Source organism: Marinifilum sp. JC120 (assembly GCA_004923195.1).
GTDB lineage: Bacteria > Desulfobacterota > Desulfovibrionia > Desulfovibrionales > Desulfovibrionaceae > Maridesulfovibrio.
Genome location: RDSB01000011.1, coordinates 1 through 57,671, shown reverse-complemented (window position 1 = coordinate 57,671; position 57,671 = coordinate 1). Strand labels below are relative to the sequence as shown.

Here is a 57,671-nt window from a genome sequence, read left to right as displayed (position 1 = left end):
ACCGCTGGTTCTCTTTCTGGATGACCTGCAATGGGCGGACATTTCCACCCTGCAACTATTACAACGGTTGCTAGAAGATCAGGAAACCTCACACCTGCTGCTTATCTGCGCCTACCGAACCAATCTGCCTATGAACAACGGCATCAAATCCCGCATAAGCAACATTGAAGAACTCAGTCCCAAAGGACACACCCTGAAACTGGACAGATTGAAGTTACATCATGTCCATGGATTCATCAGCAGAACCTTAAGAACAAACCGTCAGCGCACTGAAGAACTTGCCCGCATGGTCTATAGCAGGACTGGCGGCAACCCCCTCTTCGTCCGCGAATACCTGCTCAACATGCACCGGGCGGAGCTCATAACCTTCGATAAAGAAAGAACCCGCTGGGATTGGGACCTCAAAGCCATCAAAAACATCTCCATGGATGGAAACCTAGTGGAATTGATGGCAGATAAAATTATGACCCAACCAATTGAAGGGCAAGAAATTCTAAAAGCTGCTTCCGGGATCGGATGTAAATTCGACCTGCGCATTCTCACAAAGATTGTGGATTTTCCCAAAGAATTTCTTCTGGATTACCTGAGTCTGGCCCTGCATGAAGGATTGATTCTCTCTGACGACGGCGTAAATTCTTTTGACACGAACTTCAATTCCTCGTCAGGACCCCGTTACCTTTCTTTCATGCATGACCGAGTACAACAGGCGGCATACTCCATGCTCAATGCAGAGGAGAAAACAAAACTGCACCTGAAAATCGGAAGTTCCATGCTCGCCACGTACTCCGCCGAAGAAATTGACGATGCCAACTTTGAAATTGCAACCCAATACAGCCTCTGCATCAGTGCCATAAACGATCCCGAGGATAGAAAGAATATTTCTTTAGTTTTCATTAAAGCCGGACGTAAGGCCAAACGGAGCTCCGCCTTTGAAACTGCCGCCAGTTATCTCTCCACCGCAGCCCGTCTCATGGGCTCAAGCGGGTGGGAGGCAAGCTACAGGACAAACTTTGACCTGCATTTGGATTGGTATGAATGCGAATTTCTGAACGGGGCAGTCAAGCAATCTGAAAATGTGTTCAAAACCATGATTGAACACTCACAGAACCGCAAGGACACTACGAGAGCGCAACTATCCAGACTGCAATTGCTCTCGGATCAGGGTAAATATCACGAAGCAGTAAAAATCGGGCTGGAGACCTTGCAGCAATATGACATCACCATCCCCGAACATCCCGGGAAATTTTCCATTGCAACTGAACTGCTGAAAACAAAAGTTGCACTGAGTAGTAAAAGTACTCTGCAACTATATAATCTGCCGGAAATGATCTCCGAAAAGAATCTGGAAATCATGCGTTTGCTGATGCATACCATTGCTCCGGCATACATGTTCAACAAAAAACTTGTATTTTTCATTGTCCTATGGATGATCCGTTTTTCAATAAAAAACGGCAATGGTCCATCCTCACCGTTCTGTTATATGTTTTACGCTATGTTCTTGGCTTCAAAAGATTTTTCATTCAAAAAATCACGAGAATTCACCAGATTGGCAGTTGAGCTGAACAAAAAATTCCGCAACACCGAACTGGAGACTAAAATCAACATGCTCCGGGGAGGCATGCATGATCACTGGCATGTTCCCTTGCAGGAAAACATAAGCACCCTTGATAAGGCCTTCCATAACGGGCTTATGCATGGTGACCACACCTATGCCCGCTACGCGGGGTATTTCGCAGTCCAACTAAAATTCATGCAGGGACATAGCCTCGCTGAAGTATACAGTCTTGCGGATCGCTATCTGAATTTCATCCAAAAAAACAACACATCATTGAGCTCCGGGGCGATCAATCTCCCTCTGCAAATGTGCAAAAGCATGCAGGGAAAAACATACACCCCCGGCTATCTGGACGATGACAATTTCCGTGAAGGAAAGCTCCTGAGCATAGCAAAAAGCACCGGCTCCGCTGTTGTTGAAAACTGGACGGCCATCTCCAAGCTAACAACACTCTCCTTTTTCGGCTACCACGCTAAGGCAATAGAATATGTCAATTCACTTTATGAGACCGTGGAAGAGGCACTCTTCGGCATGTATTCAGTGGCAATCTTCCACCTGCTCAGCATTGTAAACATGGCAGCCCTTTCTGAAGATGCACCACCCCAAAAACGCAACCTGTATCTTAAACGCATCAACCATTCCCTTTCCCGGCTGACACAATGGGAAAAGAGCTGTCCGGAAAACTTCCGCCACTTGTACCTGATCGGCAGTGCGGAGCTGGCTAGATTAGAAAAAGAAAACAGCAGAGCTCTCGGCCTATATGAAGAAGCCATCAAATTCAGCTCCAATGCCGGGTACAACAATTTTGCAGCCCTTGCCTGCGAACTGGCCGGAAAATTTCATTTAAGCATCGGCGGGAATCACTCCGCCTTAGCCCTGCTTTCAGAAGCCTGCCATTTCTACAAAGAATGGGGAGCCTCTTCCAAAGTCCAGCGTATGCTCAATGACTTCCCGCAATTGCGCAAAACAGCTGAAGAAGGTTTCTTCCTGAATAATTCCGCTGCGGACAAAGGCAGCCGTTCCCTTGATATTTCTGCGGTAGTCAAAGCCTCACAGGCTATTTCCGGAGAAATCGTCCTTGACCGCTTGCTGGACAAGTTGATGCGCATTGTAATTGAAAACGCAGGAGCGCAAAAAGCCACCCTGCTCCTGAACAACAAAAACAGACTGGAACTGACAGCCCATGCCTTTGTTTCCGAGCATGGAATAACCACCCAGCCCAATCCCGATCCGGAGCAGGAACTGTACTGTAAAAGTATTGTAAATTACGTGTTCCGCTCAAAAGACAATATTGTGCTACGAGATGCCGGGACACAGGGGCCATTCTCCATCGACAGCTACATAATCAGGACCAAACCCAAATCGATTCTGGCCATGCCCGTCATTAACCAGCAGCTTATGCGCGGGGTTCTATACCTTGAAAACAACCTCAGTCCGGGAGTCTTTACTGATGATCGACTGGAAGTCCTGAATCTGCTCTGCTCGCAGGCAGCTATCTCCATCCAGAACGCCCGACTCTATTCCGACCTGCGAGACTCGGAAACACAGCACCGTACTCTGCTCGAAAGTATCAACGTAGGGGTTTTCAGGGCCGAAGCCGACATTGACGGATTGTTGCTTAAAGCCAACAGGGCCCTTGCGGAAATGTTCGGCTATCAGGGCTGGAATGAATTCCGAAAAACTCAGGTCAGAACTTTATATGTCAGCCCTGAAACACATCAGGAAATAGTCAGGGAACTTCTTGAAGGCGGAATAGTGCGTGACCGTGAAATCAACATGCGCAGGCAGGACGGGACACCCATCTGGGTAAACATGACTGTTTCACTTGAAAAAAATGGCAATAAGAACAACTGCCTTGAAGGAGTCCTTGAAGACATTACCGAAAAAAGAAAAGCACAGGAATTCGAAAAAGCCAAGGTTGCGGCAGACGCGGCCAACAAGGCCAAAAGCGACTTTCTGGCCAGTATGTCCCATGAAATAAGAACTCCCATGAATGCCATTCTTGGCATGGCTGACCTGCTCTGGGAATCAAGACTAAGTAAGATCCAGCGTAATTATGTAAAAATATTTAGAAATGCCGGTGAAAACCTACTCCTGCTGATCAACGACATCCTCGACCTCTCGAAAATCGAAGCAGGACAGATCGACCTTGAAGAAATTGATTTCAACCTTGAAGAACTCTTTGAGGAGATAGGTTCTATTTTCGCCCTCAGAGCGCAGATCAAGGGTATCGATTTTTGCTGGTATATCAACCCGGATGTACCTCGCATAATAACAGGAGATCCGACCAGACTACGTCAGATTATTGTTAATCTTGTTGGCAACGCCCTTAAATTCACGGAAAAAGGAACAATAACCTTTGAAGCCGGCATTACTGAAGCCGGATATCTGCGTTTCATAATTAAAGACAACGGCGTGGGGATTCCCGAAAATAAAATGAATTCAATTTTCGATACCTTTTCACAAGCGGATTCATCCACAACCCGTAACTACGGCGGAACCGGACTGGGGCTTTCCATATGCTCCCGCATGGTAGAAAGCATGCATGGTGGAATTTTTGTTTCCAGCACAGAAGGCGAAGGAGCCGCTTTCGCCTTCACCATCGGTGCGGAATTTCCCATGCAGCCGGAAGTATCTCCTCCGCTTGAGAACAGTGCCATACTCCTCATAGACCGTGAGTCCATATGCCGGGACTACCTCAGCCACAGTTTGAGCGATCTCGGTGCAAAAGTATATCCAGCGGAAAGTCTGGGAGAATCCTCAGCCTATGCAGCTGAAATTTCCCTTTCAAGTTATGAAAACAATATCCTTTTGGTCGGGCAGCCAGGGGGTGATGACGACCGTTTTGAAATACTGAAAAAACTCAAACACGGCCCCTGCCAAGGCTGGAAGTTAATGATGATTATGGAGGCAAAGCCCCAGCCGCGCGCAACCGCACGAGCCAAACAACTTTGCGCAACTTATGTCCACCGTCCGGTTCATCCGCAAGCAATTGTAGAAGACATCCGATACGCACAATCCTGTGAGATAGCCCCTGAAAACAGCGAAGAAACTGAATGTGAACTCGACACTCAACAAATAGAGATGATGGAAGAAAGAACGGCACAGGAGTCGGCCCCCCTCACGAACCTTTCCATTCTGTTGGTCGAAGATTCAGAAGACAACCGCATGGTCATTGATCTATTCCTCAAAGAAGCGCCTTACAAGATCACTTATGCCGAGAACGGGCAGGAAGGTCTGGAAAAATACAAAGAAGGGGAATACGGCATAGTACTCATGGATATTCAAATGCCCATCATGGACGGCTATGAAGCGACAAAAGCTATCAGGAAATATGAAGAAGAAAACGATCTCAGGCAAACCCCGATCATGGCCCTGACTGCCAATGCTTTTCAGGATGATGAGCAACGAGCCCTTGATTGCGGTTGCACGGCCCACATGGCTAAACCGGTCAAAAAGAAAAAACTGCTCCGGGTTCTGGAAGAAATTCTCGGACTGATCGTCTGAAACCAGACTAAAAAAATCCACAAAAAAACAAAAGCGGGGCTCATGTCCCGATTGTACCAATTTATTTCTTGTAATAAGCTCAAAGAAAAGCACATATGCCACATTATTTTTTTCAGGCGCAACTTACTCTCTGATCAAAATATATTTATCAGGCAATAACCATCCCCGTATACATCTATCAAAAATTATCGGGAGCCCACCCCCTTGAACTGTATCGTGCTTATTCTTCTAAGACAGTCTTGACAGGCTTTTATTATAACCATAAACATATTTATATTTAATGATTGAAAATGAAGGATTTGTTTTTCCCGCTTAAGAGCAGCAAATATCGAACTTTTTTTAAATAGGGGAATTATTAATGAAAATAAGTAGAAAAATAAAAGCAGCCATTACAGTAGCCGCTATTGCGGGTACTTGTGCGCTTTCCTGCCCTTCTTTTGCTGCTTGGACGCCTCAAAACTTGACCACGCTGGGCACAGGACTTGGACAAACAGCATCGAATGCCGATGATGTAGTTGTTACAGTTGGTGATGCCGGTAAAATTTTTCGCATGCCTGCAGCAACAGCTCAGGGCAGTACTCCTGCATGGACCCAGGATTACGCACCTGCGACTGCTGATTTCGTTGGTGTTGTTTCTGATAATTCAAAGAATTTTTGGGCTGTCACCCAAAACGGCACCATTGTAAAGAGCAATACAGCAGGAACTTCTTGGGCTAAGGTTGCCATTGACGTAGCAAATGCACGCACTGCAATCACAGCAGACGGCACCAATGTTGTTGCCATTACCACTACAGGTACAGCCGATGATATTGCCATCGTTACTGATAAGGGAACTATTGCATATTATGATGCATCTGCCGTGGGAACCAAATGGTCCAGCATCGGTGGCACTCTCTCAGGTGCCGACATTGTTACAGCAGGCATTAAAGGCGCCACACCTCTGACCGGTTCTGCCAATGAATTTGTCGTCTTTGGTGCAGGAAGTGGCGCAGGTTCCAATGAAAAGAACGCTGTCACTGTAAATATTGATGCATCCATCATTGAACATCAGGTCACCAACTGTCCCACTATCAACAGCATGTCAATTAATACTGCTACAGAATGGTACGCTGTAGGTAACACCAAGGTTGCCATCAAAGGGACGACAGACCTTGCAGGCGGGGCCGGAACCGAAGGCAGTGCAGCATTGACCGTAACTGGCGCAACCGGTGACCCCAACCTTCTTGCTATTGATTACGACTTCGCCAGCACTTTTGGCTATATCACCGCTGCTGGCGGTCAGACTTTCCGTATCGTTGGTTCTGATATTAACAACGTCACTCAGGGTGCGACCACCAATGACCTTAACTCTGCAGCATTGATTGTAGAAAACCAACTCAGACGAGCGTTTGTTTCCGGCACTGAGGGTGATGCTCTATATGGTAATGAAGTATTCTGGACTGGAGTGACAAAAGCTGGAACAGGGGTTGCCGGAACAACGAACGCGCCGACAGCTCCTGAGCTTGCGACTAGCGATCGTAATGGCAGAATTTTCGTGCTTCAGGCTGCTAAACTTTCAACAACTATAACTCCCGGCGGCACATGGACTGAAGCTGCTGAAGAAGGCACATGTACTGACCCGAATGGAAATAATATTATTTACCACAGTAAAGATGGAGATGAAAAATTCATCTTTGCAAGTACTAACGGTGCTATAACGCCTTCTTATGTATTCAATCCTAATGACTCGTCCATAACTGGCTTTGCCCCTGCTCTTTCAGGAGCCGGAGCTACTTCAGTTGAATTCTTGGCCAAAACAAGTGTTCAATTGGTTGCCATTGACGCTGAAGCATTCGCTCCTGAATATATTGTTTTGACTGGTGCCTCTTCCGGGTCATCCTTTACTCAAGCTGCGACTTCCACAGGATCAACAGTCAGCGGTGCAGTTGGTACCTATTATGGTTTATATATTCTTGCTGGCGGAACTGCTGCTACGAACCTTAAAGCTCTGACAACTGGTACCGAAGTTTTGTCTAATGATTTAAGTGCAGGCGATGCCTATGACGACCCCACAGCTCTGACCGGAGTTGGTAAAATATTAAATAGTATGACAGGACTGACTCTAGCTCCGACATCTGATGGAACAGGTTTTTTTGTTATTAGTGCAACGAATACCAAAAAGGTACTTTACATCTCAGATTCAGCTGCTGACATAAAGCAAGATACAACCTTCGCTACTCAAGCCAACTTACAGTTCCCTGATGCATATGGCACCCCTGTTTCCATTTACGGAATCCCCTCTGATTGTATCGTAGCAACTGCTACAGCTGTATACAGATATACCAGTGCAACCGGCTGGGAAAAATATGATGACCTCACCAGCAGGAGTGACCTTGGAACATTTAATGCTATAAATAGCGTTGTCTCCTATGCAACGGGAAAGATTCTGGCTGTAGATAGCACTACTGATGATATCGCTTATTCCGATGGTGCAGCCTTCACCGCCACAGGCCTGAACCCCGCTTACAGCTCCACCATCAATACTGTCTGCAATGCCACCAAAAACGATGTATACTTGGGCGGTGCCGATGGTTTCATCTACAAAGGAACCAAGGCTGACAGTGCTGAGACTTTCACCTGGACCGCCAGCCGTAGTGGCCTTGTTGGCTCCAAGGACGTCACCAACATTACCAGCGCAGGCAATGAGCTCTTCATGGTCTTCGGCACCAAAGAATTTGCTCATAAAGCCACAACTGAAGATAGCTGGACAGAAGTAACCACTAAGACCAGCATCGCAGATGTCACAGACGTCAACGATGCGCAGGCTCTTAGTGCAACTATTTTCTTCGTTGCGGACAGCGCAAACGCAGGTCTGGTTGAAGCCGAATTGACTGCTGATGATACACTTGTCTTCACCCGCCAGACATCCGGTAGCGGAGCTGCAATGCCAGCCGCACTGACCTCTCTTAGTGTTTTGGATGCGGATACCATTTATGGTGTGACCGGCTCTAAACTTTACAAATTCCACACCCGTGCCACCGATGCATGGACTATCGTAGACGTAACGCTGCCTGAAGTGGGTGGAGGCACATTGAATGATGTTGTAGCCATCTCAAGCAGCAAAATATTCGCTGTAGGTGATGCAGGGCTGGCATACAGCTATGATGGCAGCACAGCGACCAAACTGACTGCTCCCTCCGGCAACCCTAACATGAAAACCTGCTGGGCATATGCTGACATACTCTACGCAGGGGCATCTGACGGTAAGGTTTATGCCTACGACATTGATGCAGGAACATGGACCCCCGGAACTGTTGCAGACGGAAAGACCCTCACCGAAGTTACCGGTTCCCAGAAAGGCAGCTATCTCCTCGCAGTCGGTGCTGACGGAACTTGCTCTTTCTCTGAAATCAGTTCCTCCGGCGGTGGAGAAGATTCCACAGCGACCCAGCCCGGCGACGGTGAAGACTCTGACCTCGTATCGACTTCTAGCGTAGAAACTGTGACTGCTACTAATCTAGCTACTACCTACAGCACCCCCAGCGACATGACCGTTATAGGTCAGAAACAGAGTTTCACATCCAAGGCAACCCTCACTGCAGGTTCCACCCATAACTTCAAGTTTAATGTAACCCCAACAACTGCTACCCCAGTCAACGACATTAGACTCTACAAACTTAAGACTGTCTCAGGTTCCAACATCAACATTACTTACAACCGTGTAGACTCTGTACCTAGTAGTAAGACTGATGGTGATTTCTGGATTACCAGTGGTGCAACTGTAATGGGTGCCGGTACCACTCTCGCAGCCAATACTGTTTACACCGTAAACCTGAGCATCGAGGACGGCGGACCTTATGATACTGACGGCACTGCCAACGGTCAGATTGCTGACCCGACGGTACTCGGCACCGGCAGTTCCGGCTCCTCCGGGTGTGTATTCAACCCCGCACAGACCTTCGGCATGGAATGGCTGATGCTGGCGTTCGCTCCCATTGCAGCGTTCTTCCGCAGCCGCTTCAAGAAGTAGTTACCTGAGTGTGGTCAAAAACTTAATCTCATAAAAGAGAAGCCCCCCTTTCGCGCGAAAGGGGGGCTATTTTTTGGAAATTGATAGCTGGGATGTCCTCCCCTACCAGCGACGGGTCAGCACTGCTCTCCAGCTAGCGGGGACCAGAGCTTCATAATCCCGCCCCACTTCCTCAAGTCCGGTCATTTTACCAGATAGACTTATGGCGTAAGGTTTCATGAGCCGCAGGGGATAATCTTCATTTTTAAGCTGGAACCCGGCAGAGCTGTCCAACACGGTTAGCATTTCTTCCGGAGTTCGCCCTACAAGCACTGCCTCTGGAAAAAAACCGGCTTCTGCGGTGTGCTCTTTCAATCCCCCAAAAAGTGTTTTGCTAATGAAAATAAAATCTTCCTTCCACAGACTACGCCCAGCTCCGGGAAGAGTTTCATTGCAGACGAAATGGAGCTTGCGCCCTTCCAAAAATCCATAGCTGTCCACTTTTTTGGCATCGGCCACAAGCACATTGCCCAGCCCCATACGCCCCAGCACTTCATTAGTCCGCTCGGCAACAATCTGGTTACGTTCAATACCTACCAGTGAACTTCCTTCAAATCCATTACGCCGAGCCTGAACATCCATGGCCAGCATCAGAATCCCTGTACCGGAACCGATATCCAGCCCGGTGAATGGGTCCCCGCCCAGCTGCGGCTTTGCCTCAGCTATATCTTTAAAAATATGAACGCTTTTAGAGAGGTCGGCCAGCATGCACAGAGCAAAACCATACGACAAAAGCTGTTTACGCAACAGGAGGCAGTTCTCCAGCACGTCACTGCCCAGCCTGCGGTGCACAAAACGATCAAAAAGAAGCGAAATATCCTCAAGCTCCTGCACCTGTTCGTGTGAACCGGGATAAACATAGGCATGAAAAAATTTGACCATAATGTTCAGCAGCAACGGACCGTCCAATTCCACTGCGGGATTACCGGCCTCGGCAAGATCATCGTTCAAAGAGGTCCGACGATAAATTTCTTGCGGCAGAACAGTCTCTTCCATTGCCGGACGCTGTAGTAAACGCAAACTGGCTTTTTTGATCATTATCCATACCTGCCTTATTTTTTCTACTGCTGATGAAAGTCAAATATACCGTTTTTTACAATCCATTGCCACAGAAATGGGGCCGGGGAGAGATATCTTGTACTTGACCTTTGCGCTAATCCTGATACGGACAATCCAGCACTTGCGGTAAACCCATCTATAACTAATGGCAAAAAGCCATACCAGAGTTCACCGCCACTATCAAAATACAATCAAGACGCAGGAACTATCATGTCCCAGAATATAGACCTTAATATCAAGAAAGAAGTCGAACGCCGCAGAACTTTCGGCATCATCAGCCACCCGGATGCCGGTAAAACCACCCTTACCGAAAAGCTGCTCCTCTATGGCGGAGCGATCCAGATGGCCGGAACCGTCAAATCCCGCAAAGCCAACCGCCATGCAACATCCGACTGGATGACCATGGAACAGGAACGCGGTATCTCTGTAACCACCTCGGTCATGAAATTCAACTATCATGACTACGAGGTCAACCTGCTGGATACCCCCGGTCACCAAGATTTTTCCGAAGACACCTACCGCGTGCTTACCGCAGTGGACTCCGCCCTCATGGTCATCGACTGTGCCAAGGGTGTTGAGGTCCAGACCAAAAAGTTAATGGAAGTCTGCCGCATGCGCGACACCCCCATTATCACCTTCATCAACAAAATGGACCGCGAAGGTGTCGATCCCTTTGACCTCTTGCAAGACATTGAAGATACCTTGCAGATCGAATGCGCCCCGCTTAGCTGGCCCATCGGCATGGGCTCCGACTTCAAGGGAACCTACAATATACACAAGGGTGAACTGCACCTTTTCTCCGCCATTCACGGCGGCGGCATCCAGAAAGGTGAAGTGATAAAGGACCTTTCTGATTCCCGCCTTGACGACTTGCTCGGTGACCAGGCCGATCAGTTGCGCGAGGAACTGGAACTGCTTGAAGGCGCAGGATACCCCTTTGACAAGGAACGCTATCTCGCCGGCAAACAGACTCCGGTCTTTTTCGGCAGTGCCATCAACAACTTCGGGGTACAGGAAATGCTGGATTCCTTTGTGGAACTGGCTCCGCATCCAAAACCACGCGCCACAACTTCCCGCGAAGTCTCCCCTTTTGAATCTGATTTTTCAGCAGTAGCCTTTAAGATTCAGGCCAACATGGACCCGGCGCACCGTGACCGCATCGCTTTCATGCGTATCTGTTCCGGCAAGTTCACACGCGGCATGAAGGTCCGCCATCACCGTATCGGCAAGGATGTACAGATCGCCAACGCAACTATCTTCATGGCTCAGGACCGTACCGGGGTCGAAGAAGCATATCCCGGCGACATTATCGGGGTTCACAACCACGGAACCATCAAGATCGGTGACACCTTCACCGGAACCAAGGAAGAGCTAAAATTCACCGGAATCCCCAACTTCGCACCCGAATATTTCCGCCGCGTAATCCTCAAGGACCCGCTTAAAAGCAAGCAGCTCGACAAAGGGCTGCATCAGCTCGCCGAAGAAGGCGCGGTACAGCTTTTCAAGCCGCTGGGTAACAACGACAAAATTCTCGGCGCGGTAGGCCTGCTCCAGTTTGACGTGATCATGTCCCGGCTCAAGGATGAGTACGGAGTTGCCGCCCTTTACGAACCAGTGGAATACCACACCGCCCGCTGGCTCAGCAGTGAAGAACCCCGCGAAATTGACGGGATCAAGAAACGCTATCCCCGTTTCGTGGCCCTTGACGGTGACGACAACCTGACCTTCCTCGCCCCAAGCCAGTGGCGTCTGCAACAGGCTGAAGAGGAATGGCCCAAGATTACTTTTAACAAGACCCGTGAGCATCAATAGAATTATTTGATGCGCTTCGCGCTTTAAGAATTTATGAGGCCTTCGGCGACATCTCCGAGGGCCCTAATAGGGATTCCAAAGGGGCTAAGCCCCTTTGGAATCCCTATTAGGCTATCGCTTTCTTTATGAAAAACCTCGCCGACTTTGACAAGAGTTCTTCCAAATCCAGCGAGTCAAAGATCTAGAGGGGTTGACGAAGCTTTGATAGCTTAATATTCAGATGTGATACTTTCATCCTGCTCGCCCGTGGTTTTTCAGGACTTAGCAAGCCTGAAGCATCACGGGCCGGTAGGAATTCTTTGTTTCCATATGAAGGAAATATAATTACTACCGGGCTCAATATTCTATGCAAGTACCTGAACAATATAAGAAAAAATTTACTAAAGACGAAATAAACGAACTTCCTCTTCGCCAGTATGAAGGACCGATCAAACTTATTGATCGGGAAGAGGACGTCCCTGCGGCTGTTGAAGAACTGAGCCGTTGCGAACTGCTGGGTTTTGATACCGAGACCCGTCCGGTTTTTCGCAAAGGGGTTTCCTATCCCCCTTCCCTGATCCAACTGGCTACAGAAGACTGCGTATACCTGCTGCATCTCAACCACATATCCCTGTCCGAATATATTAAAGAAGTGCTTTCTTCTGCCGATATAATCAAAACCGGGGTGGCGGTAATCAATGACGTCAAGGAATTGCGCGATGTCTCGCCCTTTGAAGACAAAGGATTTGTAGATCTTGGCGACCTTGCCAGATCACTAGAAATGCAGACCAACGGACTACGCAACCTTGCCGCTAACCTGCTCGGATTCCGTATCTCCAAGGGAGTGCAGTGCTCCAACTGGGGCCGCCAGGAACTGACCCCTCAGCAGATTACCTACGCTGCAACGGATGCATGGGTAAGCCGTGAAATTTACCTTAAATTTCAGAAACTCGGAGTCCTTTAACTGTTTTTCATCCCACGGCTAATCAATTGCCACCGGAAAGGATTAGGATCACCATGAAAGCCAGATTTTTTCTCTTCACACTGTTCATTCTAATAATCTCAGCACTTCCTGCTTTTGCGCAGGAGGACTGCCCGGATGTTTTCAAAGCTGAACTCGAAAATATTTCCGGTATAGAGGCCGTGATCCAGAACAAAGGCGGCTTTCTCGCCATCCTCAAGGAAGGAAGTAAAAAGAAGAAAGTCAGTGTTATTTCTCGGATTAATAAGCTACGCAGAAACAACACAGGGGAATGTGATTTTTCAGGCGTAGCCGTAGCTGTCATGGACAGCAATCTGGATCAAATGCAAAGTATTTCTTCGGCATCCATGTCCCAAAAAGAGCTTACCAAACTTCTTTATGACTACGTTTACAAGCTTAGTCCGGTACAAGTTGCAGAAAATCTCAGGGGCTACGAAAAGCTTTCCGAACTGGCTCCGCAGAATAGTTACTACAAAACCCGCAAAAAACATTATGCCAAAAGGGCCGAGCTGGTAAAAACGCGTGCCGACTATATTGCCCGCTGTCTCAAAGACTTTTCCAAGGACAAGAATATCCTGAATCTCAAGATCAAAAGAGATTTTTATCTCTTCGTGGTCGACGGCGAGACCCCGCTTAAAACAGCTGAAGCATTCTTGGATAAAATTGCACAGGAATCTCCCAGACCGGAAAAGAAAATGTGCGTAATAGCTTATAGCGCAGATCTCAGCACAAGACAGACCAGCTGCCCTGTAGAATATCAAGAACTTCTCAACTCCAACGAGGAAGAGCTGCTCATGCGTCATGTGCAATCCCTGCCCGGGTTTAAAATTCAGCAAAACATTAACGGCTATAGAGCGTTGAAAAAAATTAACCCCAACTCAACCCTCTACACCAAAAAGCTGAACGCATATGAGTCCAAACAAAAAGGTTTGGAAAGATTCCTGAACCTGAGAGTTGCTTCCGGGGAAAAGCTTCTCAGCAAGAGCAGCAACAGGGGATCAACCCTATATGCAACCATCAATGGGCAGGCTCTTACAGGTAAATCTACTTCTGCCAACCGCAGGCTATTCAAACTGCTTACCGACTACTACGCCACAAGCGGATACGCCTATAAAAAGTGCGTGCTAAAAAACTCCGCCGGTAAAACATTAGGAACCATTTCCTGCGGAAATTCACGCTGCACTTTCAGGCAGTAATTTTAACTTTCATAAAAAACAAAAAGGTGAGGTTGCAAATGCAGCCTCACCTTTTTTATTATCTGTAAAAATTAAACCTACATGGTCAGCACAAAATAAATGCTACCCACCAGCACGAGACTGGCCGCGCGCAATCCCTGATTATAGATAATAAGCTTCAGGGCCATCTTACCGCGGAAGATTCCGGCATAATAAGGAAGCTGATGACGCAGGGCACGCACCGGAGTGGAAAGCAAATTGCCGACCACAAGGGCCAGCACAATTCCACGGGGATCAATCGCTCCGGTACCAAGCAAAGAACCGGCCGCAGCAAGCCCGGCGGTGAACTCTGCGGCAAGACTGAAAGCAATGATGCCGAAAACCTGTGGATCAAGCCACGAAAGAAAAGTAAGATGCTCACTAAGGTAAGTCTGAAAAGATGCGAATACGCCATAATGGCGAAGAAAGAAAAAAGCCGTGTAAATTGGAACGGTCAGGTAAATAACCCTCGGCAATCTGCGCTTAAGTCGTTTTACAGCTTTATCCAGCACCTCACGAAAAGACTTTGCTTCCTGCCCTTTCAGCCGCTGGGCAACATCCCCGCAACTACCGTCAGCAGGAAGGGAGAAGCGCCCCCAAAGCACAATTGCCCCGGTACGCACAAAAGCCGCCAGTAGTGTCAGTCCCACATAGATAAAGGCCACCCGCCCAATGAACGGAGCAGCAATAAAAAAGACCGTAGGCATGTGTAAAAAATAGGTGGGCAGGCTGTTAAAAAGATTGGAGATGACCAGTTCGCGGTCATCAATCTCCCCTTTTTCATAGGCCTCGGAAAGCATAGAATTTGCGGCCACGCCGGAAAAAAATGCCAATGCAAAGCTGGCCCCGCTGATTTCCTTGAGCCTTCCAGCCCGGATAAGCGGATTTGCCAGCCGCCCCATGGCCCGTGTCCAACGCAAACCCTCGACAATATTACCTACCAGCAAGCCGATACTGATAAAAAGAACCAGCCTGATCAGGGGCCAACCCAAGCCGTTCCAGAGAATTTCGAGAGACAATTAAACCTACTTTTTCTTCCAATTTTCAGCAGCACTGACCCTGAGTTCCGAGTCATTCTCGATTAGAACTCCGGCATCTACGAGTTCCTTCATAGCAACCAGAAAATCATTTTCCTCGCCATTCCATTTTTCAAGACAACCTTCAATGGTTACGTTGCCCGGAACGGCCTTGCAATTCTTGTCAGGATCAATCTTACTGCCCAACAGGCCTTCGATCAGCAGGAAAAGAGAATTCGCTTCAACGGAAAGTCCGAGATCAAAAATGGATACAGCCATCGCTTCCTCCGTAATTGGTTGGTGATACAACAAAAGTATACTTGAACGGCCTCAAGGGCCAGTGAAAAAAGATTCAGGAGTTATACTTTTTCCTGCAATAAACTTTTAAACCGCTTGAGTTCTTCGGGATTCATGCGACTGAAGTTTCCTTCTGCGGGAAAAGATCCGTCTCCCACTTCTGCTATGTAACGCTTGATGGCATCAATGCTTTCCCCGCGCAAACTGGCAAATTTCTTAACGAACATAGGTACAAAGCGATCAAAAAGACCAAGAATGTCATGGTAAACCAGTACCTGTCCGTCTGTATCTGGTCCGGCACCGATACCAATGGTGGGAATGGAAAGTCTGTCGGTTATTTCCTGCGCCACTTCATGAGGAACCGCCTCCAGAACAATAGAAAAGCAGCCTGCGGCCTCAAGAGCCAGAGCCTCATCAACAAGGGCCGCAGCTGAACGGGCATCTTTACCCTGCGCCTTGAATCCGCCGAAACGAGCCACATGCTGCGGAGTCAGACCGATATGCCCCTGTACCGGAACACCTGAATCAACAATAGCACGCACATGCTCCAGAAAAGGGAATCCCCCTTCAAGCTTAACTGCCCGCGCCCCGGTACGGCTGAGGAATTTACCGGCATTTTCCGCTGCCATTTGTACTGAAGGCTGATAGGACATGAACGGCAGGTCGCCTACAATCAGTGCTCTCTTTGCCCCACGGGAAACAGCAGCCGCGTGATGCAGCATATCTTCCATGGTCACGGCTAGGGTGTCTTCGTAACCGAGCACAACCATACCCAATGAATCTCCGACAAGAATCATATCAACCTCCGCCCCGTCGGCAATCTGGCCGGAAGGATAGTCATAGGCGGTTACCATGGAAATTTTACGCTGGCCTTTAAGGGCGGTGATGTCGGGAGCTGTAATTTTTTTCATTTTTTCCTCACAGATAAAAAAGTAGACTGACTAAGGAAGGATTTCAGGTGCAGTCTCTTGATATGGACAGTATTAAACTAAATCAAGTCTAGTGAAAAATGTATCATTATACATAAAAAAAGGTCCGGCAGACACCGGACCTCTTTAACAATCTAAAATAGAAAAAACTTATAACTCTTGCATAACCCAGACAACTCGACCGACCACGTGCTTTTCGTGGTTTTCAACCGGGATATACTGTTCAGGGTGCTGAGGATCATCCGGGCGAAGGATAAAGCGGGCATTTTCAGGATCAAAAAAGACCCTGCGGATAACCACTCCCTGATAAGGAACGTGGATGGCATAGATATCACCAGCCATCAGCCTCTTCTGAGAATCATCAATTCCCACAAAAGCATTCCTGCGCACAGACGGTTCCATTGAAGAACCTTCAGCCCTAAGAACCACAAGGGATGAACGATAATAAGTTTCAGGAATATTCAGCTCAGAAACCTGCTGCGGCTTCCAGATATCCGCACCAACATCCTCTCCAGCCATGGACGAAACCGGCACGATCCTGCCTCTGGACTGCACCTGACCGTACTGAGCAGTTGTTTCGCTCAAAATCTGGTCAGCAGCAATTTTGCTCTTGCCCGGCTTAAGGTAGACAGGTTCAATTCCATCGGAAAGCCATTCGGGATTCAATCCGTGGGTCCTGTACAGCTTGATGAACCATTCAGCAGGAATAGAACTTCTTCTTTTTGCATCGGAGATGCTGGACTGTCTAATATTCAGAATTTCGGCAAGTTGAACCTGAGTTCGTGTTCCGGTAGCCTTCTTGATTCTCTCCAAGCTTTCATCAAACCACTTTGACACGCTTACCTCCTGTGAAAGCAAAGTCAAAAACAACTATCAATTACCTTGAAATAAAATAACCCTATAAAGAAGATCGTTTTATACACACAACCTATTCTTTTACTATCAATTTAATAAAGGGCTATCATGAAATTTATAAACTGGCAAAACTTTAAAAGTACACACTCCGATACAGACCAATAAGAATGCAAAACGACTATGATAAATAAATCACAAGAGCAAAAAGAGAGTGTACAATTGCACTGCATATTAAATTACACATTAGAAACATCGCAAAAACACACTACACAAAACAAACACTCTATTTTCCTATAAAACAAACCTACACAAAAAAGCTTTATCTATCCTAAATAAGAAATACGAATATTAAATTTCTCCCAACGGCAGAACAAAGAAAAAATTATTCCCACCATCCTGCGGCTCATACCCGACCTCGCCCCCATGCAGTTCCACTACCTGACGCACAAAAAACAAACCATGCCCGGAACCATACTCATTACCGACATTTGCGCTGCGGAACCCGGGCTGAAAAAGCATATCCCGGTCCTCTTCTTGAATATGCGGGCCGGTGGTGAAAACATTGAGCTTCAGGCCGTCCCAGCCGTTACGGAAATAATCCTTCACCATATCCCAGCCGTAAGCGGCAAACTTATCCCTACGTCCGTCACACATGGTTTCATCTCGGGCATATTTGACGGCATTTGAAAAAAAATTGGCATAAACCTGAGAAATGAGCCCCACGTCAGCAACAATACGAACTTCACGATCCGGCACCCCACCCATACTGATATCCAACCTGATACCCCGGTCCTCGAACCGGGAACGGTAGCGCTCAAGCTGCGGTTCTATTATCTGCTTGAGCAGGTTACAGGGCCGTTTCTCGACAATATAACGCCCTTCCTCAAAATGCTGCCTGCGCAACAAAGTCTCCAAAAAAAGGCTGGTCTGCTCGTAATGGCTGTGTATTTCATTAAACTGGCTAACAAGCCCGCTGTAGAGCTGTTCCAATTCACTGCTAATCTCCAAAACACTCTTATTGTCAAGCGCGGCTTCAAGCTTGCGGATATTTTCAATACGGTCACGCAACCTATTATAAAAAAGCTTAAAGTACATGTTGGGAACAATGACATTGTGCCCGACATCTTTAACCAGATTACGTACGAATTCAAGATGCTCCTGTCCCTTGCGCCGAAGAATTTTACTGTGCAACTGAAAACCGACCCGATTGACAAATTTCTCAAAAAAAAGCGACTGGTGATCGGAAAGAGCATCCATTTTATAAAACTCAAAACAACCGATAACTTCCCCGGCAGGCTTGAAGGGAAGCTGATCAACCAGTTCTAGATTGCCACGGATGGGGATAAACAAGTGCCCGGCGCGGAAAGTCTTTTCAAGAGGAACAGAACTGCACACCGGAGCGCGGCTCTCTGTTCGGCCCACCGGAATGAATTCATCCGGCCCCATGGCAAGATAGAGCCTGCAATCAAGATTGAAAAGCGACCTCGGCACTGCGGTGCAAACCGTAAAAAAATCTTCCAGAGAATCAAACTCTTGCGCAAGGTCAAAAAAAATCATCAATGCCCGCTTTTCAGTTGCGGAAAAGCTGTAATCTTTATAGTCATCCATTTTCTCATGGATACGCCGCTGTATCTGCAATATTTTCTCAGGTCCCGGACCTGTAGAAAGATGGAATCCTTCTCCCAGCGGACCTTCAGCTTCGTAGGAAGACACGTCTGCGCTTTTATTTTCGCTGCTCATATCAATCAATCCGGGGTTCATTATAGAAGAGACTTTGTTCTATCATACGGCTCCGAGAAAAAAGGAGCAAGTCAGAAGTTTATTTTTGCGACTATTCGAAGTCCGTGCGCTTTATCAGCAGTCTGAATGTTTACTGTGAGTTCATTTTATGAGAAAGTCCGCCATCAAACCTATTCAGGGAAACAACCATGCCCGAAATAATTCTCATCCAAATATCCGGCGAAGACAAACCCGGCCTGACCTCAGCCCTTACAGGGGTTCTGGCGGGTTACGGCATTGACATTCTGGACATCGGCCAGAGCGTAATTCACAGCCAGCTTGTACTTGGCATCCTAATCCGCATTCCCCGTGAGGCTGAATCGGCTCCGGTACTCAAGGACATCATGTTCAAGGGTTACGAACTAGGAGTCAACGTCAAATTCAAGCCCACTGAAGCGGACAAATACATGGACTGGGTAGACGCTCAGGGTAAGCCCAGACACATTGCAACCCTTGTCGGCCATAAGTTGACCGGGGCACACATTTCAAGAATTTCACAGATAATCGCGGACAACGGACTCAACATCGACATGATCCACCGTCTGTCCGGCCGAATTCCCATGAACGGCGAACCTGCTCCGCGCCATGCCTGCGTTGAATTTTCCATTCGCGGGATTCCTGAAGATCTGGACCGCATGCGCTCCAATTTTCTGGAAATGGCCGCCGAAGATCAGGTGGACATAGCCTTGCAGGAAGATAACGTATTCCGCAGAAACAGAAGACTGGTGGCCTTTGATATGGACTCCACCCTCATTCAGGCGGAAGTCATTGACGAACTGGCTAAGGCAGCCGGATCAGGTGAGATAGTCAGCCGGATTACCGAATCTGCCATGCGCGGTGAAATCGACTTCAAGGAAAGTCTGCGCCAACGTCTGGCAACCCTCAAGGGGCTTGATGAGTCTGTTATGGAAGATATCGCACGCACCCTGCCCATCACCGAAGGGGCTGAGCGGCTCATCACCAACCTGAAGAAATTCGGTTACAAGACTGCCATCATTTCCGGCGGGTTCACTTACTTCGGCGAAAAGCTGCAAGAAAAGCTAGGCGTAGATTATGTTTACGCCAACCGTCTTGAAATCGAAGACGGCAAGCTGACCGGTGGAGTGATCGGAGATATTGTGGACGGAGCCAAGAAAGCGGAACTGCTACGCAAGATTGCAGGAAAAGAACAGATCAGCCTGCAACAATCCATTGCCGTGGGTGACGGGGCCAACGACCTGCCCATGCTCTCCATTGCCGGGCTGGGTATCGCCTTTCACGCCAAGCCCAAGGTCAAGCAGGATGCCCGCCAGTCCATCTCCCATTTCGGGCTGGATTCCATTCTTTACCTGATCGGATTGCGTGACAGGGATACTGATTAAGAAAGCCTTCGGCGACCCTCCGGGGTCCAGCGCTGCTCTCTATATCCGTAAGACTCGAGCAAAAAACTCTCGCCTAACGGCTATAGGTAAGAAACTTTTTGTAAAAATTTTCTCTGGACTCTTCAAAAGCTTTTAATAGGGCTTCGCCGCTTCGTACTTATATAAACAAAACAGGCCCCACAGGAGCTACTCCTGCGGGGCCTTTTATCATACTCTGTCCAATAACAACTACATATCTACGGCTTTAATCCAGATTACAGCATCCTGAGAGAGTTCTTTACCTTTGAACTCTTTGTCAGGACCGGAACCCAGTGCGCAGAAACCCCACCAGCCGGCTTTGGGGATAGCAAAAGTTACGTAACCCTGAGCATCGGTTTTAACACCCATGGTTACGAATGCATCGTGAGGAGCTTCAGATTTAGCTTCTTTTTTGAAAGCATTGTTTTTCATGTCAGGTTCGTGGTTCATGTACTCAACTTCAACGTCAGCATTGGGAACGGGCTTGCCGTCGGAAAGGAGCTGAGCTTTGAAGGTCATACCGGTCCACATAGCGTAAGGCTTTACAAGGGGAATCCATTCAGTTTTCAGACCTGCGGGAGCAGCCCAGTTACCGGGCAGGCCACCAACGTTCATGTATGTCTTAGTGATCTGCTGGATGTAGATTTCTTCTTCGCCTTCATAATAAGGAGCAGGAACCAGAACCAGAGTGTAGTCACCCATGGAACGTACAATTTTCTTGGGAAGCTTTGCTTCGTAAGCTTCACCGGAGTTGGTCAGGCTGGTCCAGGTGATAGGCTTAAGCAGTTTTTTGAGGTCGTACTTTTTGGTTTTACCCTCTTCGCCCTTCTGGTGCAGCATGAAAAATTCTTCAGGCATGCCCATCTTCATGGTGTGCCCTGCTTCATAAGGATGGGTGAAAACAAGTTTCAAATCAGTTTCAGCACCCTTGGTCTTGGCGATTTCGGGGGTATAAATCATCTGAAAATGTGCAGAAGCGGGAACCGCCATGGCAACTACCAACAAAAGGTTAAGAAAAACTACCTTCATCTTCATCTTATTTCTCCTGATTATGATTTTGACACTCTTTATCAAAAAATAAAGAGTAATTTCCAGTTCTGGATTGAATGTACGCACCATGAAGCTTCATGGTGCGTACGCAAATTAACTATTCAACAATATCGGAACCGTCGATTTCAATGGAGTGGCCTTCGCCGCCATCAAAAGTAACAGTATAGTGACCAGCGGGCTTATTGAACTCGAATTCACTATTCTCGTTCATAGCACCTTTAAGGATAACGGCACCGGAATCACCACGCACGTATATTTTTACGCCGGAAGCAGATGAACCGTCAGAAAATCCTCCTTCGCAAAGGACGGTACCGTCACCGTTGTCAAAGCAGCTGCAAAGAGGGGAATGGGCCAGAGCGGCAGTGGCGGAAAGAACGATCAGTCCGGCTACCACAACGATTTTAGCAATTATGTTTTTCATAGCTGTCTCCTGAGAGATTTTTATTGGTTACTTGGTTGATATTCATAGGATGCCGCTACCTTATCTGATGATATCTTATGCACCAGTGCAATCAGCAGAGCCACGGCTAGAGCCACTCCATAGAACCCCTTCATCATGGCTATTCCGCTGGCCCCGAGAGCAGTCCCCAGCATGAAGACAGAGGACGCCACGCCGAAGCCCACCGCCGTGGGGAAGAAGATAGCAAAGGCCATCCACTTATAGGACCCGGTCTGCACCTTGACCATGATGGTAGCCGCAAGGCAGGGAGGATAAAGAGCAAAGAAAAGCAGAACCGCGAGGGCATGCAGGGAGTTCATACCGCTGGACTCACTTTCATTGCCCATTCTCTGCTCAAGGGTCTGGTTATCATCAGCACCCTGCTGATACAGAACCCCCATAGTAGCCACGGAAGATTCGCGGGCCGCAAAGGAACTGATCAGAGCAATGTTCACCTTCCAGTCAAAACCTGCATACTTGGTAACAGGCTCAAGGGAGCGCCCGATCATACCGAAGAAAGAGGTTTTGATCTTTTCTTCCTTGATCTTGCGACGCAGGGTTTTCCTTTCAGAGGAAAGCTTACGCAGGGCACGGTTTACAACCTTGGCGCTTTTATCACCACGGGGCTTGATCAAAACAAAAGTGTCGGGGTTGGCATTTTTAAAAGAACGGTCCACCCGTGCTGCACCTTCTTTACCGGAAGTATTCATGCGGGCGCGCTTGTAATCATCATAAAGATTAAGCAGCGGCAACATTTTCTCACCCGTGGCAAGATTGACGTACCCATTGCCTGCAACCTTGGAATCATAGGTTGCAACAGCCTTACTCATCTCGGTCTCATAATAATCCATGCGCTCATCAGTGAGTCCGGGAAACTGCAACAGGGAGAACACGCACAGGGAAACCGCAACAACAATGGAGCCTACTTTTTTAATGTATTCCCATGTCCTTTCCAGAGCCCTCTGGACCACACCGAAAACAGTGGGCGCATGATAGTTGGGCATCTCCATGATGAAAGGTGCTGTTTCACGCCCTTTAAGGACCGTGGTGGTGAGGATCTTGGCAATAATCAAAGCCATGATGATTGTAATGGTCGAAATAAAGAACATTGCCCATGACTTGTGGTCCGCAAAGTAAATGTTAACTAAAAGCGTATACAAAGGGATTTTGGCTAGGCAGTTCATGAACGGAACAGTCAGAATGGTTGCCAGCCTTGACCTCTCATCAGGAATGCCCTTGGTAGACATAATTCCCGGGACAGCGCAGCCCCCGGCAAAAACACCGCCCAAAATAAAGGGCAGAGTCGATTGCCCGTGCAGACCGAAACTATGAAAGACACGGTCCAGAATAAAGGCGATACGGGCCATGTACCCGGAATCCTCCAGAATGGCGATCAGCGCAAAAAGAATCAAAAAGATCGGGACATAGTTAAGCAGTGTGTTGGCACTATCCACCATCCAGAGTGCCATGGAACGCAACAGTGAGTCCTCGATCAATCCAGCCGGAGGTAAAATTCCTGCTACAATATCCCTGAACTTAGCAAGGAACGGCCAAGTGTATTTGGTAAGCTCATACCCCTGAACAATGGAAAGTTCATAAATAAGGTAAACCGTGGCCAACAGAAAAAACGGAGCCAGAGCACGGTTAAGAACCCAGTGGTCAATTCTTTCTGAAATGGGCGGACCGGAATCAGCTTCTTTGGTCACGCAGGCATCAACGATTTCACCGGCCACCCGGTCACGGCAGGCAACAATATAATCGCTGGTGTTGACACCGGTTTCGTCTTCAAACTCCATCCTGCGGGAAAGTGCATCTTCGACAATGGACTTGCCGGATGCGTGTTTTGTTCCAACAATATTCCGGGCTTCGGAATCGTTTTCCAGAAGCTTGATAGCCAGCCAGCGCAAAGGATAAAGCACACCAAGGCTGGCATCTGAAGCAAGCTCTTCTTCAAGGGCTTTTACATGAACTTCAAGATCACCGTAGTCGATAACTACCGGGCGGGTGTAGGACTCCTGATTGACAGCCTTACGTATGGCTGCCTTCAAGGCCTGCTTACCTTTTCCCTTACGCCCAACGGTAGCGACAACATCCACTCCGAGACGGCTGGTAAGCTCTTTCAGATCAATTGACAGCCCCTGACTTTCAGCAACATCCATCATGTTCAAGGCAACAGTAACCGGAAAATTCATCTCCAAAACCTGGAAGGTAAAGTACAGACTGCGACGCAAACAGGTCGCATCCATGACGTTAACTACCACGTCTGGTTTTTCTTCCAGCAGAAACTCACGAGAAACCCTTTCCTCAAGGGAAAAAGAAGTTAGGCTATACGTTCCGGGAAGGTCGACCACTTCATAACGGGTCTTTCCTTCGTGGTAGCTTCCGACCTTTTTATCAACGGTGACACCGGGATAGTTGGCCACGTGCTGGTTGGCCCCGGTGACCATATTATAAGTTGTTGACTTACCGGCATTCTGCTGTCCGGCAAGAGCTACGAGAAAGTTATCTTTCATCGCCTTTTTCCCCTCATCGTTCATCTTCCACCTCAATCTGATAGGCTTCAGTACGGCGCAGGGTCACGCAGTAACCGGCAACACGCAATTCAAGAGGGCAGCCCAGCGTAGCAACGCGAACAACTTCGATTTCCCTGCCGGGAACAAAACCCAAGTCAAGCAACCTCTGTCTTACCGCACCATGGGAAAAATGCCCGCGAATTACGGCACTTCCCCCGATGGGAATATCCAGAAGACTTTTTCCGCGCATGTGGCAAGCTTTCCCCTGCTTCCTTCCGCCTGCACCACGATGCCTCTTCTTTGAAGAAGCAGGTTCGCGGTTAAAAAAATCAAATTTGTTTAACATTTTTAAAACCTCTCTTTCACATTCGATTTTGCAAATGAATTTCGAAATCAATTACTATAGATCCATATTTTTCTTGTCAACAAGAAAAAAACCACCCCGACACTCAATTTGGATAAAGACAAAAGACTCTTTTTTACTTGATATTGACATTCGTTTTCACTAAGCACCAAAGGGAATGCGGGTGAAAACTACGACTAACTAAAAAAGAACCTTGCATTTATATAGAATCTTCCGGGGAGGAAAGACCATTGATTAACCTGAAGAATAAATTAAAAACCATCCCTTTTTTTAACTACAGACCAAGTAGCCGGAACAAGCTCAAGGCAAAGTCTTTTGTTGCAGTGCTGTTGATCCTGATCCTGCCTGCCGGGGCCACAATAACTGTGGCTGAGTTCACGGACAGAAACACCCTTGCCATGTATACCTGCCTGCATTTCAGCCTGTGCATTGCGCTGTGCATGCCCATCGCAGGCTGGCTTGAAAACTGGATGGTCAACCGAGAACTGCGAAAAATGAACAGCTTCTGCGTAAGACTCAAACAGGGCAAACTTGATAAACGTCTGGATATTTATTCAAATAAAACCGGAATAGCCACTGACGAACTGAGTCGATTGCAGCACAACCTGAACTGGCTGGCACACTCCGTGGCCAAACGCGAATCCAAGCTCACTGAATCATTGCTAAAAACTCACCAAGACAAGGAAAGACTCAATCTGCTCTCTTACACCGACCATCTTACCGGTCTGTTCAATAAACGCTTTTTCGAGCTGAAACTGGTTGAATCATGCTCCAGATGCATTTCCTGCAAAACACCGCTCCATCTCATACTCATTGACTGCGACCATTTTAAAGAGGTCAACGATATCTATGGGCATCAAGAGGGAGACAGAATTCTTGCTAAATTAGGCCAGATAATCAGCTCATCTGTAAGATGCGGTACGGATTTTCCCTTCCGTTTCGGAGGGGACGAATTCGGTGCGATCCTTGTCGGCGTGGATTCAACCCGCTGTGAACAGATCGCTGAACGCATCCGAACCCGCTTCTCACAAATTAAACTTGGCAGAGCCAGCCTTAGCATTGGGATTTCAAAACTCTACTACAAAGCCGACAGCCCTGAAGCCGAAGCCCAACATCTGGTTGCTTCTGCGGACAAGGCTCTCTATTTTGCAAAGAACACCGGACGGAATAAGATTATAAGTCCCGCCCAGTATAAAGAAATCCCACAGACATGTGACCATTAAAAATAAGAACGCCTATCTGGCCATGTCCGCTTTTGCTTCATCCACAAGACGGGCGACTTCGTCCTTAGCGGACCCGTAATGCTGTGAAGCCCAGTTCCCTGCTTTCACTCCGCCTTTAACGGCTTTGGTCACAGCAGGCCTTACACCGCCTGCTTTGTAAATAGCATATGCAGCCACACCTACTGCTGTTGCAGCTGTAGAGACCAGCAACAATCTTCCGAGATTGAAACTCATTTTTATTCTCCTTAAAAGTACGCATGAAAAAAACTGTTTAAACATTAGGATAGGAATTTTCCCCAATCAGGGGAAATGATGCGAATGAGAGTAAATTGCAATTAAAAATTACTGTTTACGGCAATCAGGACAAATCCCATAAAGGACCATTTTGTGCCTGTTCACCACAAAGTCATGTTTGCTAGCCAATTTTTCCTGCAATTCCTCAATACGGTCTTCCATAACCTCAATCCTGCGATTACAGCGAATACAGACCAGATGATCATGATGATCCCTATCGTGGCGACACTCGAAGCGGGTTACTCCGTCACCAAAGTCCAAGGATTCAGCAATCCCACTCTCTGAAAGGAGTTTGATAGTGCGGTAAACAGTGGCTGGGCTGATGGACGAATCACGCTTGCTGACATGAACATATAGTTCCTCGCATGAATGATGACCTTGGGTTCCAAGAAAAACTTCCAAAACAATTCGCCGCTGCTCAGTAGCAGCCATTTTGTTCTTGGATAAATACTTCAAGAACTGGGTTTGCGGACTTGACATCCTTTCCTCCATTGTGGATTTTGTGAAAATGACACTGATGACTATTCTCAAATGAGAACCAGTGTCAAGCGGTGACCGCTCACACACTTTAAATTTATGCAATTGAAACTCAATTGTGCAGCTTTCTAAAATAAACAAATGCGGTAATTATCACTGAATCCATGAAAACAAACTGACGGACTACCGTCTAAAATACAGGAGTATTAAATGACCACACCCACAACAACCAGAATTCTTCCGGTAGTCACCGCTTCTGCTGCTGTCACAGGAGCACTTATAGGCGGTACCGTTGCGGCAGTACGCTCCACCATTGCCGTGAAAGAAGGAAAAATGAGCAGTTGCGATGCCGCTAAAGCTGTAGCGACCGAATCCGCAGGAACTGGACTCGCCACCGCAGCTGGAATTGCTGCCACCGGAATACTCGGGCTCGGCGGCCTGACCGGACTGCTCGGCTTTACCGTCGTTGCTACTGGAGCAAAGATGCTTTGGGACAAAGCTGTGCCCACTCCCCTTGATAACAAAAAGCCAAAGTCAATTGAGGAAGCAGTTTAAAGCAGCATGTCAGATCTAAAAAAAGGGCAGCTCTGCTGATTACAGGCAGGGCTGCCACTCGCGTGATTCTCCCGACTAAAATTTAAGTTTTCGTTGACAAAGGGATTACACATTTGTATTTCCCACTCTTGTGGAGTTGATACTCAATTTCAATTTCACAGGATGTCCACCTGATAATCCAGTAAACACAGGACTTTCACGTGAAAAAAGAAAAAACATATGCAAGCATAAAGCATTCAATACCGGGCAGAATAAGGTTCAAAGTACCGAATCTTAGAAAGAATAAGATTCTTTGCAGCACCGTTGAACGGAATCTTGAAAAAGTATCCGGGATCACCCGGACCCGTTCCAACAACAAATGTGCTACATTGGTAATCCGCTACAACCCGGAATTCATAACCCCCGAGAATGTTATTGAAACACTCCGGGAAATCGTGGCAGTGCACACGACTACAATATGTCCCATTAAGGACAAAAGCGAATGTGGCTGTCCGCAGGTCAAAGATGCCCTGCGCTATTTTTCCTTTGTCTCCGCTGTGGGCGGAGCTGTGCTGATAAGTGAGTCCCTACTGGGAATCACCGTGGCCCAGACCCTGCTCAGTCCTCTGGGTTTTCTGACTGTTCTGGCGGCGGTACCGCTGGTCAAAGAAGCAGTCAGCAAACTGCGTGAAAAGAAATTCGGCCTTGAAGGTATTCTGGCCGGAGGTATCATAGCTGCGGTTGTTGCCGGGGAAGCAATGACCGCCTTTGAAATCCTCTGGATCAACGCAGGGGCTGAACTGCTTACCGCATGGATCACCGAACGCTCCCGCAGGGCTATTTCCGGCATTCTGGATAATACCACCCACCACACCTTTGTCCTCAAAGACGGAATGGAAGTGGAAGTTGAGATAAATAATCTCCACAAAGGCGATGTGGTGGTTCTGCATACCGGGGAAAAAATTTGCATAGACGGTACCATTGTGGATGGTCAGGGGCTCATCAACGAAGCTCCCATCACCGGACGGGCCGACTTCATCCACAAACAACAGGATGATCAGGTTTTCGCCGGAACATTTGTACGCGAAGGCGTCATCTACGTCCGGGCCGAAGAAGTGGGTGACAAAACTTATCTGGCCCGCATCCTCCACAAAGTAGAAGATTCTCTTGAAAATAAAACCGACATTGAATCCACAGCGGACAAACTTTCCGTAAGACTGGTTAAAATCGGCCTTGCCTGCACCGTGGGGACCCTCATACTCACCACTGACCCGTGGCGCGCGTTCACCGTACTGCTGGTTATGGCCTGCCCCTGCGCCACCGTGCTTTCTGCTTCCACCCCCATCAGCGCGGCCATCAGCACAGCGGCAAAGAACAACATTCTCATCAAGGGCGGCAGGTATCTTGAAGAAGTGGGCCGCTGTGATATCGCCTGCTTTGACAAAACCGGAACCCTGACCGGAAGCGAGCCCAGTCTCGAGCATATCCACGTCACTGACGGCATAACCGAAAGCGACCTGCTGACCTATGCTCTTTCAGTTGAAACCCACAACCACCACCCGCTGGCTCAAGCCATTAAGCATGAAGCAGGACTCAGAAAGCTGAATCCCCTGCCCCATACAGTCTGCGAATATTTCTTAGGCAAGGGTATGCGCGCGGAACTCCCTGGAAATGATAACCATTCTATGGAAATTTTGGTGGGTAACAAAAAGCTGACCGAACAATTCGACGTACGCATCGGCTCCCTGAGCAGGCAGGTTTCAAACCTCAAGCGCAAAGGGCTTACCGTACTCTACGTGGTCAAAGACAAGGAACCTCTAGGACTACTTGCCTTTGCCAACACCATCCGCGAAGAATCCGCAGCCGTCCTCAATTCCCTTGGAACAGGCGGAGTTGAACGCACGGTATTGGTTACCGGGGACGAGCCAGCAACTGCCAACGACCTCGCAAAGACTTTAAATATTCCGGAAATTCACGCCTCAGCCATGCCCGAAGAAAAGGCCATCCTTGTGCGCACTCTACAAAATGAAGGCGGCAAAGTCATGATGGTCGGCGACGGAATCAACGACGCCCTTGCCCTTGCGCAGGCCGACGTCGGCGTAGCCATGGGAACCGGAGGCGCGGAAGTGGCTGTTGAAGCGGCAGACATCGCACTGGTAGATGATGACCTCAGGGGTCTCATGTACGTCCAGCAATTAAGTCAGGACACTGTAAAAATAGCCTACCAGAACTTCTGGCTGGCAACAGGTTCAAATATAGTGGGAGTCGTCATGGGCGCGACCGGGGTTCTTTCCCCGATCATGGCCGGTTTCCTGCACATTCTGCACACCATGGGAGTCATAGCTAACTCGTCAAGGCTGCTCCGTCATTCACCTGAAGCAATCGAATCCAAGCAAGGCAAAATCTATGAACTTCCGTAAAATCGTTGAATTGGAAAAATATCTTGATGTGGCCCACCATATACCGGGACGCATCAGGATTAAATTCAGCCCGCTCATCTTAACAAAACCAGTAGCACTGGCGGCAATGAAGGAACATTCCGAGCTGCCTGACGCTATCAAGGATGCCCGGGTCAACATGTCCGCCCGGTCAGTGGTTGTTGAGTACGACTCTGAACAGATTCAGCCGGAACTGGTTGAAGAACTTATTCAGGGAACAGACAAAGACAAGAAAGCACAAATCATCAGCGACCTTTACGGCAGACTGATGAGTAACGGCTAAAAAATACCCTTACTTAGAGGAGTTTTTAAAAATGAGCACCGAAAACACAGCACCCGATGCACAGCAAAGCGCGCCCCAGCAGCCCAACACCTCCCAGCCGGTGATGGGCCCCGATCAGGGGCAGCCCCATTTTTCCTACACCACTTCCGGTGATCCCTATCAGGGTGCCCCGGTTGCCGGAAATGTTCAGCCAGACATGACGGCTCAACAGCCCATGCAACAGCCCGCATATCAGCAGCCGGTATACCAGCAACCTGTACAGCAGGTTCCCCAACAACCTATGCAGCAGCCTGTTTATGGACAGCCCGTGTATGGGCAGACCGTCTACGGACAACCCGTGTACGGACAGCCTGTCTACGGACAACCCGTGTACGGTCAGCCTGTCTACGGACAGCCCGTATATGATCAGCAGCCCATGCAGCAGCCGATTCAGCAGCCCGTACAACAGCCGATTCAGCAGCCTGTTCAACAAGCTCCCACTGTTGACCCCAAGACTTCCGAAGAACAGGTCAAACAGTTTGTAGATCTGGTTAAAGATACAGCTGAAGGCAAAGCCGATCCGGCAAGCCTGCTTAGCTTTTTTAATGGTATTGATGACGGTTTCTGGAAAGGACTTCTTGTGGGCGCGGGTATCACATTTGTCTGCACCAGCAAGACAGTAAGATCCATCTTCACCTCCGGCGGCAAAGAAGAAATGTCTGCCGAAGAAATGGAAAGAATGGAAGACCTCAAGGCCGAACAGGAATACATGGCCACACAAGCTGCCAAAGAAGCAGCGGAAAAGGAGTAAATCATGAGTCAAGATTACAACAACGACTACGTATATAATTATCAGGACCCGCAGCTTACCGAGCAGCAACGCATTGATTCCCAGCAGCAGGTTGAACCTGTCCAGCAGGACACCTCCGTAAAAAGCTGGGTTGATGTCACCGACTCCCGTTACCTGAAAGGTTTTCTGCTGGGCGCAGGACTGGCTCTTGTAGCTTCCAACCCCAAAGTCCAGAAAGCAGTTGTTTCCGGTGCGGTAAAAACATGGTCCGCTGTTCAGGGCGGCATTGAAGAAGCAAAAGAAAAAATCCACGACATCAAAGCCGAAGCGCAGTCTGAATAGGTTGCCGGCGGCTGGGAAAGGGGAACTTTCACTAAAAGTACCCTTCCCCTCAAAACTTTTTAATATGCTTCGCAAGTAGCGTGCGATGACGTCCTTCGAATTTACAGACGATGAAGCCCTAATAAAATGTTTTGGGATTCTTAAACCCTTTTGCAAAAGGGTTTAAGGCCCCCGGCAGGGCCGCCGGAGGCGATCAAATTGCATTTAAGCCCCCGGAGGGTTCTTAGAATGAACGCCTTACCTGAAAACACAGACCTGAACCGATCAAAAGATAAAAAAACATTCCGCCAATGCAAGGACTGTCCGCTTACCCCCAGTAAGACCAAGACAGCGGCCAAGGTCGGAATGGTTGCCACACTCGGAGCTTCAGCTGCTTCAGGCATGCTCAAGTTCAAAGGAGCAAAGCCGTTGCATCTTTGGGCCTCTGTTGCTTTTGTCGGGTTTACAGCTTTGCACTGGGTGGTTTCCAGAAAACCGCAGAGGACAAACAGATGATCGGAACTCCGAATAGAAAAAAAAGATTTGAAATAGTCCATGAACTGCCGAAAAGAATCAGACTTAAGTCTCTGATTCTCCTTACGCCTGATCTGGACCACAACTACCTGCAAGCCAGTGTGGAATCACTTGGCGGGGTCGAATCGGTCAGAATCAACGGCCCGGCCTTTTCCGTTACCGTTGAGTATGACGGTACTCCTGAAGTGCGTGCGGCTATTATTGAAACGCTGAACGACATCCCCCACGAAGCCTTTCTCAAAGGAAACGAACGGGAACACGATACCGACCTGATTGATGTCGGTGCACGGACCGCAGCTGCGGCAGCAACACCTTTCCTGCCCCTGCCTGTGCAGGCGGCAACAAGCTGGATGCTGGGCATTCCCGGCATTGTGTCTGGTTTGGAGACCCTATTTACCAGAGGGGTCAAAATTGAAGTACTGGACGGTACAGTCAAAGCCCTTTCTCTGCTGCGCGGTGATTACTTCACATCCAACTCGGTGGGTGCCCTGCTGAGTCTTGGCGAATACCTTGAAGATCAGTCCGAACAGAAATCAACCGACCTGCTCAAGACCCTGCTCAAACCACAGGTTGAGAAAATCTGGATTGAAAAGGATGGTCGTGAGCTTGAAATAGACTTCAATGATCTGCAAGTAGGCGACATTGTAGTCTGCGGCCCCGGTGAACTCATCCCCATCGAGGGAACCATTGTTGAGGGTGACGGTTCTGTGAACCAGAGTTCCATTACCGGAGAATCCGTGCCTATCCACCTGCAACCTGGAGACGCAACCCTTTCCGGCGCAGTAGTAGAAGAGGGGACCCTCAAAATCAGGGCTGACAAAGTCGGTTCTGAAACAGGCATGGCCCGTATCAACCGCTATCTTGAAAGTTCCCTACGTTCGCAATCCAAAAGCCAGATCCAGTCCGCAGAACTCGCAGACAAGCTGGTGCCCCTGACTTTCGGGGCCGGACTTGGCGTTTACGCCCTGACCGGAGACCTTGCCCGTGCCGCATCGGTGCTGACTGTTGACTACTCATGCGCCATCAAGCTTTCCACCCCGGTTGCCACCCGTACTTCCATGTATACTGCAAGTAAAGCCGGGGTTCTGCTCAAGGGCGGACAGGCTCTCGACAACCTCGCCGCAGTGGACACCATCGTCTTTGACAAGACCGGAACACTGACCAAAGGGGAACTCAAAGTTACCGACATCGTTCCCATGCCTCTTTACGAAGAGGAAGAACTTCTCTCCATTGCCGCCGGGGCCGAGGAACACTATGCCCACCCGGTAGCGAAAGCGGTTGTTAACGAAGCCAAAGAACGTAAAATCGGACTGCCGGAAGTAAGCGGGGTCGACTTTATCGTGGCCCACGGTGTTTCCGCCTACGTTGATGGCAAACGGGTGCTTGTAGGCAGCCAGCACTTTGTAGAAGAAGATGAACATGTGGACTGCTCATACATGGAGAAAAAGTCCCGCCAGTTGCGTAATGCAGGCAAGAACCTTCTTTTCGTAGCCATGGACGAGGAACTTATCGGCATTATTGCCATGCGTGATGAACTGCGCCCCGAAGCCCTTGAAGCCCTCGAATCTTTCAAGGCGGCAGGAATCAAGCGCATTGAGATCCTCACCGGGGATCACCGCTCCACAGCACTGGCCCTTGCGGCTCAACTTCCCCCTGTGGACGCCGTGCACTGGGAACTCAAACCCGAAGATAAAGCAAACATCGTCAAAGAACTTAAAGACGGCGGGGCCAAAGTCGCCTTTGCCGGAGACGGGGTCAACGATACACCGGCTCTTGTAAGCGCTGACGTAGGCATCTGCATGCCTTCCGGGGCTGACCTCGCTCGAGAATCCGCGCAGGTGGTCATGCTTAACGAAGATATGCTTACCCTTGTGGAGGCCCACCGCATCGCACTCACCAACCGCGAAACCCTCAGTCACTGCCTGTGGTCTGCGGTAGGAATCAACTCAGCCACTCTGCTGCTGGCCGGTATGGGTAAAATATCCACTCTTGCTGCGGCCATGACCCACAACCTTAGCACCGTGGGTATACTTGGATACGCCGCCATGAAAACTTCAGCAGCGAACAAACCGCAAGAGTCCGCAAAGGAGAACCAATAATGTCCCTGACATTAAGAAATGCACCTGTAGAGAAAAACCTAATGCTCAAGGCTGTGACCAGCGAAAGCCTGAAAAACCGCCTTGAACGCATGGGACTCCATATCGGTTCAGAACTGGAAATCATGTCCGAAGATTCGGTACAGCATCCGGTAAGAATCAAAGGGCCACAGGGTGAAGTTCTGCTCGCGGCGGGAATGGCCTCCAAGGTTATTGTCCACCACGATGACGGGCATAAAACCCCGGTCTTTGAGATGAACCCCGGTGAAAAGGGTCACATCGAAGGGCTGACCGCCGGATCACACCTCGAAAAAAGCCTCAAAATCCTAGGTATTGCTGAGGGGGATAATCTGGAGCTGATCCGCTGCCTGCCCCCCATGTCCTACAAGGCAGTGGTAGACGGCAAACAGAACACCATGACCGAAGGAATGGCAGCCAAAATATGGGGCGAATGTGACGGCGTGTCCTGCCAGTTGGCAACCTGCGGCAAGGGACGTCCTTTTGCTGTTAAAAACATATTAGGCGGACCGAGAGCTGCGAAATCGATATCGGCCATCGGCATCAAGCCCGGGGCAAGTATCACCCTTGAATCAGTCGAACCCGCACGAGCCATCGGTATGACCCCCGGTGCCCGGATAATAATAATGACCAAAGAAGGTTTGCGCTTGCATCTACGGCCTGATCAAGCTGAGACCATGCTGGTTAGTGAAATATAAAAAAAAGCGGGGCAGTTTTAACTACCCCGCTTTTTTCATTTCTTTTCCTGGTCAGCTTTTAGCTGTCCGCAAGCCGCTTTGATATCCTGCCCCATGGACCTGCGGATAGTTGCGGTTATCTTCTTATCCCAAAGATATTTTTCAAATGCCAGCACCTTATCTCTTGAAGGGGCCTCGTAAAGCGGATCATCGCCGGGATTATAGGCGATAAGGTTAACTTTGCAGCGGCGATGACCGAGCAGCTTGACCAATTGCTTGGCATGCTCAATGGAATCATTCACCCCGCCCAGCAACAGATATTCATAAGTTACCTTTTCCCTCGGCTTGAGCGGAAAGTTATCCATAGCGTCAAGCAGATCGTTAATATGAGTCTTGGCGGCCTTGGGCATAATCTTTTCGCGCAATTCCTGAGTAGGTGCATGCAAAGAAATAGCCGGAAGAGTCAACCCGGTCTTGCCCAATTCTTCAAGCTGCTTGACGAAACCCACCGAAGAAACAGTTATACGCCGGGGCACGAAAGAAAGTCCGTCCTGATTATTGAGATTGCGCAGCGTACGAATCAGGTTATCGAGGTTGAGCAATGGTTCGCCCATACCCATGAAAACAAGGTTCTTGAGCGGATCAAGATTGTTTTCGCGTAGATATTTGCGGCCCGCCAGCACTTGCCCGAGCATCTCGGACATACTCATGTTGCGCTCAAAACCCATCAAGCCGGTACTACAGAAGGTACAAGCCATGGCACAGCCCACCTGAGTGGACAGACACTGGGTGTAACGCCCTTCCATGGGGATAAGCACTGTCTCAACTAAAGCACCGTCATTAAGACGCAAGAGCATCTTAATTGTGCCGTCCTTGCTGGTCTGGACCAAATCAACCTGCGGATGGTTAATAACCGCTTTGCTCTTCAGAGCTTCACGCAGATTCTTGGCAAGATTGGTCATGGAATCAAAATCCGCAGCACCCTTCTGCCAGAGCCACTGCCAGATCTGGTCAGTGCGAAAACGGGGAGCCTTAAGCTCCTGCGAGATAAAGGATTCAAGCTCGCTGTATTCCAAATCAAGTATGTCTATCTTTCTATTTTTATCTGGCATTATTTCATTTTACCGGGATTAAAGCGGACAATATACACCTTGTCCTTAATCCATTTAATGGTCAGCAACTCCCGCTCTTCAACAACCACAAGATTTTTAATCATGGGTGGGAGGGAGTCGATGAAAGGTTTAAATCTATAGTAATCAGTTGAAGAAAGCAGCAGGACCGCATTCTTGAATTCTTTATTCTTCAGGTACTGGTAAACCGGATATTTTTCAGCATCCGGGTGTTCCTTCTTGAACAGATCCGCAGCAATGGACGGAGTCGCCAGAGCCTGCATCAGATCTCCGGGACGCGCCCCGGAACTGAGCGAGTACAGGCAGTTTCCATCCTTATCAAGCTTTTTAAGATAGTAAACCACGTCCGGGAAGGTTTTAATAAAAAACGGGCGGTGCAGAACAAGGGTATCCCCGTCTGAAAATTCCGCAATCCTGTCGGTTAAAGCCTGTCCGAGAATGGGCAGGGGACGATTTTCAGCTAGAGAAGTATATGAAGGCAACGCATTATAATAAAAAGGCATTACCGCCGTAATTGCCAGCGAGCCGACCACAATGTGCAGGACCGGACGCTGGGACTGCTTGATGCTCACTATAAGCAGCACCAGAAAAAATGCCCCAAGGGCGATAAAAAAAGGAAACATCAATTCCATGTACTGGCCCACAGGCACCCGGTCCGCAAGGTTGACCGAGACACTCATGGACTTGAAGGAACGATAGCCGAGCATGGCCGCCATGGACAGAATCCAGACAAAGCCCATCTCAAAGAGGGTGCGGTACATCTTGTCACGCTTGGCATTGACCAGCCAGTCGCAGACAAAAATGGAAAGCAGCGGCAGCATCGGAAGCATATAGCGATTGGATTTGAGCTTGAAAAGCAGAGTGAAGACCAGCAGGTAGACCAGAAAAACGCAGGCCATGAACACATATTTTTCATTGAACTTCTCGCGCACCGAACGGTAGACACCGTAAACAGCCCCGAACACATACCCTCCCCACGGAAAGAATATAACTGTAAGGGTGTCAAAATAAGGATCAAGATGGCTCAACTTATTAGTAACTTTGGAACTTGTAGAGGCGGTGTTATGGAAGAACTGCCCGAGCAGCCCTTGAGTATAGTCAAATCCAGTTGTCAGCCATGCACCATAAAGCCAAAGAAAGAAGGGTGCGCATCCGGCAATAAACCAAAGCAACAGAATATTGCGATCATTCCACTTAGCAGCAATCAGCCCCTTGATATTAAATGCTGAAAGAAAAGATGCTGATTCAGTGGATTCATGTTTTTTATTAACATTATGGCGGATGCCCACTGCCAATGCATACCCGGCCATGGGCAGAAAAGCGAAAGGACCTTTGGCCAGCACCCCCAGCGCGGTAAGTATGACGCCACCGATAGCTACACGGGGACTTCTATCTCCAAGATAACGCTGTAGATAAAAATACGTGGCCCAAGTAACACAGCAAGCAAAAACCACGTCCACCTTCATCATCACGGTCATGAACTTGAAAAGCACTGAACTTTGCAGGATCATCCCGGCCAGTAGCCCGGTGGCAGGACCGAAGAGTTTGCGCCCGGTGAGTGCGGTTCCCAGCACCATGAGCACGGAGCAGATTACTGTGGGCAAACGCAGCAGGGTAAGGACATTACCGCTGAAACCGTCAAGGGAAGCCAACCACGCAAAGGGAGACATAACCCAATAGGCCAGCGGAGGCTTTTCCATACGCGGTATGCCGTCAAACATAGGAGCAAGCAGGTTACCACTATGGATCATTTCATAAACCGCACGGGCATACTTGGGCTCATCAATATCGTAAAAGTAATTCAACCATGTTCCGTAAAAGGAAACTGCGGCGGAAAACAAAAGCAGCAAACCGAGCAGCAAGGCCCAGTTTTTGCGGCAAAACCCATCTAGTCCTGAATCCTGTCTATATTCCATCTATTAATTCCAATTCATAATATTTTTGTTTCGTGAAGAGCTACCTAGTACCAGAGTTCTCCCGGCAAGTCGAAATCTACGGGGCTGGATTAAATGGGCGTGATGAGGTATTGATTGAGGCATAACCTGTTCAATATACCAAGAGGCTTAGATGCGTTTTTCAATTTTCATAAGACTTCTTTTATTTGCAATCGCCATTTCCCTGCTGCCTGCAATAGTAAACGCATCCCCAACGCTCGTATCAATCGGCGATTTTCTGACCCCTTCCGGTCAGCCCGTACTTGAATTCAAAGCCTTCATTCAACAACGATTGACCACTGCCGGACTCAGTTGTGAAAACTGCACAGCCCAGTCCCCTGAATCAAGATACACCCTCTCCGGACTAATGGTCAGGGATGATAAAGGCACCTCTTTTTCAGCTTTACTGACCGACAATTTCCATCTTGAACCGGATGTATTCATTAAAGGAAAGCAGATCGGCGGCAGCAATTCCGAGCCGGCAGCACAAAGGCTTGCCGAATCGGCTGCCCGACTCATCGCAAACCAGTCCGTGGCTTCCATTGAAGTCAGCGGAGACTCCCGGCTGACTCCAAATGCAGTTATGGCATTGGCCCAGATATTACCCGGAGAAAAAGCAACTCCGCAAAAAATCATTGCCGCCCGGATAATCCTTGAAAATTGCGGTTTATTCGAAAAAGCACGGATTTACCTAACCCCCGGAGCTGAAGGCCGGAAAGTAAAAATTTCAGTCAAAGAAAGGGATTCTATTCTCCTCGCCAATATGCCCGGTCCCGGCAAAGCCGTTCTGGATAATATCCTGGGACCTCAAGACACAACCCTGCCCGAATTTCCGGCCATTACCGAAGACAATTTTCCCGGCCTGCGCAACGCCACCTGCGGCGGATATCTGGCTTACCGGGCTGAGAACATTCTAACCCGGCTACGTAATGGCGAAAACAGCTTCAGCGTAGACGATGTGGAAGAACTGGTTGCCGTTGCCGCAACCATCAGAAACAGCATATCTACTTATGATGCCTCCTGCCGTGATATGTGCATCATCCTGATGAAACTTTGTTCCGTGCTGGATTCCCAAACAATCCGTACTATATCTGAAAAACTGCAACAGGGCATGAACCTGAATGAAACAGGGCCGCATGCTCTTGAAAAGAACCTTGAACGCATTGAATTTCTAACTCAGGCATATGGAGCGACGCAGGAAGCGCAATTAATACTTTCCTCCCGCATTTTCCACGACCGCATTCATTCCCCGGTCATTCCATGGATTCTGTATTCCCTTGGAGAGCAGGCCCTGAAAGCGGAAGACATTACCCGTGCAGCTCCTCTGCTTAGCGGAGCCATTGCGATTTCTTCACTTCCGGTATCGCCTGAAATGCTCCTGACAACAGCCATGGCCCAATACAGCAACCTTGATATTGAAGCAGGCGGAGCTGCCGCTACCCAGCTCAAACCGTTGCTGGCCAACCCCGATCTGGACAGTGAGCTGCGCCGCCAAATAAGTTCCCTGCCCCGCCGGGCAGAACTCTGCGAAACAGCCACTTCCATAACTGATCAAGATGTTTTTGACCTGCAACTGGAGAAAGGAAATGCACTCATCCTGCTGGATAGGCCCGATCTTGCTGAACCCCTCTTCCACAAACTGCACGGCTTAAGACCGAATGATGCACGTCCCTTTACCGGGTTCGGGCGTCTTGCTTTCCAGCGGACAGACAATCTGCTCTCGGCAAGGCCCTACCTTGAAAGGGCTGAGCATATGAAAAATAAAGACCGTTTTTTCTACGAACTGGCTCTGGGCTTCAAGCTGGAACGGATCATCGCCGAAGCACTCCCGACCATCAGAATTGACGGACGCAATTCCGAGGAAGCTTCAGCCACAAGATTTCTCCTGCCCAAAACTCTGGAATACGCTACAGGATACGACGAATTCAACCGCCCACAGGCCCAGCTGATCAAGGCTGGAGTTGATGTTCTCGGAGAATGGCTGGCCTACCCTGCCATGAGCACGGAAGAAGCATTTGATAACATGTTCCGCCAGACTTTGAGACTTGATTCCGAGACCGGAAACCAGCCGGAAATCCTTGCTGCCTGCCTCTACTTCTCCACAAACTCAACAGACAGAGCAGAAGCCCGCAAACTCATATCCCGGCCCATGTCCGTTAAAGCAGGAGTGAAGCCGAGATTCCTGCAACTGAATCTGCTGATCCGGGAAATGACTCTAACCCCTTCCTCGGAACTAGCCGAAGCTCTGGAGCAGGCAGAGAGATCCAGTTTTTCAGATGCCAGAAACAGGGAAGAGGCTGTGATCCTGAAAGCGGACGCCCTCGCAGTTGTCGGGCTGTACACAAATTCCACAGCATTATTGGAAAGGGCGGAATCTTTGTATACCCTTGCTGTTGATTTGAACGACGGAAATAACGGCAGACTGCTCAACAACCTTGCCTGCGTGAATCTCGCACTGGGCATGGTTGAAGAAGCGGATGATCTTTACGACGAAGCTCTAGACAGTAACCCGGAAGCCGGGGAAGTAGTGAAAATGGGCAAACTGGTCTCTTCACTTTCCGGCGAAGAAAGAACGTTTGCATTAGAGAAATTTGCCGCAAATAATATTTCGCAACAGCTCAAAGCAGCCGCTCTTGAACTGAGCGGAGCATCAAACAGCACAGCCGGACCGGGAAATGATTTTTCCGCAGGTATGATGGGAATATATCTTAACGAAGACAGGAAAATAGAAACCGGATACGACAACTACACAGGACTATCCATAAATTTTAAATACAACAGCAACATATGGCTCTTGCCTATACAGCTAAAAACAGCAGAACAATCGCGCTAATCAGCTGATTCAATTGTAAAATCCAATTCTTCAGCCATAAGCCGCAAAGGCTCAACTGCGCCGGTAATGCGCATAATTTCTACCAGAGTCTCCGCGCCAAGCTTAGCTTTCCTGTCTTCCGGATTCACTTCGCGAACCAATGTCTTTGGGGTCTTTCCAAGCCGCTCGGCCAGTTCCTCCAATGGCACCGGGCCGTTCATGACCAGATCCTGTATTGCTTTTTCAACTTTTTCAGACATTAAATTCAGCCTTGTTTATAATCTAGTTAGTGCACTTGTCTATGGACTAATAAACTAAAACGAAACACCATTCAACATGCTATCTTCCTGGTTTAAACATGGGTAATGATTCGGTCCATCACACAAACACCCTGCTGACAAAAGCCAATTGTCACTGTATTGTAACAATCACTTTTAGTTGTGCAGAACACTTTTTATGGCCGTTTTTCATTAGAAAACAGCAAGTTAAACTAAAAACAAATTTTTGTAACAAAACTTGACCTAACCATATTAACATGCTTGATACTCCCCTGTGACAATCAAGGGACTCTGTTTCTGCTCAGGAAAATCCTCAGGGAGGAATTTTTTTGCCTAAAACATCACTACACATGAAGATTCTGCTTTGGGGTTGGGCCGTGCTGCTCTGCGCCCTGCTGCTGACCTTCTGGTTTTACTATGGAACGGTGTCAGAAGAGCTGACCGCTTCCAGCAGGCAAAACACTTCCCGCCTTCTGAATTATGTGCGCTGGAAAATCAGCCACAGCCCGGTCAACCCCGGCACTCCCGCATTTCAAAATGAAATTAACGAGTTGGGTTCCCATCTCGACATCCGCATTACCTATATAAAAAGCGGTAAGGTTCTGGCCGACTCCGATGTTAAAACAAGCAGGCTGCCCGAACTTGACGACCATTCCAACCGCCCGGAAGTCATTGCTGCCGAAACCAGCGAAACCGGAAAAGATATCCGCTACAGCAAAACTCTGCAAACCCGCATGCTCTACGTTGCTAAATCCATGGGCAATAACGGAGAGTTCATCCGTCTGGCCCTGCCTTACTCGGTAATCGGGGAAAGGCTGGACCGGGTTATGATCCATTTCTCCATACTTCTGGGCTTACTGACTGTAGGTTCCGCAATATTGCTGGTATTCATCGGCAAGCGCACCACCTCTGCCGTGAGGGAAGTTTCTGCTACCGCGCAGGCCATCGGAGAAGGAGACTACAGCAAGCGTATCAGGGTCATTCCCGGTGGGGAATACAAGTTGATGGCAAATTCCATCAACACCATGGCCAAAAAAATCAAAGGACACATTCGGATAATTGAAGATCAGCGCAACCAGCTTGATGCCATGTTCGAAAACATGACTGAAGGCATTATGGTCCTCGACCCGCAAGGCAAAATTGAATCTGTCAATAAATCCATGACCCGACTGGTTCCGGACACGCAACAATTTGTAGGCAGAATGCCTCTTGAAGTGCTGACCCGCCATGAAATTCAGGATGCGGTTGATAAAATAATCAAACACGGCAGTAAAAAGGATTCTGATTCCCTGATAGTGGATCTTGCGGACGGGCGTTCCATGAATGTGACCATCTGCTCTTACGATGACTACAAAAGCCGTCGCAAACTTATCCTTGTGTTCCACGATATCAGTGAAGTCCGCCGCATAGAAAAAATTCTCCGCGACTTTGTATCCAATGCCTCGCATCAATTGCGCACCCCGCTGACCAGCATCAAGGGATATGCAGAAACCCTGATCGACAATCCTCCGCAGGACGAAAAGATACTCAAAAATTTCCTTGGAACTATCCGCGATAATGCCGATCACATGTCCAAGGTCATCACCGGCATGTTCGCCCTTGCCCGCAGTGAATATTCTGGCAAGAAACTACGCACCAAGCCCACTGACCTGCAAAAATGCATAGAACTGAGCATGGCAAACCTTAAGTCTCTCGCGGAGAACAATAACATTGACTTAAGCAAAGACGAAATTCCGCAAATAAATGTCACCGGAACCAATGAAGGACTGGTCCAGATTTTCGACAACCTGATTGAGAACGCCATCAAATATGCACCGGAAAACACCGAAGTGGTAGTCCATGCTGAAACTAATGATGATTTTGCCATAATCAAAGTTGTTGATGAAGGACCGGGGATTGCTGTCGCGGATAAAGAACGTATTTTCGAAAGATTTTTCAAACTGGATGAAAACGCTGTAGGACACGGCAGTTCAGGACTCGGACTGGCCCTGTGCCGCAGCCTTGCACGAAACTTTAACGGCGACATCTGGGTGGAAAGCCCGGTTGACGCTGCAACAGGTACCGGATCTTCATTTTGTGTGAAACTCCCGGTAACAGCTGAACAAGCTTCTGAATCCGCTCAGGATTCACAATAAGGGGATTATCTCTAATGGATATTTACGATCTGTTTTTTTACATGTCCCTGTTTGCAGGGTTCATGATGGCTTTCAACCTTGGCGCAAACGACGTGGCAAATTCCATGGCCTCGGCTGTCGGCGCAAAAGCCATCACTATCCGGCAGGCAGTATTCATAGCAGGGACACTAAACTTCGCCGGTGCGGTGTTCCTCGGCTCCCATGTGACCGCAACGGTCAGCAAGGGGATTATCAACCCGGCAGCCATAGCCGACCCCAAGATTATCATGGTCGGTATGTTCTCGGCCCTGCTTGCCGCAGGGGTCTGGGTCCTTATTTCAACCCTGACCGCCCTACCGGTATCCTCAACACATTCAATTGTTGGTGCGATTCTCGGTTTCGGACTTGTTGCAGGTGGCCCTGATGTGGTCAACTGGCTAAAAATGGTCGGGATTGTAATGTCATGGATTATTTCGCCATTCTTTGCCGCAACCATCGCTTTTCTAATCTTCACCCACATAAGAAAAACAATCCTCTTTAAAAAGGATTTTATCCATCAAGCCAAAAAATGGGCTCCAATCTGGATGGGGTTGACTGTTCTACTGATTTCTCTATCATTTCTATACAAAACACCGGTAGGAAAAAGCCTTGAACTTCCCTTTTTCGGATCATTGGCCTTGGCTTTTGCTATTGCCGGGGCAGTATGGTTTGCAGGAAGGCTTGCAGTTAACAAGCTGGTCGGTGACCCAGAAGAAGGCGCAGAAGCAGTAGAAAGCACATTCCGCAAGCTTCAGGTCGGGACTTCCTGCTATGTCGCTCTTTCACAGGGAGCTAACGATGTAGCAAATGCCATCGGACCTGTTGCAGCAATCTACCTTATATCCAAGGAACATGTACTACTTGCCAAGGCAGATGTCCCTCTCAGTCTTCTGGTCATGGGTGGACTTGGAATTGCCATCGGTATTTCCCTTCTCGGACACAAGGTAATGTCAACAGTTGGTGAAAAGATTACCGTACTTACCAACACAAGAGGCTTTGCCGTTGACTTCGGAGCTGCTACAACAGTATTGACAGCATCCAATATGGGGTTACCTGTATCATCAACCCACGCAGCAGTAGGCGCAGTTGTAGGTGTTGGCCTTGCGAGAGGTTTTTCAGCTGTCAACTTTAAAATTCTCGGAAGAATCGTGCTTTACTGGGTACTGACCGTTCCCATTGCAGCATTCACAAGTATAATCATTTTCAGCCTGCTTAAATGGGCTTTCATTTAGATAAAACAAGGAGAACATTATGCACTTTCGTCTTCCTTTCTTAGGCCTTATTGTAAACAAAGACCCCATGGAAGGGCTGGTCAAACACTACGACAAAATCGCTGAGTGTATCCACATCATCAACGATTCTGTTGAGTGCTATGTTGCCGGAAACGATACCTGCCGCGAATTCACAGAACTTATCGAACAGATCGATACCGTTGAAGGACAGGCTGACAAAATCAAGCGTTCCATCCGCAACCACCTGCCGCACTCCATGTTCATGTCCGTGGATAAGGTTTTGTTCTTCAACTACACCCGCAGTCAGGACAATGTACTGGACTACGCACAGGAAGCCCTGCACTGGCTCGCTATCCGCAAGGTAGCCATCCCCACAGAGTACCAGAAAGACCTGATCCTGCTGCTCTCTGAAGTAAACGACACCACTACCAGCCTCGGCCCCGCCCTGAAGGCTACCATCGCCCTCAATGATGGAAAATCCATTGACCGCGAAGGCACCAAGAACAAATTCCGCAAAGTGCGCAAGCACTACGCACGTTCCATGGAACTGCGCAAGGAACTTTCCAAACGTATCTACAATTCCGACATGGATTTCAAAGATATATACCAGCTCACCCATTTCGTAGACTGCCTCAACGAAATGGCACATCAGGCTGAAACCTGCGCTGATATGCTGCGGGCTATGATCGCCAGATAAAGCAGCAAAGCTATAAAATGCAAACCGCCCCGTAAACTTTCGTTCACGGGGCGGTTTTTTTATCAGGGGTGATAGGATCTAATGTACAATGGTTTTGGAAAAATAATTGATTACGCAGACCCCGGCCAAAATAAGAAAGATTCCCAGAATGGCCGGTAAATCAGGGATCTGACCATATAGAAAAACGCTCACAATCGTGACCAGAACAATGCCCAATCCACACCAGATGGCGTAAGCCGTACCAACAGGCATGGTCTTGAGTACAAGTGAAAGAAAGTAAAATGTAGCAGCATATCCGACAATTACGATCAGGCTCGGAACCAGCTTGGTAAAACCCTCAGAAGCTTTCAAAGAACTTGTCGCCACGACTTCAAATACAATTGCCAAAAATAGATTTATATAAGTGGTCATTATTTTCCCCTTCTCTGATCTGTTCTAAACAAGATTTGCTAGATAATTTCATTCTTTTGAAATTGTTGGTTTGTCAATATGATTTGTTGGAATGCCAAAACAACAAAAAGCCACTGCGACCAAACCGCAATGGCTTTCTTCATAAATTTTCCATCCAAAACGGCGAAACCCCGCCGCCATCGTCAACTCAACTCAGTCCGCTTGATCTTCCCGCTGGAGGTCTTGGGCAACTCGTCCCTAAACTCGATACTACGCACGATCACGATGGGACCAAGCTCGCGACGGACCTGCTCTTTCAATTCCCGGTGCAGGTCATCGGATTCCACAAAACCATGATTAAGGGTCACGTAGGCCTTGGCGACCTGTCCTTTGATCTTATCCACAACCCCGACCACAACAGCTTCTGCAACCTGCGGATGCTTGGTCAGCGCGCATTCCACCTCAGCGGTTCCGATGCGGTGACCTGAAATGTTGAGCACATCATCAGCGCGGCCCTGAATCCAGAAATAGCCATCCTCATCCTTGCGGGCCACATCCCCGGCGTAAAACATACCCGGAATACGCTTCCAGTAGTGGGCCATGACCTCTTCTCGGTCTCCGATCACATCGCTGAACATGGCAGGCCATGGTTTTTTGATGACCAGCAGCCCACCTTTGCCATCCGGCACAGAATTGCCTTCAGCATCCACCACATCAGCATCAATGCCGGGCAGGGGCCGGGTTACGGAACCGGGCTTAAGCACTGACACGGGCATGGGACTGATCATGATCATTCCGGTCTCGGTCTGCCACCATGTATCCAGTACCGGACATTGTCCCTTGCCGATATTCTCATACATCCAGAGCCATGCTTCGGTATTAAAAGGTTCACCCACCGCGCCGAGAATACGCAAAGAAGAAAGGTCGTGCTGCTCCGGGTAACGATGTCCAAAACGCATGAGGGTCCTGATCTGGGTGGGCGAGGTATAAAAAATGGTGACCCCGTACTTGGAAATAATATTCCAGAGACGGTCAGCCTGCGGATAGAGGGAATGGCCCTCGTACATAACCGTAGTGGTCCCGGCCAGCAGCGGGCCATAGACAAGGTAGCTGTGCCCGGTAATCCAACCCGGATCAGCGGAACACCAGAAAATATCTGTGGGCTTAAGGTCAAAAACCCATTTGAAGGTGCGGTGCACCCCGACCATGTATCCACCGTGAGAATGAACCAGCCCTTTAGGCTTCCCGGTGGTGCCGGAAGTATGCAGGATAAACAGTGGATCGTCAGCGGCCATGATCTCCGCAGGAGCATGAGGTCTCTCGTGGCGCACAAGATCCTCGTACCAGCAGTCGCGGGCGGAATCCATGTTCACATCCACATTAGCCCGATGGACCACAACCACGGACTCTAGGGCTTCCGCAGGATCATCCAGCAACGCACGATCAACTTCCTCTTTAAGACGAATAACCTGACCGTTGCGGTAAAAACCATCCACGGTAACCACAATTCGAGGATTTACCTCGCGGACCCGCTCACGCAACAACCTGGCCGAAAAGCCGGAAAAAACCATGGAATGCACAGCCCCGATTCGAGCGCAGGCCAGCATGGCAATGACGGTTTCAGGAAGCTGGGGCATATACAAAACAACTCTGTCGCCCTTGCCTACTCCAAGTCTCTTAAGGGCATTGGCAAATCGGTTCACTGCCCGATAAAGCTCATAATAAGTGTACTGGCGGGAGTCACCCGGCTCACCTTCCCAGATAAGGGCCAGACGGTTTTTATTGACGGTCTCGATGTGTCGGTCAAGGGCGTTGTAGACTATGTTACAGCGCGCTCCGCTGAACCAGCGGTAATTGGGGGCATCAGAAATATCGCAGACCTGCTCCCACTTGGTGAACCAGTCCAGCTCTTCGGCAGCTTCCTCCCAATAGGAACAGAGATCCACGTCCGCCAGTTCCCGCGCAGCGCGCAGATCCTGCGGATTGACCCCGGCCTCGATAAGCATCTGGGGCAAGGGCCGGAAGACCCTTTCTTCATGCAACAGGCTGTCCAGTGTTTCTTTATGATCCACTACGCCCTCCGTTCGTTAATCCAGCCAAAGACACCTCAAAATTTAAAACTTGCTTAACCCCAAGAACGGGTTGTCCGATTTTATATATACGCCCCCAGAGCGGACAAAGCAGCCCATATTCGACAAACGGTGCAGGTATATCGGTAAACGGCATGGTCATGGTTACATCCCCAGAATCTGCTTGAGTTTACTGATTCGCCTGCGGCTGATGGGCAGTTCGATTCTTGTACGCCCGGCGGTACGGAGCATGAAGTTACTGCCCGGCAGGGAAGCAATTTCGGTGACCATTTCCAGATTAACCAGATACTTGCGGTGAACCCTGAAAAAGCGGTGCGGGCCTAGTCGCTCTTCCAAATTTTTCAGTCTGTGGGAGGTGAGAAATTTCTGATTCGCGGTATGGACGTAGGAATAATCCTCGTAGGCTTCCACGAAGATAATCTGAGTATAGGGGATAAGCATCATGCGCCCGTCCTGATTAACCGGGAGCTTTTCTATCTCCGGCTGACGGGTCTGGGAAAAATCCCATGCATTTTTGAGGGCGGAAAGAAATTTGTCCTGCTCGTCCTCACCAAGGGAAAGCTGCAAAGTCTCTTCCCCGGTCTCCACACCTGTTCCTGATTCCTTCCAGTCCGAAGGTTCGGGAACTTCGCGAAAATGACTTTTAAATCGGGCAATGCGCTCCAGCGTCTTCTGCATACGCTCTTCTTCCGGCGGCCAGATCAGATAGTCAACCGCCCCCAGTTCAAAAGCCTCGTAAGCCTTGGTTTCATCCCCGGCAATAAAGATCAGGCCGGGTTTATGCTTGCTGGCCCCCAGAGTTTGCGCCAATTCAGCACCGCTCATGCCCTCTCCAAAATCAAAACCCAGAAAAATAATTCCATAGCCCACAGCCTTGTGTAACTCCAATGCTTCACCTGCACTGACAGTTTCACCTAACACACGCACCAGCTTAACCCCGCCAAGAGCTTCGCGGATGGTGGAACGGACCTCAGCGTCCGGATGGAGAATTAATGTCTTAAGACTGGGCACAATGACTCCGGGAATTGCTTATAATTCGACTATGCAAAAGATAGCTCGAAACGCACTCAACTGCAAGCATCTGATATTTTCCAGAATATTCTCTTTAGCATACTTATCTAGTATGATACGCCTGTACTCAACAGCACTTTTCGATATAAAAAGAGACTTGACACAAACGAGAACTATTACTAGTTTATAGGCGAGAGGTGCACATGAAAATAGGACAAAGAAGATCAAAACAGAGAGAACTCATACTTGAGGAACTCAAAGGGCTAACCTGTCATCCCACGGCAGATGAACTATATGAAAGAGTAAGGAAAAGGCTCCCGAATATCAGCCTTGGTACTGTTTACCGCAACCTTGAATTGCTTGCGGAAAATGGAATCATCCTGAAGCTTGAAACTGGTGGAAAAAACAGGTTTGACGGCCATGCCGAACCACACCCCCATATCCGGTGCTTGCAATGCGGCAAGGTAGATGACGTAATGGCTGAAGTAGCAGTCCCGACAATCAATAATGTTGATGCACGAGGATACGATGTAAAAGGGTGCTCTATTGAATACTTCGGATTATGTCCGGAGTGCCAAACCAAAGTACATTAATTTTTTTTAAATAACATCTTCATTTAATACCCGTAGTTAAATATGGAGATGTTATTTTTTTGCCAAAACACCCTGACAGCGGCGTTATTAACTGTTAAATACTACAGTGCCGATCCGTTTAAATTCTATTTCAAAAAGTAGCAGAATAAGGAGATACTCATGTCCAAGCTCAAAGGTTCCAAAACTGAAACGAATATCCTGACCGCATTTGCAGGCGAGTCACAGGCACGCAACCGCTACACCTACTTTGCCTCAAAGGCTAAAAAAGAAGGTTTTGTACAAATTTCCAAAGTCTTCGAAGAAACCGCTAATCAGGAAAAAGAACACGCCAAAAGATTGTTCAAACTGCTTGAAGGCGGCGAAGTGGAAGTTACCGCATCCTTCCCTGCCGGTGTGATCGGTTCCACCGTTGATAACCTCAAAGAATCCGCCGGCGGCGAAAGACATGAATGGGAAGAAATGTATCCCGAATTCGCCAAAGTTGCTGACGAAGAAGGATTCCCCGCCATTGCCGCTGTTTTCCGCGCAATCGCTGTGGCCGAAGAATTTCATGAGAAAAGATACCTTGCCCTTGCAAAAAACATCGAAGACGGCAAAGTTTTCAAAAAAGACACCGCTACCATCTGGCAGTGTCAGAACTGTGGATACACCCACGAGGGTGATTCTGCACTGAACAAATGCCCAGCATGTGACCATCCTCAGGCACATTTTCAGGTCGTCTGTGAGAACTGGTAGTCGATAACCTTAACCTTGTGGAGTATTAAAATGGCTGAACTGTACGAAGTTTATAAATGCGAAGCTTGCGGTAACATCACTATGGTTCTCCATGCAGGTCCCGGCAACCTGGCTTGCTGCGGAACAGACATGGTCCTCATGGCAGAAAATACTGTTGATGCTGCCAAAGAAAAACACGTCCCGGTTATTGAAAAAATCGAAGGTGGCTACAAAGTCAAGGTCGGCGAAGTTGCTCATCCCATGGTGGAAAAGCATTGGATCGAATGGATTGAACTGGTTTCCGGAAACAACCGTTACTTCAAGCAGCTTAATCCTGATGAAGCTCCTGAAGCGGATTTCTGCGGATGCAAATTTGACGACGGTCCGGTTACTGCCCGCGCATACTGTAACCTGCACGGCCTCTGGAAAGCATAAAAAGGTAGGGGCAATATGGCTGAACCCAAAGACATGTATCAGTGCCAGATGAGCAACTGTGGATATATCTACAATCCAGACAAGGGTGACCGCAAAAGCAAAACCCCCAAGGGAACTGCTTTTGCAGATCTGCCTGACGATTGGAAATGCCCGGTGTGCGGCGCAAGTAAAAAAGCTTTCAAGCCCCTTGGCTAACAAATCGACCACGGAGAAAAGAAATGAAATACGTATGTACTATTTGTGGCTGGGTTTATGATCCTGCTGAAGGTGACCCGGATGGCGGCATCGCTCCCGGTACCAAATTTGAAGATATCCCCGAAGATTGGGAATGCCCGGTCTGCGGTGCAGGTAAGGACGATTTCGAGCCTGAAGATTAGACATATCAAGATAACGCCTTAATCACTGGCGCTATCTCGGCAGACAGCTGAGAAAGCGTCAGATGCAAGGCGCAAGAAAAACACTGGAACGATGCGTATCGAGACATACGTGAGTTTCAGTGTTTTTCACAGCAACGAAGCAGATGGTGCTTTATCAACTGTCTGAAGCCGGGAGAACTCCCGGCTTTCTACGCATCAAACATAACCAAAAATATATTAGGAATATTCAAGTGAGACCTGTTGAAATTAAAGAAGGCGTACATTGGATCGGCGTAGTGGACTGGAATTGCCGTAACTTTCACGGCTATGCCCGCTCCGCAAACGGCACCACCTACAATGCTTTTTACATCGAAGATGAAAAGAAAGTTCTGGTAGACACTGTTTCCAAAGAATTCGAAAGCCAGTTTATCTGCTCTCTTTCACACCTGACTAAGCCTGAAGAAATTGATTACCTTGTGGTCAACCACCTCGAACCGGATCACGCAGGCTGCCTCGCCAAAATGGTAGAGCTCTGCAAGCCTGAAAAGATATTTGTTTCCGTCATGGGCGGCAAAGCTCTCAAAACTTTCTTTGACTGCGAAGATTGGCCCGTGCACGTGGTCAAGCCCGGCGAAGAGGTTTCCATCGGTAAACGCACCCTGCGTTTTTACGAAACCCGTATGCTGCACTGGCCTGACAACATGTTTACCTTTGTTCCCGAAGAAAAACTTCTTTTTACCAGTGACGCATTCGGCCAAAACATCGCCGCCAGTGAACGCTGGGTTGATGAAGTTAGCAAAGAAATGGTCGAAGACCATATGCAGCAGTACTATGCCAACATCATCACCCCCTACTCCCCTAAAGTTATCAAAACCCTTGAGACTTTCGCGGGTCTGAACCTTGATATAGACATGATCTGCCCGGACCATGGCCTTATGTACCGTGGCGATGATTGCGCATTCGCCCTTGAAAAGTACATGGATTACGCAAAGCAGACTCCTAAAAACAAAGCGACTTTGTTCTATGATTCCATGTGGCACTCCACCGAGCGCATGATCAATGCTGTTGCGTCCGGTCTTGTTTCTGAAGGTATTTCCGTTAAGGTTATGTCTGTAAAGGCCAACCACCACAGCGACATCATGAGCGAAGTTTTCGATTCCGCCGCAATTGTTATTGGTTCCCCCACTCATAACAACGGCATCCTGCCCGGTATGGCCGACGCCCTGACCTATGTTAAAGGTCTGCGTCCTCAGGACAAAATCGGTGCTTGCGTCGGTTCTTTCGGCTGGTCCGGTGAATGCGTTAAGATTCTCAACGAATGGCTTGAAAAAATGGGCTGTGAGATCATTGAGCCCGGCCTCAAAGCCAAAAACCGCCCTAACCACGACATGCTCAAAGAATGCTTCCAGCTCGGCGTTGCCATTGCCGCTGCTATCAAGGAAAAAACAGGTAAATAATTATTCTGGCCCGGGCGGAGTTACTCCGCCCGGGATTTTCAAAAACTAATTCACAAAGCCTTTGTTTTTGTGTTAACTAATAGTTTAAATGCAAAAATAGGAAGCTGTTACACTATTATCGATAATAGTTTTTTTTAGCGTTACTTTCTAAGAGGAGGTTCGCATTATGGCTGTCGGACGCAGAATCAAGAAAAAAGTCATGGATGTACTGGCGGATGAGAATTGGGAAAGCAAGTTTGAAGGATTGATGGAAAAATATTCCATGCAAACCCTTGTGGCCCCGCTTTTCGCATCCCTTTGTGCGACCACGGTAATGGTCCGCTGGCACGGCGTAACCTGTTTCGGCAAAGTAATCTCCCGCATGGTGGAGGAAGATGCATCCAAAGCACGCGTTGTCATGCGCAGAATCATGTGGATGCTCAATGAAGAATCCGGCGGATGTGCCTGGGGAGTTTCTGAAGCCATGGGAGAAATAGCTGCCGTCAACGACCTTATGGCCAAAGAGTATGGAAAAATCCTGCTCAGCTACAGCCATGAAGATGAAAAAGGCCCGGAAAACTACCTAGAGTTCCCCACCCTGCTCCGGGGCGCAGTCTGGGGAGTTGCCCGCATGGCTCAGGAGCGACCGCAGATTGCGGCACAGGCTACGGATGATCTGGTCCGTTTTCTTTCCTACCCCGATCCGGTGATACAGGGAACGGCCTGTTGGGCTCTGGGACCACTGAATGTGACACAGTCCGTCAAAAAGCTTGAAGCTTTGGTGGATAATGATACTGTTATAGAAATTTATAAGGACTCTTCATTGCAGTCTGTAACGGTTGGAAGGCTGGCTCAGGAAGCTCTGGATAAAATTTCCAGATAAATTTATCAACAACTTGAACAAGGAGAGGGATGATGGATGTTCTGATGCTGTCAAGGCTGCAATTTGCCATGGCAACAATGTTCCACTTCATTTTCGTACCGCTCACACTGGGGCTTTCCGTCATGGTTGCCATTATGGAAACCATGTATGTGCGCACTAAAAAAGACATTTACCTGCGCATGACCAAATTTTGGGGAAAGCTGTTCGTCATTAACTTTGTTCTCGGAATCGTGACCGGAATCACACTTGAATTCCAGTTCGGTACCAACTGGTCCCGCTATTCCGAATACGTGGGTGATATTTTCGGTTCGCTGCTGGCCATTGAAGCCACGGTGGCCTTTTTTATGGAATCAACTTTTCTTGCCGCCTGGATTTTCGGCTGGAAAAAGCTTTCCCCCAAAATGCACGCAGCCTGTATCTGGATTGTGGCAATTGCCTCAAATATTTCAGCAATCTGGATTATCCTTGCTAACGGATGGATGCAGAATCCTGTCGGCTATGTAATCAGAAACGGCCGAGCTGAACTGGACAACTTCTTCGAAGTTATCACCAACCCCTTTGCATGGGGCCAGTTCCTGCATAACGGCTTCGCTGCATTCATGGTTGCCAGCTTCTTTGTTATGGGTATCAGTGCCTATCACCTGCTGCGCAAAAATGAAGTTGAATTCTTCAGCAAGTCTTTCAAGATGGGCTTGATCGTAGCTTTCATCTTCTCCATTCTTGTTGCTGCACAGGGTCACCACCACGCCCAGACTGTTGCCAAAATGCAGCCCGAAAAGCTGGCTGCCATGGAAGCCCTCTGGGACACCCATGAAGACGGTGCCCCCATGTACCTGCTGGCTTTTCCCGACGAAAAAAATGAGAAAAATTCCATTGAATTCCTCGGACTCCCCGGCGCACTCAGCTTCCTTGCTTTCAACGATTTTGATGCCCCGGTTAAGGGTCTCAAAGAATGGCCCAAGGAAGACCGTCCTCCTGTGACAATTACTTTTCTTGCCTTCCGTATCATGGTCGGACTGGGAACCCTCTTCCCACTGCTCTGCATTTGGGGCTGGATGAAACGCAAGGACCTGATTGAGAATAAGCTCTACCTGCGCCTCATGCTTTACGCGATTCCTCTGCCATACATCGCCGTCTGGGCCGGTTGGGCAGTTGCTGAAGTTGGACGCCAGCCATGGATCGTTTACGGCATAATGAAAACCAGCGACGCGGTTTCCCCCATTGCCACAAGTCAGGTTGCGTTCTCATTTATCGCCCTGACCACTCTCTACACCCTGCTAGGAGCGTGTGAGATATATCTCTTGGCGAGATTTGCCCGCAGAGGCCCTGCACCCACCAAGCCTTAAGAAGCTGTAAAACAAGGAGATAATTATGTTAGAAACCATATGGTTCTTGTTATGGGGCTTACTCTGGGCCATCTACTTCATGCTCGACGGGTATGATCTGGGTCTGGGGTCCATGATGCCCTTTCTGGCTAAAGACGAAAAAGACAGAAAAGCTATATATAAATCCATCGGTCCTTTCTGGGACGGTAACGAAGTATGGCTCATCACCGCCGGTGGTGTAACTTTTGCCGCATTTCCCAAAGCATATGCAGTAATGTTCAGCGGACTTTACACCGCACTCATGCTGTTGCTGATCGCCCTGATCATTCGTGGTGTAGCCTATGAATTCAGAGGACTGGTTGAAAGCGAATGGGCACGCAAACTGTGGGATAAAGCCATGGTTGTAGGCAGTTTTCTGCCCGGCCTGCTGCTCGGCGTGGCTTTCGCCAATATCTTCATGGGTATTCCCATTGATGAAAACGGTGTCTTTCAGGGCAACCTGTTCACCCTGCTCAACCCCTACGGTCTCGGTGGCGGTATTCTTTTTGTTCTGCTTTTTGCCCAGCACGGCTGCCTCTGGCTTGCAGTGCGTACTGAAGGCGAACTCAATGAGCGTGCCGGGAATCTTGCGGCAACCATCTGGCCGATTCTGGCAGCAGTTTATATTGCATTCCTGGCCCTTACCGGGGTATACACTCAGTTACTCAGTAACTATCTGGCCTACCCGGCCTTAATGCTGATCCTGTTGATCCCGATCTTTGCAATCGTCAAGGTTCGCACCCTTATCGCAGCACGCAAGTGGTGGAAAGCATGGGCCTGTTCTGCTGTCCTTATTGTATCCACCACCATGTTTGGTGTAATCGGACTGTTCCCGGCCTTGCTGCCTTCAAGCATTAATCCGGCGTACTCCATCACCATCCATAATGCTGCTTCAAGTCAGCTGACCCTGAAAATCATGTTGACAGTTACATTGATCATGGTCCCCATCGTTATCGGCTACCAGGTCTGGATGCATAAAGTATTCGCAACCAAAATCACCGATGAAGACCTGGGTTACTAGCAAACTGAATCCCATTACGGAGAATATCTAAAATGTCTAACAAGGTTCTTGAAAAAGCACTTAATGAACAGCTGAATGCCGAGCTTTACTCCGCATACCTTTACCTTTCCATGTCCGCTTACTTTAGCGACCTCGGACTGGACGGCTTTGCCAACTGGATGCGGGTCCAAGCTAAGGAAGAACAATTCCACGCCATGAAGTTCTACGATTATATCAACGAACGCGGCGGACGTGTTGTTTTCCCCGCCATTGAGGCTCCCAAAACAGAATGGGATTCCCCGCTGGCCTGTATCGAGGCTGTTCTTGAGCACGAGAAGCATGTTACTTCCCTGATCAACAACCTTGTAAACCTCGCAATCGATGAAAGAGACCACGCCACCAACATCTTCCTGCAATGGTTTGTAACCGAACAGGTCGAAGAAGAAGACAGCGTGAATGCAGTACTGAACAAGCTGCGCCTGCTAAATGGTGAAGGCAACGGCATGTTCATCCTCGACAAGGAACTTAGCACCCGCGTATTCAACGCACCTGCTGAATAGTTCCAACTGCACGAGAAACTTCAAACGGCCTTACCCTCAATTAAATTTGGGGATAAGGCCGTTTTTTTATATCTTTGCTCATTCTCATTTATTTTATCAGAAAAATCAGACAATATACACGCGCGTATAAACATAAATCATCCCCCTGAATGCAAGATCACAAGTACACATATATAAATATACTGCTCCTTGCCCTATTGTTCATGGTAAGCGCGTGCGTCCAGACAACAGGCGAAAGCGAAACTAAAGCAGTGAAGGGATATCTTGATCTCAGTGAATGGAATTTCGAAAAACAAGGCCCTGCCACTCTTGACGGGGAATGGGAATTCTATCCAAACACATCCTATTCCACACTCACAAAACAAGACCTTACGCATAAAGATTTTTTTCAGCTTCCTTCAATATGGAAAGGCAAAACAAAGCAAGGCAACCCTGTCCACAGCCAAGGAAAAGCAGCGTACCGTCTGAAAATAAAACTCAGGCCCGACTCCATTGCAGATTCACTCTACATTTCCGGGGTACTTTCGGCATGCAGTGTGAGGGTAAACGGCAAGCAGATCGGATCATCCGGGACAGTCGGGTCAGACATACAGTCTGAAAAACCCATAAAGCATCTAATCACCCCGTCTTTTATTACCGACAACGGGACTGTGGATATCGCCATTGAAGTATCAAACTTTCACAACAAGGAAGGTGGAATCAATTCCAGCATACTTCTCGGCAGCCATGACCAGATTGAAGACCTGATTAATTATCGGCGTATTTCAGGAGCTATTATCGGCGGCGCATTGCTGATCATGGGTATTTTTCACCTCGTAATTTTCAGCATGCGCAGATCAAGCTGGGAGAATCTTTACTTCGGGCTGTTCTGCCTTGTCTGGTGTATTGCCACGATTTTCAATCCGCCTTCAGCTTTTCTAGCCACACAACTTATCAACATAGACTGGAGCTGGTACATAAAAATGTGCTTGCTGCCCACCGGGCTGGCTATTCCCCTGCTGCTGATATTCTACAATTCTCTTTTTCCGCAACGGTATGGTAAGCAAGTAAACTTGCTGTGTTCCGTAATCAGCGGTCTGTACTGCATCTACACTATCATCACCCCTCCGGGTGCATACTCCACAGCATCTCTGCTCTACTTTATTCTCAGCAGAGCCGCATATATTTACCTGTTCACATCTTTCATCAACGACCTGCGCCATAAAAGAAAAGGGGCTATCTATCTGGCTCCCGGATATCTGGCTTTATTTTGTGCGGAATTCGATGAAATTCTTTTTGATATGAACATCTTCGGATCAGCTGATTTCACGCCCTACGGGACCTTCATATTCATCCTTTCATATTCACTCTTGATGTCGGCCCGCTTTGCCGAAACATTGTCCAGCTATGAAAAAGTCACCGGCGAATTGGAGGATCACAAGAAAAAAGAACAGGATCATAAAAGGGTCCAGCTACGCCTTTCCAGAAAACTCGACTCGCTGGAGAAAGAAACCATCGCCGTCAACCGCGAGCTGGTCCATGTGCTGACCAACAAGACGGAAGAAAAAAAGCCAAACAAGCGGAAACTGGCTGTCTGGCTAATGAATAACTCACTTGAATGCTGGGAGAAATACACAGGCAAAAGCAAGGCCGAGCTGGCTTCGAAATCAGGAATCTGGAATATTTACTTTGAGAAAGACGGATACGCCCGAACCCAGACCCTTGACCGCTATCTGAGCATAGAGACCCTGCCCGAACGCCCGCGCTGGAAAAACATCTATGCAACAGCGGAATTCGTCATCAGCAATTGTTCGCAGAAGGCTGAATCAACCGCCCAGCTTGAGAAAAATCTCAGTCAGCTAAAAAAAATGTCGTGACCGAAAAAATCCGGCCACGACATCTATCCGTCCTACTTTAAACCGCTACAAATCAGCCACTTATCCTACGAATACAAATCCCCAACAAAGCAACTAGAAACAATCCGCAAAGCTCCATAGACATTCCACCCTGTGGGTTCATTACACATCCGGTTCCGCCACCGGAAGATCCGCTTGATCCACCAGATGAAACAGTTCCGGGAACCACAGGATCAAGGATCACACCGGGAGTATCGTCCAGATCATAGTCGCCGTTATCTTTCACTGAATAATTAATTGTGTAGGTCCGTGCGCCCACCAGAATCA

Annotated in this window: 49 protein-coding genes (1 of these 49 running past the window's edge); 30 read left to right on the top strand and 19 right to left on the bottom strand. The window is 48.5% G+C overall.

Annotated elements, in window-relative coordinates; all coding sequences use genetic code 11:
- Both D0S45_12075 and D0S45_12070 read left to right on the top strand, forming a co-directional pair.
- A protein-coding gene (locus tag D0S45_12075) for a response regulator (protein TIH14872.1) crosses the window boundary here: on the top strand, window positions 1-5,062 show its 3' portion. It extends 1,352 nt beyond the left edge of the window; the window shows 5,062 of its 6,414 coding nt (coding positions 1,353-6,414); its start codon lies beyond the left edge, outside the window; the stop codon is at window positions 5,060-5,062.
- Between the two features lie 358 nt (window positions 5,063-5,420).
- On the top strand, window positions 5,421-9,071 hold the full coding sequence (locus D0S45_12070) for a hypothetical protein (GenBank protein ID TIH14871.1): 3,651 nt from the start codon (window positions 5,421-5,423) through the stop codon (window positions 9,069-9,071).
- A gap of 102 nt (window positions 9,072-9,173) precedes the next feature.
- Here the strand turns inward: D0S45_12070 and D0S45_12065 are convergent, their stop codons facing one another.
- Complete coding sequence (locus D0S45_12065) at window positions 9,174-10,148, bottom strand: hypothetical protein (GenBank protein ID TIH14870.1); 975 nt, start codon at window positions 10,146-10,148, stop codon at window positions 9,174-9,176.
- A 231-nt stretch (window positions 10,149-10,379) separates the two neighbouring features.
- Here D0S45_12065 and D0S45_12060 point away from each other — a divergent pair, with 231 nt between their 5' ends.
- From D0S45_12060 to D0S45_12050, 3 genes are all read left to right on the top strand, one after another.
- Window positions 10,380-11,981 carry a peptide chain release factor 3 gene (locus D0S45_12060; protein TIH14869.1) on the top strand — a complete coding sequence of 534 codons (1,602 nt, stop codon included), beginning with the start codon at window positions 10,380-10,382 and terminating at the stop codon, window positions 11,979-11,981.
- A 346-nt stretch (window positions 11,982-12,327) separates the two neighbouring features.
- Window positions 12,328-12,924, top strand: coding sequence for a 3'-5' exonuclease domain-containing protein 2 (locus D0S45_12055; protein TIH14868.1), 597 nt, complete (start codon window positions 12,328-12,330; stop codon window positions 12,922-12,924).
- A 53-nt stretch (window positions 12,925-12,977) separates the two neighbouring features.
- Window positions 12,978-14,138 carry a hypothetical protein gene (locus tag D0S45_12050; protein ID TIH14867.1) on the top strand — a complete coding sequence of 387 codons (1,161 nt, stop codon included), beginning with the start codon at window positions 12,978-12,980 and terminating at the stop codon, window positions 14,136-14,138.
- 77 nt (window positions 14,139-14,215) lie between these two features.
- Here the strand turns inward: D0S45_12050 and D0S45_12045 are convergent, their stop codons facing one another.
- The 5 genes from D0S45_12045 to D0S45_12025 form a co-directional block, all read right to left on the bottom strand.
- Window positions 14,216-15,175 carry a hypothetical protein gene (locus D0S45_12045; protein TIH14866.1) on the bottom strand — a complete coding sequence of 320 codons (960 nt, stop codon included), beginning with the start codon at window positions 15,173-15,175 and terminating at the stop codon, window positions 14,216-14,218.
- Between the two features lie 6 nt (window positions 15,176-15,181).
- Window positions 15,182-15,451 carry a hypothetical protein gene (locus tag D0S45_12040; protein ID TIH14865.1) on the bottom strand — a complete coding sequence of 90 codons (270 nt, stop codon included), beginning with the start codon at window positions 15,449-15,451 and terminating at the stop codon, window positions 15,182-15,184.
- Window positions 15,452-15,531: 80 nt separating this feature from the next.
- A complete protein-coding gene (gene panB, locus D0S45_12035) occupies window positions 15,532-16,380 on the bottom strand; it encodes a 3-methyl-2-oxobutanoate hydroxymethyltransferase (protein ID TIH14864.1) in 849 nt (282 codons plus the stop codon).
- A gap of 168 nt (window positions 16,381-16,548) precedes the next feature.
- Window positions 16,549-17,235, bottom strand: coding sequence for a helix-turn-helix transcriptional regulator (locus D0S45_12030; protein ID TIH14863.1), 687 nt, complete (start codon window positions 17,233-17,235; stop codon window positions 16,549-16,551).
- 366 nt (window positions 17,236-17,601) lie between these two features.
- On the bottom strand, window positions 17,602-18,993 hold the full coding sequence (locus D0S45_12025; protein ID TIH14962.1) for a sensor histidine kinase: 1,392 nt from the start codon (window positions 18,991-18,993) through the stop codon (window positions 17,602-17,604).
- Window positions 18,994-19,181: 188 nt separating this feature from the next.
- Between D0S45_12025 and serB the strand changes: the two genes are divergently transcribed.
- Window positions 19,182-20,393, top strand: coding sequence for a phosphoserine phosphatase SerB (gene serB, locus D0S45_12020; GenBank protein TIH14862.1), 1,212 nt, complete (start codon window positions 19,182-19,184; stop codon window positions 20,391-20,393).
- 228 nt (window positions 20,394-20,621) lie between these two features.
- On the opposite strand, the gene D0S45_12015 is transcribed toward serB, so the two are convergent.
- The 4 genes from D0S45_12015 to D0S45_12000 all read right to left on the bottom strand — a co-directional run bounded on the left by D0S45_12015 (window position 20,622) and on the right by D0S45_12000 (window position 24,759).
- Window positions 20,622-21,446 carry a DUF4198 domain-containing protein gene (locus D0S45_12015; GenBank protein TIH14861.1) on the bottom strand — a complete coding sequence of 275 codons (825 nt, stop codon included), beginning with the start codon at window positions 21,444-21,446 and terminating at the stop codon, window positions 20,622-20,624.
- A gap of 112 nt (window positions 21,447-21,558) precedes the next feature.
- Entirely contained in the window at window positions 21,559-21,882 is a 324-nt protein-coding gene (locus tag D0S45_12010) for a hypothetical protein (protein TIH14860.1), read from the bottom strand.
- A gap of 20 nt (window positions 21,883-21,902) precedes the next feature.
- Entirely contained in the window at window positions 21,903-24,437 is a 2,535-nt protein-coding gene (feoB, locus tag D0S45_12005; GenBank protein TIH14859.1) for a ferrous iron transport protein B, read from the bottom strand.
- Window positions 24,427-24,759: a ferrous iron transport protein A gene (locus tag D0S45_12000; GenBank protein TIH14858.1), complete on the bottom strand. Its 333-nt coding sequence runs from the start codon at window positions 24,757-24,759 to the stop codon at window positions 24,427-24,429. Before D0S45_12000 ends, feoB begins: the two co-directional genes overlap by 11 nt.
- A gap of 248 nt (window positions 24,760-25,007) precedes the next feature.
- On the opposite strand from D0S45_12000, the gene D0S45_11995 reads away from it, so the two are divergent.
- Window positions 25,008-26,000 carry a GGDEF domain-containing protein gene (locus D0S45_11995; GenBank protein ID TIH14857.1) on the top strand — a complete coding sequence of 331 codons (993 nt, stop codon included), beginning with the start codon at window positions 25,008-25,010 and terminating at the stop codon, window positions 25,998-26,000.
- 12 nt (window positions 26,001-26,012) lie between these two features.
- Here D0S45_11995 and D0S45_11990 read toward each other — a convergent pair whose 3' ends face one another.
- Window positions 26,013-26,234 carry a hypothetical protein gene (locus tag D0S45_11990; protein ID TIH14856.1) on the bottom strand — a complete coding sequence of 74 codons (222 nt, stop codon included), beginning with the start codon at window positions 26,232-26,234 and terminating at the stop codon, window positions 26,013-26,015.
- 108 nt (window positions 26,235-26,342) lie between these two features.
- Window positions 26,343-26,774 (bottom strand): transcriptional repressor, encoded by a 432-nt coding sequence (locus D0S45_11985; GenBank protein TIH14855.1) that lies wholly within the window; start codon window positions 26,772-26,774, stop codon window positions 26,343-26,345.
- A gap of 207 nt (window positions 26,775-26,981) precedes the next feature.
- On the opposite strand from D0S45_11985, the gene D0S45_11980 reads away from it, so the two are divergent.
- The 8 genes from D0S45_11980 (at window position 26,982) to D0S45_11945 (ending at window position 34,462) form a co-directional block, all read left to right on the top strand.
- Window positions 26,982-27,326, top strand: coding sequence for a hypothetical protein (locus D0S45_11980; protein ID TIH14854.1), 345 nt, complete (start codon window positions 26,982-26,984; stop codon window positions 27,324-27,326).
- A 200-nt stretch (window positions 27,327-27,526) separates the two neighbouring features.
- A complete protein-coding gene (locus D0S45_11975) occupies window positions 27,527-29,725 on the top strand; it encodes a cation-translocating P-type ATPase (GenBank protein TIH14853.1) in 2,199 nt (732 codons plus the stop codon).
- On the top strand, window positions 29,712-30,026 hold the full coding sequence (locus D0S45_11970; protein TIH14852.1) for a heavy-metal-associated domain-containing protein: 315 nt from the start codon (window positions 29,712-29,714) through the stop codon (window positions 30,024-30,026). Before D0S45_11975 ends, D0S45_11970 begins: the two co-directional genes overlap by 14 nt.
- A gap of 31 nt (window positions 30,027-30,057) precedes the next feature.
- Entirely contained in the window at window positions 30,058-30,816 is a 759-nt protein-coding gene (locus D0S45_11965; GenBank protein TIH14851.1) for a hypothetical protein, read from the top strand.
- A 3-nt stretch (window positions 30,817-30,819) separates the two neighbouring features.
- Entirely contained in the window at window positions 30,820-31,137 is a 318-nt protein-coding gene (locus D0S45_11960) for a YtxH domain-containing protein (GenBank protein TIH14850.1), read from the top strand.
- Between the two features lie 228 nt (window positions 31,138-31,365).
- Complete coding sequence (locus D0S45_11955) at window positions 31,366-31,632, top strand: hypothetical protein (GenBank protein TIH14849.1); 267 nt, start codon at window positions 31,366-31,368, stop codon at window positions 31,630-31,632.
- Window positions 31,629-33,749, top strand: coding sequence for a heavy metal translocating P-type ATPase (locus D0S45_11950; protein TIH14848.1), 2,121 nt, complete (start codon window positions 31,629-31,631; stop codon window positions 33,747-33,749). Before D0S45_11955 ends, D0S45_11950 begins: the two co-directional genes overlap by 4 nt.
- A complete protein-coding gene (locus D0S45_11945; protein TIH14847.1) occupies window positions 33,749-34,462 on the top strand; it encodes a ferrous iron transport protein A in 714 nt (237 codons plus the stop codon). The genes D0S45_11950 and D0S45_11945 overlap by 1 nt, the downstream gene beginning before the upstream one ends.
- A 35-nt stretch (window positions 34,463-34,497) precedes the next feature.
- Here D0S45_11945 and rlmN read toward each other — a convergent pair whose 3' ends face one another.
- Both rlmN and D0S45_11935 read right to left on the bottom strand, forming a co-directional pair.
- Complete coding sequence (rlmN, locus tag D0S45_11940) at window positions 34,498-35,553, bottom strand: 23S rRNA (adenine(2503)-C(2))-methyltransferase RlmN (GenBank protein TIH14846.1); 1,056 nt, start codon at window positions 35,551-35,553, stop codon at window positions 34,498-34,500.
- Window positions 35,553-37,487, bottom strand: coding sequence for a glycosyl transferase (locus tag D0S45_11935; protein ID TIH14845.1), 1,935 nt, complete (start codon window positions 37,485-37,487; stop codon window positions 35,553-35,555). The genes rlmN and D0S45_11935 overlap by 1 nt, the downstream gene beginning before the upstream one ends.
- Window positions 37,488-37,638: 151 nt before the next feature.
- Here D0S45_11935 and D0S45_11930 point away from each other — a divergent pair, with 151 nt between their 5' ends.
- Window positions 37,639-40,338, top strand: coding sequence for a cyclic nucleotide-binding protein (locus tag D0S45_11930; protein TIH14844.1), 2,700 nt, complete (start codon window positions 37,639-37,641; stop codon window positions 40,336-40,338).
- On the opposite strand, the gene D0S45_11925 is transcribed toward D0S45_11930, so the two are convergent.
- Window positions 40,335-40,577 carry a hypothetical protein gene (locus D0S45_11925; protein ID TIH14843.1) on the bottom strand — a complete coding sequence of 81 codons (243 nt, stop codon included), beginning with the start codon at window positions 40,575-40,577 and terminating at the stop codon, window positions 40,335-40,337. The genes D0S45_11930 and D0S45_11925 overlap by 4 nt on opposite strands.
- A gap of 347 nt (window positions 40,578-40,924) precedes the next feature.
- Here D0S45_11925 and D0S45_11920 point away from each other — a divergent pair, with 347 nt between their 5' ends.
- The 3 genes from D0S45_11920 to D0S45_11910 are packed head-to-tail and all read left to right on the top strand — an operon-like array spanning window position 40,925 to window position 44,677.
- The gene (locus D0S45_11920) at window positions 40,925-42,730 is read left to right on the top strand and encodes a HAMP domain-containing protein (GenBank protein TIH14842.1); all 1,806 of its coding nucleotides are present in this window, start codon (window positions 40,925-40,927) and stop codon (window positions 42,728-42,730) included.
- A gap of 14 nt (window positions 42,731-42,744) precedes the next feature.
- Entirely contained in the window at window positions 42,745-43,980 is a 1,236-nt protein-coding gene (locus D0S45_11915) for an inorganic phosphate transporter (GenBank protein ID TIH14841.1), read from the top strand.
- Window positions 43,981-43,999: 19 nt separating this feature from the next.
- Window positions 44,000-44,677, top strand: a complete 678-nt coding sequence (locus D0S45_11910; protein ID TIH14840.1) for a DUF47 family protein — start codon at window positions 44,000-44,002, stop codon at window positions 44,675-44,677.
- Between the two features lie 78 nt (window positions 44,678-44,755).
- On the opposite strand, the gene D0S45_11905 is transcribed toward D0S45_11910, so the two are convergent.
- From D0S45_11905 to D0S45_11895, 3 genes are all read right to left on the bottom strand, one after another.
- Window positions 44,756-45,088: a QacE family quaternary ammonium compound efflux SMR transporter gene (locus D0S45_11905; protein ID TIH14839.1), complete on the bottom strand. Its 333-nt coding sequence runs from the start codon at window positions 45,086-45,088 to the stop codon at window positions 44,756-44,758.
- A gap of 182 nt (window positions 45,089-45,270) precedes the next feature.
- Window positions 45,271-47,139 (bottom strand): acetate--CoA ligase, encoded by a 1,869-nt coding sequence (acs, locus tag D0S45_11900; GenBank protein ID TIH14838.1) that lies wholly within the window; start codon window positions 47,137-47,139, stop codon window positions 45,271-45,273.
- A gap of 162 nt (window positions 47,140-47,301) precedes the next feature.
- Complete coding sequence (locus D0S45_11895) at window positions 47,302-48,168, bottom strand: DNA-binding response regulator (protein TIH14837.1); 867 nt, start codon at window positions 48,166-48,168, stop codon at window positions 47,302-47,304.
- A 203-nt stretch (window positions 48,169-48,371) separates the two neighbouring features.
- Between D0S45_11895 and D0S45_11890 the strand changes: the two genes are divergently transcribed.
- From D0S45_11890 to D0S45_11840, 11 genes are all read left to right on the top strand, one after another.
- Window positions 48,372-48,761: a transcriptional repressor gene (locus D0S45_11890; protein ID TIH14836.1), complete on the top strand. Its 390-nt coding sequence runs from the start codon at window positions 48,372-48,374 to the stop codon at window positions 48,759-48,761.
- 159 nt (window positions 48,762-48,920) lie between these two features.
- Window positions 48,921-49,496: a rubrerythrin family protein gene (locus D0S45_11885; protein TIH14835.1), complete on the top strand. Its 576-nt coding sequence runs from the start codon at window positions 48,921-48,923 to the stop codon at window positions 49,494-49,496.
- Between the two features lie 30 nt (window positions 49,497-49,526).
- A complete protein-coding gene (locus D0S45_11880; protein ID TIH14834.1) occupies window positions 49,527-49,910 on the top strand; it encodes a desulfoferrodoxin in 384 nt (127 codons plus the stop codon).
- A 15-nt stretch (window positions 49,911-49,925) separates the two neighbouring features.
- Window positions 49,926-50,105, top strand: a complete 180-nt coding sequence (locus D0S45_11875; GenBank protein ID TIH14833.1) for a rubredoxin — start codon at window positions 49,926-49,928, stop codon at window positions 50,103-50,105.
- Window positions 50,106-50,128: 23 nt separating this feature from the next.
- A complete protein-coding gene (locus D0S45_11870) occupies window positions 50,129-50,287 on the top strand; it encodes a rubredoxin (protein ID TIH14832.1) in 159 nt (52 codons plus the stop codon).
- Between the two features lie 230 nt (window positions 50,288-50,517).
- The gene (locus D0S45_11865; GenBank protein TIH14961.1) at window positions 50,518-51,723 is read left to right on the top strand and encodes an FprA family A-type flavoprotein; all 1,206 of its coding nucleotides are present in this window, start codon (window positions 50,518-50,520) and stop codon (window positions 51,721-51,723) included.
- 166 nt (window positions 51,724-51,889) lie between these two features.
- Entirely contained in the window at window positions 51,890-52,585 is a 696-nt protein-coding gene (locus D0S45_11860) for a HEAT repeat domain-containing protein (protein TIH14831.1), read from the top strand.
- A gap of 32 nt (window positions 52,586-52,617) precedes the next feature.
- A complete protein-coding gene (locus D0S45_11855; GenBank protein ID TIH14830.1) occupies window positions 52,618-53,931 on the top strand; it encodes a cytochrome ubiquinol oxidase subunit I in 1,314 nt (437 codons plus the stop codon).
- Window positions 53,932-53,956: 25 nt separating this feature from the next.
- The gene (gene cydB, locus D0S45_11850; protein TIH14829.1) at window positions 53,957-54,970 is read left to right on the top strand and encodes a cytochrome d ubiquinol oxidase subunit II; all 1,014 of its coding nucleotides are present in this window, start codon (window positions 53,957-53,959) and stop codon (window positions 54,968-54,970) included.
- Window positions 54,971-55,002: 32 nt separating this feature from the next.
- Window positions 55,003-55,509, top strand: a complete 507-nt coding sequence (locus D0S45_11845; protein ID TIH14828.1) for a ferritin — start codon at window positions 55,003-55,005, stop codon at window positions 55,507-55,509.
- A 149-nt stretch (window positions 55,510-55,658) separates the two neighbouring features.
- Entirely contained in the window at window positions 55,659-57,365 is a 1,707-nt protein-coding gene (locus D0S45_11840) for a membrane protein (protein TIH14827.1), read from the top strand.
- Between the two features lie 52 nt (window positions 57,366-57,417).
- Here D0S45_11840 and D0S45_11835 read toward each other — a convergent pair.
- On the bottom strand, window positions 57,418-57,671 hold a 254-nt coding region (locus D0S45_11835; GenBank protein TIH14826.1), incomplete at its 5' end, for a hypothetical protein.

Excerpts from the sequence above, each read along its gene's own strand:
- D0S45_12070 (TIH14871.1), top strand. The coding sequence starts at position 5,421 with ATGAAAATAAGTAGAAAAATAAAAGCAGCCATTACAGTAGCCGCTATT.
- D0S45_12065 (TIH14870.1), bottom strand. The coding sequence starts at position 10,148 with ATGATCAAAAAAGCCAGTTTGCGTTTACTACAGCGTCCGGCAATGGAA.
- D0S45_12060 (TIH14869.1), top strand. The coding sequence starts at position 10,380 with ATGTCCCAGAATATAGACCTTAATATCAAGAAAGAAGTCGAACGCCGC.
- D0S45_12055 (TIH14868.1), top strand. The coding sequence starts at position 12,328 with ATGCAAGTACCTGAACAATATAAGAAAAAATTTACTAAAGACGAAATA.
- D0S45_12050 (TIH14867.1), top strand. The coding sequence starts at position 12,978 with ATGAAAGCCAGATTTTTTCTCTTCACACTGTTCATTCTAATAATCTCA.
- D0S45_12040 (TIH14865.1), bottom strand. The coding sequence starts at position 15,451 with ATGGCTGTATCCATTTTTGATCTCGGACTTTCCGTTGAAGCGAATTCT.
- panB (TIH14864.1), bottom strand. The coding sequence starts at position 16,380 with ATGAAAAAAATTACAGCTCCCGACATCACCGCCCTTAAAGGCCAGCGT.
- D0S45_12025 (TIH14962.1), bottom strand. The coding sequence starts at position 18,993 with ATGAGCAGCGAAAATAAAAGCGCAGACGTGTCTTCCTACGAAGCTGAA.
- serB (TIH14862.1), top strand. The coding sequence starts at position 19,182 with ATGCCCGAAATAATTCTCATCCAAATATCCGGCGAAGACAAACCCGGC.
- D0S45_12015 (TIH14861.1), bottom strand. The coding sequence starts at position 21,446 with ATGAAGATGAAGGTAGTTTTTCTTAACCTTTTGTTGGTAGTTGCCATG.
- D0S45_12010 (TIH14860.1), bottom strand. The coding sequence starts at position 21,882 with ATGAAAAACATAATTGCTAAAATCGTTGTGGTAGCCGGACTGATCGTT.
- feoB (TIH14859.1), bottom strand. The coding sequence starts at position 24,437 with ATGAACGATGAGGGGAAAAAGGCGATGAAAGATAACTTTCTCGTAGCT.
- D0S45_12000 (TIH14858.1), bottom strand. The coding sequence starts at position 24,759 with ATGTTAAACAAATTTGATTTTTTTAACCGCGAACCTGCTTCTTCAAAG.
- D0S45_11990 (TIH14856.1), bottom strand. The coding sequence starts at position 26,234 with ATGAGTTTCAATCTCGGAAGATTGTTGCTGGTCTCTACAGCTGCAACA.
- D0S45_11985 (TIH14855.1), bottom strand. The coding sequence starts at position 26,774 with ATGTCAAGTCCGCAAACCCAGTTCTTGAAGTATTTATCCAAGAACAAA.
- D0S45_11980 (TIH14854.1), top strand. The coding sequence starts at position 26,982 with ATGACCACACCCACAACAACCAGAATTCTTCCGGTAGTCACCGCTTCT.
- D0S45_11970 (TIH14852.1), top strand. The coding sequence starts at position 29,712 with ATGAACTTCCGTAAAATCGTTGAATTGGAAAAATATCTTGATGTGGCC.
- D0S45_11965 (TIH14851.1), top strand. The coding sequence starts at position 30,058 with ATGAGCACCGAAAACACAGCACCCGATGCACAGCAAAGCGCGCCCCAG.
- D0S45_11960 (TIH14850.1), top strand. The coding sequence starts at position 30,820 with ATGAGTCAAGATTACAACAACGACTACGTATATAATTATCAGGACCCG.
- D0S45_11955 (TIH14849.1), top strand. The coding sequence starts at position 31,366 with ATGAACGCCTTACCTGAAAACACAGACCTGAACCGATCAAAAGATAAA.
- D0S45_11950 (TIH14848.1), top strand. The coding sequence starts at position 31,629 with ATGATCGGAACTCCGAATAGAAAAAAAAGATTTGAAATAGTCCATGAA.
- D0S45_11945 (TIH14847.1), top strand. The coding sequence starts at position 33,749 with ATGTCCCTGACATTAAGAAATGCACCTGTAGAGAAAAACCTAATGCTC.
- rlmN (TIH14846.1), bottom strand. The coding sequence starts at position 35,553 with ATGCCAGATAAAAATAGAAAGATAGACATACTTGATTTGGAATACAGC.
- D0S45_11935 (TIH14845.1), bottom strand. The coding sequence starts at position 37,487 with ATGGAATATAGACAGGATTCAGGACTAGATGGGTTTTGCCGCAAAAAC.
- D0S45_11930 (TIH14844.1), top strand. The coding sequence starts at position 37,639 with ATGCGTTTTTCAATTTTCATAAGACTTCTTTTATTTGCAATCGCCATT.
- D0S45_11925 (TIH14843.1), bottom strand. The coding sequence starts at position 40,577 with ATGTCTGAAAAAGTTGAAAAAGCAATACAGGATCTGGTCATGAACGGC.
- D0S45_11915 (TIH14841.1), top strand. The coding sequence starts at position 42,745 with ATGGATATTTACGATCTGTTTTTTTACATGTCCCTGTTTGCAGGGTTC.
- D0S45_11910 (TIH14840.1), top strand. The coding sequence starts at position 44,000 with ATGCACTTTCGTCTTCCTTTCTTAGGCCTTATTGTAAACAAAGACCCC.
- D0S45_11905 (TIH14839.1), bottom strand. The coding sequence starts at position 45,088 with ATGACCACTTATATAAATCTATTTTTGGCAATTGTATTTGAAGTCGTG.
- D0S45_11890 (TIH14836.1), top strand. The coding sequence starts at position 48,372 with ATGAAAATAGGACAAAGAAGATCAAAACAGAGAGAACTCATACTTGAG.
- D0S45_11885 (TIH14835.1), top strand. The coding sequence starts at position 48,921 with ATGTCCAAGCTCAAAGGTTCCAAAACTGAAACGAATATCCTGACCGCA.
- D0S45_11880 (TIH14834.1), top strand. The coding sequence starts at position 49,527 with ATGGCTGAACTGTACGAAGTTTATAAATGCGAAGCTTGCGGTAACATC.
- D0S45_11875 (TIH14833.1), top strand. The coding sequence starts at position 49,926 with ATGGCTGAACCCAAAGACATGTATCAGTGCCAGATGAGCAACTGTGGA.
- D0S45_11870 (TIH14832.1), top strand. The coding sequence starts at position 50,129 with ATGAAATACGTATGTACTATTTGTGGCTGGGTTTATGATCCTGCTGAA.
- D0S45_11860 (TIH14831.1), top strand. The coding sequence starts at position 51,890 with ATGGCTGTCGGACGCAGAATCAAGAAAAAAGTCATGGATGTACTGGCG.
- D0S45_11855 (TIH14830.1), top strand. The coding sequence starts at position 52,618 with ATGGATGTTCTGATGCTGTCAAGGCTGCAATTTGCCATGGCAACAATG.
- cydB (TIH14829.1), top strand. The coding sequence starts at position 53,957 with ATGTTAGAAACCATATGGTTCTTGTTATGGGGCTTACTCTGGGCCATC.
- D0S45_11845 (TIH14828.1), top strand. The coding sequence starts at position 55,003 with ATGTCTAACAAGGTTCTTGAAAAAGCACTTAATGAACAGCTGAATGCC.
- D0S45_11840 (TIH14827.1), top strand. The coding sequence starts at position 55,659 with ATGCAAGATCACAAGTACACATATATAAATATACTGCTCCTTGCCCTA.